Genomic DNA, 48,882 nt, shown 5'->3' on the forward strand with positions numbered 1-48,882 from the left:
GCTCGGCCAGCGACTGAGTCAGCGAGGCCGGAGCGAGGGATTCAAAAGTCTTGTTAGTCATTACTCGACGTTTCCACCGTTCGCGGAAGCGTAGTCGGCTGCGGAGAGCAGTGGGCCCTCTTCGCTGACCTCAACGGTGAACAGCCAGCCTGCGCCGTATGGATCTTCGTTCAGGATGGCAGGGTTGTCCACTGCTTCCTCGTTGATCTCCACAACGGTGCCGGTCACTGGCGAGTACAGGTCGGAAACCGACTTGGTGGACTCGACTTCGCCGCAGGTTTCGCCGGCGGTGACGGTGTCGCCAACCTCTGGCAGGTCTACGTAGACCACGTCGCCCAGTGCGTCAGCGGCGATCTGGGTGATGCCGACCTTTGCTGGCGATGCCGCGTCGATCCACTCGTGCTCAGCCGAGTAGCGCAGTGATGCAAGAACTTTACTCACGATTTTGTTCCTCTCCCAAGGGGAATAGTGGGCTTCTGAAACTGCCCGCTGTCTTTAACGTTACTTGGCGCGCGTGTAGAACGGCAGTTCCACGACGACAAATGGCAAAGTCTTTCCGCGAAGATCGACTTCCAGCTCGGTGCCGACCTCGGCGTAGGCCACATCGACGTAGCCCAGGCCTACCGGGTAGCCCAGGGTTGGCGAAGGCTGGCCCGAGGTGATCTCACCGATGGTCACGCCGTCCTTGACGATGGCGTAGCCGCCGCGGCCTGCGCGCTTGCCCAGGCCCTTCAGGCCCACCAGCTTGCGGGCAGGGGTCTGCTCGCGCAGTGCTTCCAGGGCCTCGCGGCCCACGAAGTTCTCTTCCTTCTTGAAGGAGACGACCGGGCCGAAGCCTGCATCGAACGGGGTGCGCTCCAGCGACAGCTCGTTGCCGTAGAGCGGCATGCCGGCTTCCAGGCGCAGCGAGTCGCGGGCTGCCAGGCCGCAAGGGACCAGCTCATGGTCTGCGCCTGCTGCGACGACCTTGTCCCACAGGTAGGCGGCGTCTTCGTTGGCGATGATCAGCTCGAAGCCGTCTTCGCCGGTGTAGCCGGTGCGGGCCAGCAGCACGTCGATGCCGCCGAGCACCACTGGAACAGCCGCGTAGTACTTCAGCTCTTCAACTGCGGTGGCGGTGGCCTCATCGGCTGCCAGTTCCTTAACGATGGCTTCGGCGTTCGGGCCCTGCACGGCGATCAGGCTGGTGCGCGCCGAGGCGTCGTCAACGACGACGTCCAGGCCGGCTGCGCGTTCTGCCAGTGCTGCTGCAACCACCGGCGCGTTGCCGGCGTTCGGAACGACCAGGAACTTCTCGTCTTCCAGGCGGTAGACGATCAGGTCATCGATGATCTTGCCGTCTTCGTTCAGGATCAGCGAGTACTTGGCCTTGCCGACCTTCATGATCGAGATGTTGCCTGCCAGCGCGATGTTCAGCGCCTTGCCTGCTTCTGGGCCGGTCAGGTAGACCTCGCCCATGTGGGACAGGTCGAACAGGCCGGCGGTGGAGCGCACTGCCTTGTGCTCAGCAAGTTCCGAACCGTACTTCAGCGGCATGTCCCAGCCGCCGAAGTCGGTGAAGGAGGCGTTCAGTTCTGCATGCTTTTCATGCAGCGCGGTGTGCTTGATGTCAGTCACGAAAGATGTTCCTAGTCTTCGAAGGCTTCAGGAGCTGGGCAGGAGCAGATCAGGTTGCGGTCGCCGCCGGCGCCGTCGATGCGGCCCACTGCAGGGAAGTACTTGTCAACCTTCAGGCTCGGCACCGGGAAGGCGGCCTGCTCGACGGAGTACTTGCGGTCCCAGTTGCTGTTGACCACTGCCTGCACGGTGTGCGGTGCACGGCGCAGCGGGGATTCCTCCAGCTCGTAGACGCCTGCCAGAACCTCTTCCATTTCCTGGCGGATGGTGATCATGGCTTCAATGAAGCGCTCGATCTCATGCAGGTCTTCGGATTCGGTTGGCTCGACCATCAGGGTGCCTGCCACAGGGAAGGCCAGGGTCGGTGCGTGGAAGCCGAAGTCGATCAGGCGCTTGGCCACGTCTTCAGCGGTCACGCCGGTCTTGGCGGTCACTTCGCGCAGGTCTAGGATGCACTCGTGGGCCACCAGGTCCTTGTTGCCGGTGAACAGGATCGGGAAGTGCTCGTTCAGGCGCTTGGCGATGTAGTTCGCGTTCAGGATTGCATGCTTGGTGGCGCTGGTCAGGCCCTCGCCGCCCATCATGGCAATGTAGGCCCAGGAGATCGGCAGCACGCCGGCTGAACCGAAGGCGGTGGCCACTACCGGCACGCCGTCGCGCTCGGAGTAGGTGCCCGAGGCGTCGCCCGGCAGGAACGGCACCAGGTGGGCGCCGACGCCGATCGGGCCTACGCCCGGACCGCCGCCGCCGTGCGGGATGCAGAAGGTCTTGTGCAGGTTCAGGTGCGAGACGTCGCCGCCGAACTGGCCCGGCTGTGCCAGGCCCACCAGGGCGTTCATGTTCGCGCCGTCGATGTACACCTGGCCGCCGGCGGCGTGGACCTTGTCGGTCACGTCGCGCACGTCGGCGTCGTAGACGCCGTGGGTGGATGGGTAGGTGATCATGATGGCGGACAGGACGTCCTTGTTGGCCTCGATCTTGGCATCAAGGTCGTTGGCGTCGATGGTGCCGTCGGCTGCGGTCTTCACAACCACTACCTTCATGCCTGCCAGCACTGCCGAGGCGGCGTTGGTGCCGTGGGCGGAGGCAGGGATCAGGCAGACATTGCGCTGGGCTTCGCCGCGCGATGCGTGGTAGTCGCGGATGGCCAGCAGGCCTGCGTACTCGCCCTGGGAGCCGGCGTTCGGCTGGATGGAGACGCCAGCGTAGCCGGTGATGGCGGTCAGGCGGCCCTCAAGGTCGGTGATCAGCTCGCGCCAGCCCTCGGTCTGCGCTGCAGGAGCGTAGGGGTGGATGGAGGCGAATTCCGGCCAGGTGATGGATTCCATCTCGGTGGCCGAGTTCAGCTTCATGGTGCACGAGCCCAGCGGGATCATGGTGCGGTCCAGAGCCAGGTCGCGGTCCGAGAGGCGGCGCAGGTAGCGCATCATCTGGGTCTCGGAATGGATGGTGTTGAAGATCGGGTGGGTCAGGTAGTCGCTGGTGCGCAGCAGACCCTCTGGGATCTCGAAGCCCTCCGGTGCCGAAACCTCGACGCCGAAGACGCCTGCCAGGGCCTTCACGGTGGCGGAGGTGGTGGTCTCGTCGGTGGAGATGCCCACCTGGGTCTCGCTGACCTTGCGCAGGTTGATGCCTGCTTCTTCGGCCTTGGCGATGATGGCCGCGGCGTCGTCCACGGTGACCACCAGGGTGTCGAAGAAGCTCTCCGAAGCCAGGGCGAAGCCGCCGGCGGTCAAGGAGCTTGCCAGCACGCGGGCGTGGTTGTGGGTGCGGGAAGCGATCTGCTTCAGGCCTGCAGGGCCGTGGTACACGGCGTACATCGAGGCGCAGATGGCCAGCAGCGCCTGGGCGGTGCAGATGTTGGAGGTGGCCTTCTCGCGGCGGATGTGCTGCTCGCGGGTCTGCAGGGCCAGGCGGTAGGCGTTGTGGCCTGCGTCGTCGGTGGAGACGCCCACCAGGCGGCCTGGCATGGAGCGCTCGAAGCCCTTGCCCACTGCCATGTAGGCTGCGTGCGGGCCACCGAAGAACAGCGGCACGCCGAAGCGCTGGGTGTTGCCCACGGCGATGTCTGCGCCCTGCTCGCCCGGAGCGGTGATCATGGTCAGCGAGAGCAGGTCGGCGATCACGGTGACCATGGCGCCGGCTGCCTTGGCGGCGGCGATGATCTCAGCGTGGTCGGCGATGGAGCCGTCGTTGCCCGGCTGCTGCAGCACGATGCCGGAGATGTCGCCTTCTGGCAGGCCTGCGGTCAGGTCCACGACCTCAACCTCGAAGCCCAGGGCTTCGGCGCGGCCCTGCACGACCTTGATGGTCTGCGGGAAGATGTTGGAGTCCAGCACGGTCTTGCCGCTGGCCTTCTTCTTGTTGGCGCGGCGCATCATCAGCACTGCTTCTGCTGCGGCGGAGGATTCGTCAAGCAGCGAGGCGTTGGCGATCGGCAGGCCGGTCAGATCCATGACCATGGTCTGGAAGTTCAGCAGGGCTTCGAGGCGGCCCTGGGAGATTTCCGGCTGGTACGGAGTGTAGGCGGTGTACCAGGCTGGGTTTTCCACGATGTTGCGGCGGATCACCGATGGGGTGATGGTGTCGTAGAAGCCCTGGCCGATCATCTGGGTCTTCATGACGTTCTTGTTGGCCAGCTCACGCAGGTGGGCCAGTGCTTCGGTTTCGCTCAGCGCATCCGGGATGGCCAGCGGGCCGTCCTGGCGGATGTTGGATGGAACCGCGGTATCGATCAGCTCGTCCAGGCTGGTGTAGCCCAGGGTCTGAAGCATGGTGTCGACGTCTGACTGACGTGGACCGATGTGGCGGGCCACGAATTCAGTGTTCGTGGTTGCAGAAGTCTGCGTGATGGTCATGGTGCAGGTATCTCCATGGGGATCTGTCTTGGCGCATGCCAAAGGAAGGTCGCTTTCCCTCCCCATCCCTGTTGCACTACCTGAGAGTTTTACGCAGCCGGCCAACGATACCGGTTGCTTGCACCTTCGGTGAACCGGAACTAGCCGGTTACTTTCCAGAGTTGCCTGTTGATGGCGGTACGGGGGCCTGAGAGTTTCCTGGGGAGGAATTGCTCCTACGGCGCCCGTTCATGGTGTGAACGGGGCTCTCCCGCCATCCGTCTATGGCGGCGTGCAGTAAATCATCAAGGACTCACAGCACACAACTATGTTACCCGCCACAGCGCCAACTGCAAAGCCTTGCAGGCCAAGCAGCCGGCGCCGGGCCGCTAGACCGAGAGATGGATGTAATCCGGGTACTTCGGCTGCAGGGTGTCGCCCGAGGAGGTGCCGGTCAGCCGGCGCTTGATCCATGGCCCCAGATGCTCCTTGGCCCAGCCCAGATCTTCCTTGAGCTGCTCCCCGCGGGAGTTCACCGGCAGCGACTGCAGCGCGGGCAGCGTGATCTGCGAGGACCAGTTGGCCTGAGTGACGTTATTCGCTCCGAGCACGTCCAAAACCCTGGAGGCCATGAGCGTGTGCCCGGCGGCCGACATGTGCAGGCGGTCCACCGCCCAATAGCGGATGTCGGAGAATTCGCGCCAGCGCCAGTAGTCGGCGATCAGCGCGCCGTGGGCGTCTGCGATCTCGCGGATCTTCTCGTTGTAGATCGCGGTGCGCGGGCGGGTCTTGGAGAACAGCGGCGAGTCGACCGTATCGAAGCCGGTGAACAGCAGCACCGTGGAGCCGGCCTCGGTGAAGCGGCGCACCATGCCCTCGTAGCCGCGCATCAGCGCGTCAAGGTCCGCCTTGGGCCGCAGGATGTCGTTGCCGCCGGCGTAGATGCTGACCAGGTCCGGAGCCATGGACAGGCCCGCGTCCAGCTGCTCGTTGATGACCTGGCGGATCTTCTTGCCGCGGATGGCCAGGTTTGCGTATTCCCAGCCGTGGGCGCAGAGCACCTCAGCGGTCCTGTCGGCCCAGCCGCGCACCTGGTTGGGGCGCAGCAGGTCCTCGTCCCCCACGCCTTCGGTGAAGGAGTCACCCAGCGCTAGATACTTTTTCATCTCTTACTTATCCTTCCTTAGCCGCGGGCCTTCATCATTTTGCCGATCACTATCTGGCGCGCCAGGCGGCTGAGTTCAATCGCGGTCGAGGTGTCGCGTTCGCCCTCGTTGCGCGAGGGGATGAAGCCGAAGCCCAGCTGGTAAGCGGGGTCTGCGAAGGCCAGCGAGGAGTTCGCACCGTCGTGGCCGTAGGCGAAGATCGAGCCGAAGTCGTTGTTCGGCGTGGGCTTCATGAAGCCCAGCGCGTAGGCCTGGATATTGCCGCCGGTGCGCTCCGGGCCGTAGACCAGCTCGGTGGAGGCCCGCGACCAGGTGTCTTCGCTCAAGAATCCGCGCTCGGCGTCCAGGGACGGCACCGGGCCGAAGGAGGCGGCGTAGATGGCGGCCAGGGACTTGGCATCTGCCACCCCTCCCATGGAGGCGGGGCCGATGCCGCGCATCATCGGCGAGTTGGCTGCTTCGTGCCAGGAATAGACCGGGCCGTTTTCAAAGGCGAAGCCCGCGCTCGAGTTCACCGCAATACCTGCCGGAGAAAACGGGTCGAAGAAGGCGCCGACCTGGTTGGCGCCGGGCAGCACCTGGCGATAGCGCGGCTCCAGCGAGGCGTCCTGGCCGATGTAGGCGTCCACGCCCAGCGGCTTGCGGATGCGCACTTCATAGACCTCTTTCAGCTCCTTGCCGGTGACCCGGCGGACCAGCTCCTCCATGAGCACGCCCATGGTGATGGCGTGGTAGCCGAAGATGTTCTGGCCCAGCGGCCAGATGCTGGGCAGCGTGGCGAGGATCTTGGCGTATTCTGCGGAGTCCAACAGGATCTGGCTGGGCACTCCCCCGGGCACGCCGAGCACGCCCGCCTGGTGGCTGAGCACCTGGCCGACGGTCAGTGCACCCTTGCCGTGGGTGCCGAATTCGGGCCAGTAGGTGGTGATGGGTTCGGCAGGATCCAGCAGGCCGTCCTGCAGCAGCAGCGCGATGACCAGCGAGCTCAGTCCCTTGGTGCAGGAGAACACGCAGGTCAGACCATCGCCTGCCAGGTGCTCGCCCACGGTGTGGCTGAGCACGAGCTGGCCGCGGTGGTACACGGCCAACTGGGCCGAGTAGCCGTCTTCCTGGGCGGCGCGGTCTTCCAGCGCGTGGGCCAGCGGGGCAAAGTCAGGGGTAATGACCGATTCCATCAAAATCCTTCAAAAGCTTGTCCTTATGCAACTAACACTAGTGCGCGGACCCCGGTTTGGTGAAAGCACAGGGCAAGTGGTGAAAGCAAGCCCCTGTCAACGCCTGACATGTCACAGAAAGATGCATTTTGCTACCGCTGAACCGGCGACAGCTACCGCTGGTCTCTGGTTCACAGGATTGAATTTGCCCACTGTTTTGACGACGCCTAAATTTGATCTGTTTGCCGCTCGATATCAAAGGAGATGACCAGGAACGCATGAGCGCTACCCTCAAAGAAACCCCAGCGAGCGGCGAGGAGACCGAACTCAAACGAGTCATCGGGCCCAAGCTTCTTTTGTTTTTAATCATCGGCGACATCATCGGCGCCGGCATCTTCGCGATCACCGGCAAGGTTGCCGGGCAGGTCGGCGGGGCCGCCTGGCTGCCGTTCCTGATTGCCTTTGTGATCGCCACGCTCACTGCCTTCAGCTACATGGAGCTGGTGACCAAATACCCGAACGCCGCCGGCGCCGCGCTGTATATCCATAAGGCCTTCGGCGTCCACTTCGTCACCTTTATCGTGGCCTTCACGGTTGCCTGCTCAGGCATCACCAGCGCCGCGACCTCCGCCACCCTGGTGGGGCGCAACCTGCTGATCGGCTTCGGCCAGTTCATCGACGGGGTGCCCAACACCCCCGAGGCAGGCATGTTCGCGGCGATTGCGATCATCGTGATCCTCGCGCTGATCAACCTGCGCGGCGTGGGCGAATCAGTGAAGTTCAACCTGGTGCTGACCGTGGTGTCCCTGGGCATCATGGCAGTGATCATCGCGATCGGCTTCTCCGCCATCGCCACCGGCCACGGCGACATCAGCCGCCTGGTGGTCTTCGAGACCCCGTCTGACCGCAGCGTCTTCGCCGCGGTGACCATGGGCACCGCGATCGCCTTCTTCGCCATGGTCGGCTTCGAAGACTCGGTGAACCTGGTGGAAGAGACCAAGAACCCGAACAAGACCTTCCCGAAGATCATGCTGATCGGCCTGGGCATCTGTGCAGTGATCTACATGCTGGTGGCTGTCACCGTGATCATGGTGATCCCTACCGGCGACCTGCTGCACCCGCAGAACCCTGACGCAGGCATCCTGCTGGACGTGGTGCGCATCGGCGCCCCGGGCATTCCAGTAGATGCGATCTTCCCGTTCCTGACCGTGTTCGCAGTGGTCAACACCGCGCTGATGAACATGCTGATGGCAAGCCGCCTGCTCTACGGCATGGCCAAGCAGGGCGTGCTTCCGCAGTTCCTGGGCAAGGTGCACTCCACCCGCCGCACCCCGACCCTGGCGATCATCTTCTCCACGATCCTCGCCATTGCGCTGGTGGTCTACGTGAACCTTGATTCCGAAAGCGGCATTGTCGGCTCGCTGGGCGGCACCACCGCCCTGCTGCTGCTGGCGGTGTTCACCGTGGTGAACATTGCGCTGCTGGTGCTGCGCCGCGACAAGGCTCCGGAAGACGCCTTCCGCGCCCCGACGATCATCCCGATCCTCGGCGCCATCACCTGCGCGTTCCTGATCGGCCCGTGGGCCCGTTCCCGCGCCGACTGGGTGCAGTATGAAATCGCAGGCCTGCTGCTGGCCCTGGGCGTGGTGCTGTGGGCAGTGAACTGGATTGCCAACCGCATCAACTACAAGAAGGGCAATATCTCGACCCGCCCCGGCGAGTTCTAGAAAACCCCTGAACGCAACAGCGCGGGCGCTTCGATCCACTGGATCGAAGCGCCCGCGCTTTGCTGTACATTTAGGCGGCTGTCGCCTCTGCCGTTTCTTGGCGGAAGCGCAGCTTCCACCCGGCATCGGTCAGCTGCCACCAGGAGGACACGACCAGGACGGCGTTCCCCTCAACTTTCATGCGGTAGGCAAGCAGCGCCATGCGAGAATCAACTTCGCGGGCAGTGAGCACCTGGATCTGTCCGGTGTCAGGCAGCGCCTGGCCGGCATCCAGCAGGTTCCGGATGCTGGAGACATCCAGCAGTCCCCCGCTGCGGGTCACTTCCTGGTAACCGGGGTGCAGGAAATCATTGAGTTCATTGAAGCTGCCGCGGATCTGCGGGTCCAGGAATCCAAGCTCCAACTCGTAGATGGTGGTGGCAACGTCCGCCGCTGCAGGTGCGGGCGCGGCAGAATCCGGAACGGCAGGCTCAACAGCCGGTGCTTCGGCGGCTGCATCGGGCTTGGGCGCAGGGGCAGCTCCCCCGGCGGTGTAGCCGGGGCCGGAGTCCGGCGTGGTGCCCTGCTGGTGAGCAGTGGCCGCCGCGCGCGCATGGTCATCCGCCGCCTCGTTCAGGTCATGGCCTGCATGACCCTTGACCCATTCGAAAGTGTATTTGCGGCCCTGGATTGCCTCGTCCAGCTGAAGCAGGATGTCCTGGTTTGAGACTGGCTTGCCGTCGGCTTTCTTCCAGCCGCGCTTCTTCCAGCCCGGCATCCACTTGGTGATGCAGTTGATCGCATATTGGGAATCGCAGAGGATCTTGAGATCTTCCTCGGGGTGGCCTGCGGTGGCGCGGAAGAGTTCGAGGACTGCCTGCAGCTCTCCCATGTTGTTGGTGCCGTGGTCCCAGCCTCCGGCTGCCCAGTTGTTCTTGTCCACATACCAGGCCCAGCCTGCCGGTCCTGGGTTTCCGAGCGCTGATCCGTCTGCCGCCGCAATGATCGTCATGGTTTAATCCTGCCACGTCGAAGGTCGATTCGCCGTTGGCAGCGGACCGTGTGGCTTGTGAAGCCGGCGGCATTGATGGATCCGATGGGGTCGGTTCCAATCACGAGAAGAGAACAATCAGCAGTCATGACTAGGCTCCTAGTGCTGCGGCAGTAGCTCGCCAATGAGAGTTTCGATGCGGGCACGGATTTCATCGCGGATTGGGCGTACCGCTTCGATGCCTTGGCCGGCCGGGTCATCGAGTTTCCAATCCTCGTAGCGCTTGCCGGGGAAGACCGGACACGTGTCGCCGCAGCCCATGGTGATCACGACGTCCGATGCCTGGACCGCTTCGATGGTCAGAATTTTCGGCGTTTCGACCGCCATGTCGATGCCTTCTTCCCGCATGGCTTCTACCGCAGCGGGGTTGACACGATCTGCGGGCATGGAGCCTGCCGAGCGGACCTCAATCTGCCCTGCAGACAAGTGTTGGAGATAGGCCGCCGCCATTTGCGAGCGACCGGCGTTATGGATGCAGACGAACAAGACGGAAGGTTTAGCGTCCATTGGTCAGCCTTTCAGCGATGCTGGGGCGGGGAAGAATTTGCGCGACCAGAGGGCCACGTAGACTAGGGCAACTAGGACCGGCACCTCGATCAACGGTCCAACGACGCCTGCCAGGGCCTGGCCGCTGGCAGCGCCGAAAGTGGCAATGGCCACGGCAATTGCCAGCTCGAAGTTGTTGCCGGCCGCTGTGAAGGCCAGCGTTGTGGTGCGTGCGTAGCCGAGCTTCAAGGCATGTCCGATCAGCATCCCGGCCCCGAAGACAACAATGAAATACACCAGCAGCGGCAAGGCCATGCGGGCCACGTCCCAAGGCTGGCTGATGATCGTATCGCCCTGCAGTGCAAAGAGCAGAACGATGGTGAACAACAGCCCATAGAGCGCCCAGGGGCCGACTTTGGGGAGGAACTTCGCCTCATACCATTCGCGCCCCTTTGCCCTTTCGCCAAAAGTGCGGGTCAAGAATCCTGCCAGCAACGGGATGCCGAGAAAGACTAGGACCGAAAGCGTGATGGCCGCGACGGAGAATTCAGCGCTCGTGGTGGGAAGGCCCAGCCATGAGGGCAGCACCTGCAGGTAGAACCATCCGAGGATTCCGAAAGCAAGAACCTGGAAGACTGAATTGATCGCCACCAGCACAGCCGCGGCTTCGCGGTCCCCGCAGGCCAGATCGTTCCAGATCAGCACCATGGCAATGCAGCGCGCTAATCCGACAATAATCAATCCGGTACGGTATTCGGGAAGATCGGGCAGGAATACCCAAGCCAGCAAGAACATGAATGCGGGCGCCAACACCCAATTGATCACCAGAGAGGTAATCATCAATTTCTTGTCCGCCAGTACGCGCCCGGTTTCGTTGTATCGCACCTTGGCGAGTACCGGATACATCATCACCAGCAGTCCGAGCGCAATCGGCAAAGAGACCCCAGCTACTTTGAGGGAGTCGATGGCAGATCCCAGTGAAGGCAGGATCTTGCCCAGTCCAAGCCCGAGGCCCATGGCCAGCAGTATCCAGACCGGTAAGAATCGGTCGAGCGTGGACAGTTTGCCGGCAACCTGCGTGGTCTCCGAGTGCAATGGTGATGACACAGAAATTTCCTTAGACAATATTGATGTTCATCGATATTTAGGTTCGCCTTGAGTATGATTCCTTATATCGATGAATGTCAATCTACGTAGGATGTTTTCCATGACAGCTACATCCTTGCCTAGCAGCACCGATGAGTCCGGCTGCTGCCCGACAACCTCACCGCAGGCAATGGGAGAGGCTGAGGCACTTCAGGCGGCTCAAATATTGAAGGCTGTCGCCGACCCGAACCGGTTGCGTTTGTTGTCAATCGTGAAGAATGGGCCGAGTGATGGAACCTGCGTATGCGATCTGACCGGGCCACTGCAGCTGGGGCAGCCCACGGTGTCTCACCATCTGAAGATTCTTGTTGATTCGGGGCTGCTGGCCCGCGAGAAGCGCGGAACCTGGGCCTACTACACGCTCGTCCCCCACGCACTGCAGAAAGCCGCGGAGCTGATCACGGAACTGTAAGACGGCCGGCGCTCCTACGCTCCGTAAGATGGTGAGCCGTGAAGAAAATTCTACCGATGCTCATGGTTCTCGGCTTGGCGCTCACCGCATGCTCCACGGCAAACCCGGATGATCTGCGCAAAAGCGATCCCGAAGGCCACACCGCCTGCATGCACTACGGCGGAAGCCTGACAGCGCCCGGAGACATGGGCAAGACGAACTTGAAGAAGGCCGCCCAGTCCGGCTCCAAGGCCAGCACTAAAGCCATCCGCGCTGCGGTGGCGACAGGCGCCGATGGCCAGCCTGAAATCAGCGACTCGCAGGCCTTTGCCAAGGCCTGTGAGTCGCAAGGATTCGATTTTAAGAAGTAGCCGCTTCTAGGCCAGCGGGTAGAGCGGGTTGTGTCCGGCGGCGACGCGTTCTTCCGCCCGCACCTCGCCCGGTGCGGTGCCGTTGAGGAACGGCCCGTTATCTGCCAGGTGTTCGCGTTCGGGAGCTTCGAGCCAGTTGCCCAAATCCGGGCCCTTCGGGACGATCTGGGTCGGGTTGATGTCTTCGTGCACCACGTAGTAGTGCTTCTTGATCTGGTCGAAGTCGATGGTGTCGCCAAAGCCCGGAGCCTGGAAAAGGTCCCGGGCATAGCCCCAGAGGTTCGGCATATCGATGAGCTTGTTGCGGTTGGCCTTGAAGTGTCCGTGGTACACCGGGTCAAAGCGCACCAGCGTGGTGAACAGGCGGACGTCAGCCTCCGAGATGTAGTCGCCCATCAGGAAGCGGCGGGTTGCCAGCCGCTCTTCCAAATAGTCCAGCGTGGTGAAGAGTCGGTCATAGGCATCGTCGTAGGCCTGCTGGCTTCCGGCGAAGCCAGCGCGGTAGACGCCGTTGTTGACCTCGGTGAAAATGCGCTTGATCAGCGGCAGCGACTCGTCAAGGGTGTCGGCCTGCACCAGGTCCGGGGCGCCCTCGCGGTGGAACTGCTTCCACTGGGTGGAGAGGTCCCAGGTGATCTGCGGGTAGTCGTTGGTGACCACCGCGCCGGAGGCAATTTCGACGATGGCAGGCACGGTGATGCCGCGCGGGTAGTCGGCGAAGCGCTTGAAGTAGTTTTCCTGCAGGCGCTCGGTGCCCAGCACCGGGTCCTTGCCGCCTTCGTCCAGGTCGAAGGTCCAGCTGCGCACGTCGTGGGTCGGGCCCGGAAGCCCCACCGAAAGCGCGTCTTCCAGCCCAAGCAAGCGGCGCACGATCAGCGTGCGGTTGGCCCAAGGGCACGCGCGGGCTGCGACCAGCCGGTAGCGTCCAGCTTCAACCGGCCACAGCTGGGCTCCGATCTGCGCGGGGGCAAATGGGTGGCCGATCTTTGCCGGGTCGGCGGCAGGAACGAAGTCCAGGTTCTCCGGATCGGCGACGATGCGGTCTTGGATGTAGTTGGTGTCGCGGTTGAATTCCTGGCCGGTGACGTAGGCACCCTTAGTTGAAAATTCACTGCCCATGACGCTGCTCCTTCTTGTTGTTCCTGATGCCCAATTGCTGCCTGGTTTCGAGCCTAGGCCCCGGAAGTGGATATGAAAATGGCGGGAAGCTTTTTGCCAAGCTTCCCGCCATCATCAGTTCATGCTTAGGCGTTGACCGATGCGTTCTCGCGGACAACTTCCATGGCCTTGGTCCAAGCAACGAGCTGCTCGAACATTGGCTGGACCGACGCAGCGGACTGCTCGGTTGGTGCGAAGTTTGCGAAGTTCTCGAAGTCGGTGAACAGGGAGAACAGGCCAGTCTTCTGAACGTGTGCGATCTGCAGTTCGGAGAGGATGCCGCGCAGGTGCTCGATGGCGCGGGCGCCCATGGCCGAGCCGTAGCCGACCATGCCTGCGGCCTTGTTGTTCAATTCAACGTTCAGGAAGCTCAGGGCGTTGGCAAGAGCTGGCTGCACCGAGTGGTTGTACTCGCCGGTGATGAAGATGTAGCCGTCGAATTCAGCAATCTTTGCGGCGAAGGCCTTGGTGTGCTCGTTCTGGTAGTTCTGGTATGCGGCTGGGAATGGCTCGTCCAGAACTGGGAGGCTGAAGTCTGCAATGTCGACCAGCTCGTAGTCTGCGCCGCCGAATGCCTGCGCCTGCTCCAGAACCCACTGTGCAACACCGAGGTTGTTGCGGCCTGGGCGGGTGGAACCGGTAACGATAGCGATCTTCGACATGTGTGTTCTCCTTGAGAATTTTTCCTGCCGCACATCTTTAGTTGACGTGTCAGCATCTCTTGCTAAATTCAACAATACCAGAGATAATTGATACGTCAACAAAACTTATTGTGAACTACTGCACACCAAAGGAGAGGTACTCAAATGTCTGCCGATGAAACCCGCTGGCTGAGCGAGAACGAGCAGGAATTGTGGCAGATCATCCGCGAGTTCCTCTGGCAGTTCCCCAGCGCCATGGACCGCCAGCTGACCCAGGATTCAAATATGCAAACCGGCGAGTACTCGGTGCTCGCCGCGATCTCCGAATGCCCCGGCACCTCCTACCGCCCGGCGGATATCGCCGAAGCGCTGCGCTGGGACCGTTCGCGGCTTTCCCACCTCCTGCGCCGAATGGAGGCCAAGGGATTGATCAGTCGCCACTCGGATGAAAACGACCGCCGCGGCCAACAGATCCAACTTACCGACCTGGGCTGGCAGACGGTTCGCGAGGCCGCGCCAAGCCACGTGACCTTCGTGCGCGAAATGCTGTTCGACTCGCTCAACGAAGAAGAAGGCAAGGCGCTGCGCAGCGCCCTGCCGAAGATCCTCGATGCCCTGGGCAAGTACAACGCCGGCGCTACCTGCAAGGCAGATGCCAGCGAAATGGCGGCCAGCTGCCCGAATAGCTGATTAGGCGTCTTCGGAAGCCAGCTCACTCTTGGCCACGAGCTGCGCAAAGCGCCCACCCTGGGCGACGAGTTCAGAGAAGGTTCCGGACTCCATGATCCGCCCCTGATCCAGCACCACGATCTGGTCAGCGCGCATGACAGTGCTCAGCCGGTGCGCAATGAGCAGCGTAGTGCGGCCGATGGCCAGCTCGTCCAGCGCCTGCTGCACTAGGGCCTCGGTGACGGTATCCAGCGCGCTGGTCGCTTCGTCCAGCACCAGCACCTTGGGCTTGCGCAGCATGGTGCGCGCGATGGCCAGGCGCTGCTGCTCGCCGCCGGAGAAACGGTGTCCGCGCTGGCCCACCATGGTGTCCAGCCCGTCGGGCAGCGAGCGGATCAGCTCGGCAATCTGCGCGGCTTCTAGCGCCTGCCACAGCTGGGCTTCAGAGGAATCGGGCGCTGCCCACAGGAGGTTTTCGCGCACCGAGGTGTGCAGCAAATAGCTTTCCTGGGCCACCACCGAGACCACCTCGGCAATGTCCTCCGGCTCGATCTCGCGCAGGTCGATCCCGTCCAGCGTGACCCGCCCGCCGGTGGGATCCAGCAGCCGCGGCAGCAGCGAACCCATGGTTGACTTGCCCGAACCGGTGGCCCCCACAATAGCCGTCATGGTTCCCGGTTCCAGTCTCAGGTTCAGCGAGTCTAGGGTCGGCTTGCGGGCCTCCGGGTAGCTGAAGCTGACGTTTTCAAGCACCATTTCACCGCGGACCTTCGCAGCGTCTAGCCTGCGCGGATGCACGGGAACTACCAGCTCCTGGTCGGCGTCGAGGTAGTCAAAGACCCGGCTGAATAGTGCCATGGCCGAAATCCACTGCACGGAGATCTGCATCAGGCCCATGACCGGGCGGAAGATGCCTGCCTGCAGGCCGGTAAATGCCACCAGCGTGCCGATGCTCATTCCATTACTGGTGACAGGCAGCCCTGCCACCAGGTAGAGCACCGCAGGGATCACCGCGAAGATGATGCTCATGGTGGCCATGAGCCAGCGGCCGGCCAGTGCGCTGCGCATTTCGAGGTCGATCAGGCGGCGGCTAGACCCGGTGAACGCTTCGGCGTCTGCGGTGCCCGTGCCCATGATCTTTGACAGCCGCACGCCCGAGATGCTCAAGCGCTCTTCGATCAGCGAGGCGAGGTTTGACATCTCCTGCTGGCGCTGGCCGGTGACGGTGCGACGCATCCTTGCGGTTTTGCGCGCCAGGAAGATTGCCGGCGGGAAGACCACCAAGGAGATCAGGCTCAGCTGCCAGGAAATCGCGACCATGGCACAGGCGGTGGCAACAACGGTGGTGAGGTTTGAGGCAATGCTTGTCGCTGAGTTGGTAATCACCGACTGCATCTGCCCGACGTCGTTGATCAGCCTTGACTGCACGTCTCCGGATTTTGAGTTGGTGAAGAATCCGAGGGATTGCTTCTGCAGGTGGGTGAACAATCCGGTGCGCAGCCCGTGCATCACGCGCTGCCCCATGAGTGTGGCCCGCCAGGTCTGGACGACTTCCAGCACCGCGGTGACCAGCGCAATCAGCACTAGCCCGCCTGCGCCGAAAACGAGCATGCGGACATCCTGCTGCGGAATCGCATGGTCGATCAGCTCGCGGACAATGAACGGCTGAGCCAGCCCGATAATCGAGGAGGCGACGATCAGCGCGATAACCACGGCAACCGTGCCGCGGTGGGGCTTGAACAACGAGACGACGCGCTTCATGGACACCGGGTGTTCGGCCAGCCATTTCTTGTCTTCTGCCGCGCGGGCCCGGCCGACCGGCCTGCCTCCGCCCATCATTCCCATGGAACTCATACGCACTCCCCCTGTCCTAGACCGTCAAAGCATCACGACAACAGATTAGCAGAGGTTACCTCACTATGTGGCTCCATCTTGAATTTGTCGGCAACGGCACACTATCCTTAGATCCATGCACAACAATGAGTCCGCGCCTGACTTGGCAGATCTGTTCATGCAGGCGTCACGGGCCATCCGAAGCCGCTGGCGCGACAGCCTCATCCCTGCCGGGGTCACTCCGCACCAGTCGCGAGTGCTCTCGATTTTGGGGCGCGCCGAGGAAAGCGGCATGAGAAATTCCCACCTGGCTGAACGCTTGCACATTGCTGCGCGCTCCACCACCGAGGTAGTTGACCAGCTGGAAGAAAAGCAGCTGGTGGTGCGCACGCCGGACCCAGGAGACCGCCGGGCTACCCTAATCACTTTGAGCCCAAAAGGCCGTGCGCTGCTCGGCGAGCTGTCGGTCATGCGCAAGGCCGGCATGGACAGCTACTTCGACAAGCTCAACGAGCAGGACCACGACGAATTGGTGCGCCTGCTGCAAATCTTGAACAAGGAAAATCCGATGCCGCCGCGCAGCGGGTGCAGGCCTGCCGTAAAAGAAGACTGACTACTTCAGTGGTGGCAACTGCCTCGTCAGCAGTCACTGATGCGTTAGAAAACTTATTGTGTCTTTCGCATGGTTCTATCGCCCATTGGCCATTGAATCCGTGATGGCTTAAGCCGAACGAAGAGTATCTAAGTGGCAATTCGCCGATTACTCGGTTCATGGCCAGTGGTTCAGTTGAGGCGGTCGTTGCAATGGTTGCGGACGTGGCATTCAAGTGACTTCTCAAAACCAGAGGATCCCTAGCCTTGCGTGCTGAACGATCGTCAAGAGTTCGCTCAGTGCATGAACTTGGCTCAGAATAGACATCCCGGAAGACCTCCAAGAGGGATGGACAGCAGACAAAGCGCGTCTCCAACATTGTTGGAAAGCCAAGCCGCATTGCCGGCGTGATATTAGCCGTCGGCTTCGAAAGTCGAAACGAAACGTTCACGCTCCGACGTCACTTGATGCGCAACAGCATCGACATACTGCTGAACAGCTTCGGAACTCATTGCCGAGGCGGAGTCTCCCTCAGCAAGAGCGATGTTCGAGTTAGGGCCGCTCACCAGCAGAGTCCCATCCGGCTGGGCATAAGCCGCAAACACATATGACCGACCCTTCTTGGGAAGTGAGTCATCTTCATAGAGGACAACAGATTTCTTGTCCTCTGAGATGCCTCCCCATTTTTGCAGGTCAATTGGCTCTGTGGTGACTAGTTCACCTTTGAGATTCTCTAAGACAGTAACTTTGAAATTGGAGTACGGGGTTCCAATCTCTTTCTCGCTGCCGTCCGCGTTCTCGATAGTAGTAGGGAACTTGTAGTCCGTTCCTGCAAACGAGTCGACTTGACCGACAAAAACATAGTCGGCGTCCCCAACGACAGCCCTTGGATTGTCTACATCGATAATAAACGATCCACTCGCTATTGAAATTGGAAGGCTGCTGCCCTGGGTTTCGTCGCTTGCTGAGCTACACGAGGCAAGCAGCAAACTTGCCGCAGCAAGAGCACCAATCGTTAGGCCGGAATTTTGCATCTTCGCCCCTCCACCCCAATAGGTCTTGTAGGTCGTATCGTACGTTGGCCGCTCATCGCTGCTCAAGGTTCTGGTCCCGGATATATCTAGATACATGAGGGTAATCGACTTGTTCCGCGCGATATGACGTTAAGCAGAGGGAGCTTCCTCGCTATTCGAGAAAGCTCCCCTCTGTTGAAGATAAAACCCACTTCGCCTATTCGAAACGTGAAGTCCGCGGAATGTGGATTCAGCCGTGGGATTTAGTTTTCGGTCTTGCCGCGGCGCCAGTAGCCCATGAAGGCCACCTGCTTGCGGTCGACACCCGCCTCGCGGACCAGGTAGCGGCGGATCTCCTTGACGGTTCCTGCCTCGCCGGCGATCCATGCATAGAACGGTGCCGACTGGGCCTGGCCGGTCTCCCAGAGGATGTTCGCGTCCACGTCAACGTCTTCGGGCTCAGCGTTGGTCTGCACCACGCCGGCGGCGGGGATGGCCACGGTGCGGCGCACGGCATCCTGCAGCAGCGAACCGTGTTCGGCGCTGCCGCGGGTCAGCCACTGCACCGAGATGCCCGAGCGGGTGGTCGTGCCCAGGATGTCGGTGGTCTCTGGAACTTCGATCAGCGCATGCCCGGTGACATTGGCCGGCAGCGATTCGAGGATGGCGCAGATGGCAGGGGCGGCAGTCTCATCGCCTGCCAGCACAATGCGGCTGGCGGCGCCCGGACGGAACTCGATGCCGCCGTAGCTGGCATCGCTCAACGCCTTGTTCGGGCCGAGCAGCAGCAGCGAGTCCCCTTCCTTGGCCTGGTCGCCGAATTCGGTGGCAGGCCCGCCCTGCAGCTTGCCGTCAACCACTTCTCCGTGCAGCACGAAGTCGATGTCCAGTTCCGGGGTGTCCCCCAGGTTGTCGCGGTGCCCGGCCTCGCGGAAGGCGCGCACCGTGTAGGTGCGCATGTAGCCGCGCTTGTCGGTGTCGATGGCGAGCCAGCGCTGGTACCAGCCCAGCTGGTCGGCGGGGCTGGTCAGCGCATCCGGACGCAGCGAGGCGATCTCCTTGGAGACTCCGAATCCTCCGGCCGGTGGCAGCAGCAGCTTGATGCGCATATCCAGCGGGTGGCTGTTGGTGCCGAAGTCTTCAAGGTCTTTGCCGCCCAGGGTGAGCCGGCGGAAGGACGGGGACAGCTGCTGGCTGCGCAGCACGGTAGTGGAGAAGGCAAGGGTCTGCAGGTGCTCGCGGGCAGGGCGCGGCGTATTCTGGTCGGCCTCTTCCACCGCCTTTTCAATGGCTGCCACCTCAGCCTCGATGACCGCCGATTCCTGGTCAAGGCCTTCGCTCAGCGCCTGCGGTTCGTTCACCGGCGCTTCGCCGCGGAAGATGCCGCGCTCGGCCAGTACCGCTTCGGTGCGCAGCACGCGGTGGCGGCCGATGGGCAGCACCAGCGGGGTGCCGGCCACCGGGTCAGGGATGACGCGGCTTGGCATGCCGAACACCGCCTTGACGGTCTTTTCGGTGACCACCTCGTTGGGGTGGCCGGCGGCGTAGATCTTGCCGTCCTTCAGGGCCACCAGGTAGTCGGCGTAGCGGGCCGCGAGGTTCAGGTCGTGCAGCACGATCACCACGGTGATGCCGCGGGTGCGGTTCAGCTCGCTGACCACATCCAGCACCTCCAGCTGGTGGGCCACGTCCAAGAAGGTGGTTGGCTCGTCCAGCAGCAGCAGGTCGGTTTCCTGGGCCAGTGCCATGGCGATCCAGACGCGCTGGCGCTGGCCGCCGGAGAGCTCGTCCACGCTGCGCTCGGCGAGGATGGTGGTGCCGGTCAGCTCCATGGCGCGGTTCACGGCGGCCTCGTCCTCGGCGGAGAAGCGCTTGAACAGGCCCTGGTGCGGGTAGCGGCCGCGGCTAATCAGCTCGCGCACGGTGATGCCGTCCGGGGCGTTGGGCGACTGCGGCAGCAGGCCCAGGGTCTTGGCGACTTCCTTGGCCGGCTTGGAGTGGATGTCCGAGCCGTCCAGCAGCACCTTGCCGCCGGCGGGCTTGAGCAGCCTAGACAGGGCGCGCAGCAGCGTGGACTTGCCGCAGCCGTTCGCGCCGACGACGATGCTCACCTCCCCGGTGGGGATATCCAATGACAGTTCATCGACGATGGTGACCTTGTCATAGGCCAAGGTCAGTTCGCTAGCCTGCAAAGTGGCCATGGGTTATCCCCCGTTTCCAGTTGAATTAGCGCGCACCAGCACCCAGATCAGGAACGGTGCGCCGAATGCGCCGGTGATCACGCCCACCGGCAGGCTGATATCTGCAAAGAGGTTTGCAGCAAAGAAGTTCGCAACAACCACCAGCGTAGCGCCGGTGAGCCCCGCGAGAAGAATGTTAATTCCGCCGCGCGTCAGCGCCGCGGTGATCGGGCCTGCCAGGAAGGCGATGAATGCCAGCGGGCCGGTCACAGCGATGGGCAGCGCGCCCATGGCCACGGCGAGGAACACCAGCAGCACCCGAGCTCTGGAGACGTTCAGCCCCAGGGCCGCGGCGGTGTCATCCCCCAGTTCCAGCAGCTTCAGCTGGCGCAGCACCAGCGGCAGCACAAAGGCGGAAAGAACTCCCAGACCCAGGCCCAGGATGGACGCCTGCTCCCAGGTGCTGGAGGCGATGGAGCCTGTCAGCCAGCGGAAGGCATCGGCGGCAGCGTTGATCTCTGCCCGAGAGAGCAGGTACTGGATCAGCGCCTGCAGCATCGCGCCGATGGCAAGGCCCGCAAGGATCAGCCTCGATCCGGTGCGCTTGCCGGAGGCCGAAAGCCAGTAGATCACCGCCGCCACCAGCAGTCCGCCGGCCAGGGAAAAGACGTTGGCCCGCCAGTCCGTGTAGCCGAGCACCAGCATGGCCAGCACCGCGGCGGCCGAGGAGCCGTAGCCCACGCCGATCACGTCGGGGCTTGCCAGCGGGTTGCCCAGCCAACGCTGGAACAGTGCGCCGGAGATGCCCAAGCCTGCCCCGGCGAGCGCTCCGACGGCAAGGCGCGGCAACCTGTCATCCATGATGATGAAGCTGGTTCCCGGCACTTGCTGCCCGCTGAGCACCTGCAGGATCTCGCCGGCCGGCAGCCGGTCGCGGCCCCAGAAGATGTAGGCGGCGCTGAAGGCCAGCAGGGCCAGCAGCATGGCGATGGCGGTGCCGCGGGTGCGTCCGGCTCGGCGTGCGGCGGCGTTCTTTCCCGCCTGCGCGCTGGCGGCGGGTGCTTCGCAGCTGACGGTTTTCGGTTCGGCTGCTCTTGCTTCGGTGGTGTTCGGTTCCATGGTTTTTACGCTCATTTACAGGCTCACCGACTTCATGCCGCTGCGCATCATGATGATGAAGATCGGTCCGCCCAGCAACGCGCACATGACGCCTACCTGGATTTCGGTGGGCGGGGCGATGACCCGGCCCAGGGTATCCGCGGCGAGCAGCAGGATAGGTCCGGCGATGACGCTCACCGGCATGAGCCAGCGGTAGTCCGAGCCCACCAGCAGGCGCACCGCGTGCGGGATCATCAGGCCCACAAAGGTGATGGGGCCTGCCACCGCGGTGGCGGCTCCCGCGAGCAGCACGATGCCGATGGATCCTGCCAGCCGCCAGCGGCCCAGGTTGAAGCCCAGCGCTGTGGCGGTGTCATCTCCCATAGCTACAGCGTTGCAGGCCCTGGCGGTGGCGAGCACTATGACTGCCCCGAGCAGCACTACCGGGATAGCGGCAAGGTAGGTTTCCACCGGGGAGGCTGAGAGCGAGCCGATCTGCCACATGCGGAATTGGCCCAAGGTGGCCTTGGAGGTCATTAGCACTGCGTTGGTGATCGCTCCGATGCCCACCGCCAGGGCGGCTCCGCCCAGGGCGAGCTTGATCGGGGTGGCTCCCTCGCGGCCTACCGAGGCCACCAGGTAGACCAGCGCCATGACTATTGCGGCGCCGAGGAAGGCGGCAATCATAATGGCGTTCAGGGAGGTGGCGCCAAGGAAGGCCATGGACAGCACCACTGCCAGGGAGGCTCCGGCGTTCAGGCCCAGGATGCCTGTATCTGCCAGCGGGTTGCGGGTCAGCCCCTGCAGCCCGGCGCCAGCCAGGCCCAGGGCCGCGCCGACCACCAAGCCGCCGATGGTGCGGGCGAAGCGGGAGGCAACCACCGCCTGGTCTCCGTTCTCCGGATCGAAGCTGCGCAGCGCGTCGATGACGGCAGACAGGCTGACGCTGCGGGCGCCGAAGAGCAGGGAGGCGGCCACCGCTGCGCACAGCAGCACCAGCAAGATGACAGTTGCGGTGATTTTGGTGCTCAGCTTACGCCCGCCAATGGTGCGGGGGCCGCTGTTTTTGCCGCTGGTTTTGTCACCGGTTTTGGCATGGTGCGGCGCGTTGGCTGCGGTGGTACTTGGGCTCGCGGTCATTGCTTCCTACACTCGTTGCTATGGATCATCTTTCCTCGCCCACCGTTCTGGCTCCGGGACTTGCCGTGCTGCGCGCCGAGAATCCCTCCGAAATGACTTTGGACGGAACCAACAGCTATCTGCTCTTCGATCAGGCTGCTGAAGTTTTGGAACCCGGCGCCCCGGTGATCGTGGTGGATCCCGGTCCCCTGCGCGATGAACATGTCACTGCGCTGGCTGCCTTTGACGTGCAGTTGATTCTCTCCACCCACCGCCATGCCGACCACACCGAGGCGGTGGCGCGCCTGCATGAGCTCACCGGCGCCCCGGCCAGGGCGCGGCTTGAACAGTTCTGCCATGGTGCTCCGGTGCTGGAAGATGCTGAGGTCATCCAGGCCGCCGGCACCAGCGTGCAGGTGGTGCTGACCCCTGGCCATACTTCTGATTCCCTGTGCCTGGTTCAGCTGGGGGACGCCCCGCAGCTGCTGACCGGGGATACCGTGCTGGGCCGCGGGACCACCATCTTGGAGCATCCGGACGGCACGCTGGCCGACTATTTGGATTCCTTGTCCAAGCTGGCGGCCTTGGATGACATGCCCCTGCGCCCGGGCCATGGCGAGCAGCATGCAGGCTCGCACCGGCTGCTGAAGGCTTATATTGAGCACCGCGAGCAGCGGCTGGACCAGGTGCGCGCGGCCTTGGCGAAGCTCGGCAAGGCCGGGGCGGACGCGCAGCCAGCTGATCTGCTGGATCTCGTCTACCCCGACCTTGACCCGCGCCTTGTCGGCGCGGCGAGCCATTCCATTGCAGCGCAATTGCACTATCTGGCCTCGAACTCCTAGCCCGTAGTCCCTTGGGCGCTACTTCTTGGCCGCGGCGTTGTCTGCGGCGGTGACGATCATCGGCACCACGTTTTCCAGCGCCCATTCGATGGACAGCGGCGAGGCGGCGGAGATGGCGAGGGTTGCCTGGTCGGTGCCCGGCAGTGCTACAGCATCGCTCTTGACCGCTGGGATCTGGCCGTAGAGTGGCTGGGTCTTGATGACGTCCTTGATGCTCTGGCCCTGTGGGGCGGAGGCGAAGACTACGTCAGCGTCCCATTCATTGACCTTCTCCGGGGAGACGGTGAAGAAGAAGGCGTCCTTGGCGGCGTTCTTGTCAACGTAGGGGGCCTGCTTCATGCCGATGGAGCTCAGGAAGCGCGGGCGGGTGTCTCCGGTGGAGTAGACGTAGGCGGTGTCTGGCGAGGACAGGTCTGCGGCGATGAAACTGGTGTCCTTGAGCACCGGGTGCTCTTCGCCGACCTTTGCCATCTTTGCTTCGACGTCGGAGATCAGGGTCTTGGCCTCATCCTGCTTGCCGAGCATCTGGCCTGCTGCGGTGGTGGCTTCCTGCCAGCTGGTGGTGTAGTTGGCTTCGATCGGGCCGACTACTGGCGCGATCTTTTCCAGCTTTTCGTACTGCTCCTTCTTCAGGCCCGAGTACGGGGCGAAGATGACATCCGGCTTGGAGCGGGCGATGGCGTCATAGTCCGGGTCGTCGCCTACGGCGTACTGCTGGGGAGCCTTCTCGGTGCCGATGGAGGCACCCAGCTTTTCAAGGGCTGCGTCCTTCCAGTCGGTGGAGTTGTTGGCGTTCTGGCCGTAGTTGTCGGTGTCCATGCCTACCGGCACGGTGTCCAGCGCCAGCAGGGTGTCGGCGTTGACCCACGAGATGGTGGCGACGCGTTCCGGAGCCTTGTCGATGGTCGTTTCACCGTAGATGTTCTTGATGGTCACCGGGGTGAAATCGGAGGAGGCTGCCGGGGCATCAGATTTCGCTGCATTTGGTTCGGCGGTGGATCCGCAGGCAGACAGGCTCAGTGCCAGGATCGCTGAAGTTGCGGCGAAGATGCCGGTGCGACGCGTAAATTTCATGGGTTGTTGTTCCAGACTATGCGAGGTTCTGTAGACAGTCGGCATACATAGGTAAGGCATACCTTTGTGCGCCGTATGACACACTACGCCGAACGTTCGCTATTACGCAACATTGATAGTTGCTAATCACCAAAGTGATGCCTACATCACTTTTGCCCGAAACCTGCTACTTGCTGCACCGGCCTTTCCCCATGCTGGCCAGCACGCCAAGGTGGTCGGTGCCTGAAATATCCACGGTGGCCCAGCTCAATGGACATAGGCCGGAGACGAGGATGTGGTCAATGGCGGTGAAGGGCAGCTTCGATGGCCAGGTGGGACGCGGGAAGATGCCTGCCGCCACCGCGGTGTCGTCAAAGTTCGCGGCTAGCTTCCGGTAGACCGGATGTCCTTGGCTGGCGTTGAAGTCTCCGGCGATGATCAGGGGCAGGTCGTTCTTGCTCCGGCTCCAGTCATCGAGCTGCTCCAAGGACTGCCGCCAGGGCACCGCGGAGTAGACCACCGGCGGCTGGGTGTGGATTCCTGCAATGCGCAGTATTCCAAGCTCGGGGTGGTCCACCAGCGCGGTGGGCTGGTCGAAGTAGCTGTCGGCACCGAAACCGGAGATGGGGTCCTGGACCGCCAGCGGGTAGCGCGAAAGGATGACCGTTCCGGCGGCATCCGCCGCAGTGGCGGCGCTGACCTTGCCGGTGCGATGGGTGAGCACTTGGCCTGCCACCCCATCCAAGACCTTGGCGATGAAGTTCTCGTCCACCTCGGCCAGCACCACCAGCCCCACGTCGTTGTTGATGATCGTCTCGTTGATCTGCTTGACGCTGGCGCCTGAATGCTGCACGTTCAGGCTGAAGACCGTCAGCTGTGCGGCCGGCTGCTCCTTGGAAATATGCCCGAAGGGAATCAGCAGCGGCAGGGCGGTGAGCAGCGCTCCGGCGATGAGGATGAGGCTCACGGCGCGGCGTCGGAAGAGCAGCAGCGCGATCCCGAGCAGCAGCAGTCCCAGGCAGATCACCGGTAGCAGGGCCTGGAACAGCGGGAGCTTGCCGAAGACCAGCAGGTTCAGGTGAGGCAGCAGCAGACAGCCCAAGGACACCAGGCCGGCGCCAAGCGCCAGCCATCTCTTACGCAGGCCACCGGCTGCGTTCATTTCCACCTGCTCATTCATTGTTCATTTTTAGGTTTAGTGCTGGGCCGAAGACTGCTTCTTCCCCAGTGCAACAATAAAGCCAATGGCGGTGATCAGGGTCAATATTCCGTAACCCAGCAGGATGCTCCAGACATGTGACACTGCCATGGCTGTGGCCACCAGCACGGTGCACCCGATGCTGAGCATCACCGACATGGCCAGGGTGTCCCCCGCGTCCTTCAGCCTCATGTTCAGTGCCCAGCCGCTGCCGGGGACTGCTAGGCAGAACAGCACGGCGAGGACCAGCCGCAGCCAGGCGATTTCGGTGGCCATCACCACGAGGAAGATGACCACAACGAGAATCCCCAGGATTCCCATGACCTTGTAGCGGTTCATTATCCATTCCCCTTTGCCGAGGTGATGACCACTGCATCGCGATTTTCATAGGCAATGGTGAATTTGTCTGAATTGCGCAGCTTCTCAACGATCATCTCAAGGCTTCCGTCGGGCAGGCTGCCATCGCGTTCCACCGCGATTTCTTGACTTCTGGTCACGATGAAATATCCGTTCGTGTAGCGTTTGTCGCTGAACCAGCGGGACAGCTTGGCCACCGGGTCATCGATGAACTCCTGGATGGAGCCTGCCGGTTCGCGGTCCAGCGGAACATAGGTGAACTTTTCATAGTTGACAAAGCGCCCGGGATAGTTGGTGCTCCCCTCGGCCAGCAGCGAGTCCTGTGGCGCGTGGGTGTAGACCCAGGCCGAGGCGTCAACCTCTTGCTGGGTGAAGTAGTTCTCCGATTCCTTGCCGAAATATCCCAGTAGGAATCCCGGCAGCACCAGCAGCGCAATCAGTGCAGCCGCGGCGGTGCGCTTGAGCGTTAAGGTGAAGTTGTCGTTCGGAATGCAGGCGCGGGCGGCCAGGAAAGCGATGAACGGGGAGGCGAAGAGGAAGGCGCGGAACAGCACTTCCCCGCCAAAGCCCGTGGTGACCACCAGGATGCCGGGAAGCACCATGAGCGCGGAAGCGGTGAGGAAGGTCTTGTCGGTGCGGCGGTGGCGCCAGATAAGAGAAAACTCGATTTGTCAGCTGTACTTGGCGAATTCATATTTACGTTTCGGATGTTGCCGCTGCTCCGGTACCCCTCGGTCCTAAAGAGCTGGACGGAGCAAGGGCAGTAGCAGTCAATAGCAGAAGCCATCCGGATCCCGCCCAGTGATTACCTCTTGATGAGGAACAAGAAATTGCCGGACGAAAACCTCGATGACTGAGGTTCGCCCGGCAATTCATTCCTTGGCACTATGCAGTTTTTGTTTTAGTCCTTGGCCACCAGCAATCTCTGCGGGTTCGCCACGGTGATCGATACGCGGACCAGCAGCAGGCCCAAGATCACGGCGGCAATAACCATCAGCACTGTCGTGGGCTTGACCAGCACCGCAATGCCCGCCAAGGGGAGAACCAGGATTGCTGAAGCAATGGCGAAGCCAATCGAAGCTGTCAGCGCGGGAATCATCAAGGACTTGGTCCGCGCAGAATTCATGACCTTGTAGCTCATGCCCAGGCGGTGCAGCCCGTCATAGAGCTCGGCCCGGTCAAGGGTGGACGCGCTCTGCGTGATGGCCGCAGAAGCCGCCACGCAGATGAAGGCAATGGCCAAGGTAAGCAGCACGCCGGTGAGCACATCAGCGCTCAGGTACCGCATCCAGCCCGGCTCCGAAGCTTCCCCGGCGCCCATGCCCATGAGCGCAGCCCCGCTGCCGCCAACCACCGCCACGAAGGACGCCATGGCAACGCCGGAGACCTGGCGCCAGGACTGGGCTGGGTTTTCCAGAATCATGCGTGCGGCCAGCAGCTGGTCGGGAGTCTGAGCCTTGTTGAGCTTGCTGTTGCCCACCCGTGCCACCAGCCATGGACCAACAAGGTTCAGCACCAGCAGTCCCAGGCCGAAGCCACCGACAATCACCACGATGATGGTGACGAAGTCCTGGGCAATGGCTGCCACGTTGTTCAGCACAAAGTAAAGCACTGCAATCACGCCGACGGTGACCAGTGCACGAATCCAGCTGGGCACCGGAACGTTCTGCCGGGTGGCAACCGCCAGCGGGGTGATGACCAGCTTGCGAAGTCCAGCCACGGCGCTGACAACTGCCAGCAGCACCACGGTGAGCACGGCGAGCGCTACAACCCACACCGGCAGATAGATGGCGCTGCCAATCGGGGCTCCCTGGAACTGGATCATGGAGACCAGCGGCGAGGTGGCGAGGTAGAGCACTACGCCGGCCAGCGCACCTGCCAGCGCCGTGCCGGCGGCCTGGATCATGGCGATCTGGCTGATCTGGGTGCCGGTGGATCCCAGCAGGCGCAGCGAAGACAGCGCGCGGTCCTGGGTGCGGGCCGAGAGCCGCGCGGCGGCGGCGCCCAGCACCACCAGCGGAACAATGAGCAGCACCAGGGCAAAGGCCGCCAGCGGCAGGTACATGCCCTGGGCTTCGGGTTCAAAGCTGGTGAAGGAGTAGGCTCCGCCCAGCACGATCAGCAGCACTGCGCTGACCATGGCGTAGGCGCTGACGGTGAGCAGCTGCGGGGTACTTCGGGCCGCCGAGGGGCGCCCGATCATCCAGGCAAGGTGCAGGGTGTTCATGACCAGCTTCCCGTCTGGCGCTGTGCGGTGGCGCTGTCGGTGACAATGTGGCCGTCTCGCAGGGTGACAATGCGGTCGCAGCGTTCTGCCACGGAACGGTCGTGGGTGACCATGACCAGCGACTTGCCTGCACCCACGGTAGCTTCCAGCAGGATGTCCAGTACTTCGGTGCCGGTGGTGGAGTCCAGTGCTCCGGTGGGTTCGTCGGCGAAGACCACGCCGGCGCCGGTGACCTTGGCGCGGGCAATGGCCACACGCTGCTGCTGGCCGCCGGAGAGCTGGCCGATGCGGCGCTGTTCCATGCCGGCAAGCCCCAGCTGGGCCAATGCCTGGGCGGCGCGGTCCATGGCGGCGGCGCGCTGCACCCCGTTGATCATCAAAGCCATGGCGACGTTTTCAATCGCGGTGAGCTCCGGGATGAGCAGGCCTGACTGGAAGACGAAGCCGAAGGCTTCGCGGCGCAGCTTGGTGCGCGCCTTGTCGTTCAGGGTTTCAACCTGCACGTTGTTGTAGCCGGGCAGGTTCAGGGTGATGCGCCCGGCATCTGGCAGTTCGATTCCTGCCAGCGCATGCAGCAGAGTGGACTTGCCCGAGCCAGAGGGGCCCATGATTGCCAGCGACTGGCCAAGCTGGATGTTGAGGTCGACCCCGCCTAAGGCGACGGTGGTTCCGAAGCTGCGGAACAGCCCGTGGGCTGCGATGACTGGTGGTAGTCCCAAGGAATTTTCTAGCATGACTCCATGTTTTCAAAAGTGGCAAGACAGGGCATCGGAGAGCGGTGCGATGTTCAACCTTTGCCGGCTCATACTCTGGTAGGAGCCTTGACTATTCGGGGTTATCCCCTCGCAGGAGATGTAGTTCAGTCAATGAAATTGGAACTGTACAGCCAGCCGTTCTGCGCACCGTGTGCCAGGGCCAGGACCGTGGTGCGCCGTGCGCAGGAGCTGCTGGAAGACCTTGAGGTGGAAGAGGTCAATGTGGTCCAACAGGTGCAGCGCGGCGAGCAGCTGGGAATTGTTTCCACCCCGGTGATCCGCCTGCTGGTGGATGGTGAAGAAAAATTCAGGGGCACCGATACTCCCACGCTAAACCAGCTATTGACGGCGATTGCCCGCGCTGGCGACTAGTCTCACGCGGTCTTGGAGCCCAAGATGCACGGGTTCGGATCAAAAATGGGGAAGAATAGACGGGTGATAACTGTGCCCGGCGTCAACCATGAATGCTTCCATCGAGTCCTTGCCGACTCGTCAAACCGCATTGAATGGCTCAGGGCGCGAGCGCAGGGAGTCACCGCCACCGACGTGGCCAAGCTGTCCACGGCGAAGTCGATCAAGAACGCCGCCTGGGACAAGCTCTACGGCAATGGATTCTCCGGCAACCCGTATACGGACCATGGGCGCAAGCGCGAACCGGTGATCGCCGCATGGGTGCAGGAGAACTTCAATATCTTCCCCTCCACCCAGCTTTTCCACTCTCAGGATTCACGGCTTCACTTAGCCACCCCCGACGGCCTGGGATTTGACGCGGCGGGCGTTCCGGTCTTGGCTGAAATCAAGACCACCAATAAGCCGTTCAAGAAGATCCCCAAGCACTACCTGCGCCAGGTGCTGTGGCAGCAGCATGTGATCGGCGCCGAGCGGACCTTGTTTGTGTGGGAAGAACACGACAACTTTGTTCCGCTGCGCGATGTCCCCGAATACATGTGGGTTGAGCGCGACGATGAACTGATCAAGGATTTGATCCAGAAGGCGGAGTCATTGATCTCTGCGCTGCGCGAAGCAACAGCACGCCAAGAACGCTACAACGACTACGGTCCGGCGGCCCTGCGCCTCTAAGCTTGGAAGCAGTGCGCGTTGCACGGTTGAAAGGTAGGCGGCGATGATTTGGCTTTTTGAGGTGGCCCGATGGGCCGCGGCTTCCGTGCTGGTCATCAGCGGGCTGCTTAAGCTCGGTCGCTCAGAACAGCTCTACCGCAGTTTGGGAGAACTGGGACTGCCGGCGGCTCTGCTGCGGCAGAACTGGATGAAAACCGTGATCGCTCCCTCATTCTCCTATGCCGAAATCACCATAGGCCTGGGCATGCTGCTGGTCCCAACCCGGGTCTTCCCGCTGCTGGCCGCAGTGTTCTTTGCGGTGTTCCTGTGGGTGGTGGCCAGTGCGGTCTTCAAGGGCCGGGAAGCTTCCTGCGACTGCTTCGGCGGGTACGGCGGCGACAAGGTTTCTGCGGCGACTATTGCCCGGAACGCAGGGCTCTTGAGTATTGCGTTGCTGGGCCTAGCTGCAGCCCCGGCGCCCGCGGTATTTGCCGCGCAGCAGTGGGGACCGTGGGCGGGAATCCTGTCAGTCTTCCTGCCTTTGGCAATTGCGGTGGGACTCGTTTACTGGAGAGCCAGGACTGCACGGAAGAAAACCCAAAACCTAGTGGATTCGCTGGTGCTGCGGGATGTCAACGGCGAGTCCCTGGAACTGCGTGAATTCTTTGACCCACCCACCTATCTGGTGTTCTTCTCCCCCACCTGCAGCGCCTGCCACAACCTGGTCGAGCGCTTCCGCTGGTGGCCTCACGCGGTAGCAGAAGGCTTTGACCTGCAGCCGGTGTTCATTGGGAAGCCTGAAGACTTTGAAAGGATGCCAGAGTACGCGCCGCTGCTGCCCTATGCCTGGTATGACCATGGTTCGGCGGTCGCCACCGCCATGGGGAGGAACGGCACCCCAGGTGCGGTGCGCATCGATGCCCAGCATCCGCTGGGCGAGGAGTGGAAAATCGGAGCCTACGAAATCGAGCAGTACGTGGTGCGCCCGGGATTCTTTGAACAATACGAAGCCGGGCGGGAAACCCCGTAAGGTTTCCCGCCCAGCAAAAGATCAAGCCGCAAGTCAGGCCGTTGGAGCACCTGGCAGCATGCGGGGATCCGGTAAGCACTCAGGGTAGCTCTGGATCAGTTCGCTCAACAGCTTCTCGCGGATCATATTGCGCAGGTCCCACAAGTCGCCGGGATTGCGCGCCGATAAAAATATGGTCACCGTTTCCAGGCCGCCCTGCACATCTGTCACATTTAGTGCATTGCGCTGGCCGTCCCACAGGTCGCTTGATTCCAGCAGTTCGGTGGTGCGCTGGCGCAGGTAGTCGATCGGCGCATTGAGCTTGAGCTGGAACACCACGTTGCCTGCAATCTCCGTGCTGCGACGCGACCAGTTCTCAAATGGAGTGGTGGTGAAGTAGGTGGAGGGAAGAATCATGCGCCGGCCATCAAGCAGCAGCACCACCACATAGGACAGGGTGATCTCTTCAATGGTGCCTCGCTCCTGCTCGACCACCACTGTGTCATCTACACGGATGGAGTCGGTGAAGGCGATCTGCAGCCCGGCGAACACGTTGGCCAAGGTTGACTGGACCGCGAGGCCCACCACCACGGACGCCAGACCTGCCGAGGCCAGCAAGCCGGCGCCCAACGCCCTGACCTGCTCGATTGAGAGCAGCACCGCGCCGACCGCCACGATGCACAGCACCGCGATGATCACCCGGCGCAGCAGCCCCACCTGGGTCTGCACCTTGGCGAGCTTGCGCCCCGAGCCGAAGCGGGCTTCCACCCGGACCAGCAGCACCTCTTCAATAACCCGGATAATGCTGATGATCAGCCAGGTGAGGAAGAAGACCAATATCGCAAGGACGACGAACTGCCACCCGTTGTACCAGGTCATATTCCGGTAGAAGATGGCCAAAGCCGACTTGGCGATAATCGAGGTCACTGTGCCGAAGAACGGCAGCCGGGTTGAGTTCACATGGCTCTTGGCCGCTCCCATCCGCGCGAGGATCCGGCGCGAGACGGAGGAGAACACAAAGGTGAGGGCGGCTGCCACCACGGCACCAATTGCAATCACCACCCAGAATTGCAACGTTTCGGGGAGGAAGCTTGATGCTTTAACGACGTCTTGGACAGTCTCGTCGATAGGCGCAACAGGGGTTTCAGTCATCCATTAAGCATGTCATAGCCCTCTTGCCGAAGCCTGTGTATCCCCTTGTGTGATTCCAAACGTTGGGCCCGCGATTACGGTTGAACAACAGTAGCGTTCCAATTTTTCTTGGCCCTTGAAAACACAAGTGCGGCGCGCTGAACTAATCTGACCGGCATGGCAAATGCTGGGTGTTGCAGTAGAAGAAAGCAGGTGTTTTTACGTTGCATCGACCAAAGTTTGCACTACTCGCTGCCGCAGCTACCGCCGCACTGTTGGCTCTCACCCCGGGAGCCGCGGCGGCGCCAACCAGTCTGGCCGCCACCAGCACTGCGGCATCAACTTGTCCAACCGTTGCGTGGGGTTCACTGGCCAAGACTAAGACATTGTCCACGACCTCGCAGATTTTCAATGTCCGCACCGGGCAGCACAGCTGCTACGACAGGATGGTCATTGATCTCAAAGCCAAGCCAGCAGGATTCAGCGTGAAGTATGTTGACACCCTGCGGGGCATTGCCTCGGGCCTGCCGGTGCGCACTACCGGCGGCGCCAATTTGCAGATCCTCATCCATGCTCCAGTCAGCGCTTCCTACTCGCCAGGGGCCACGGTGAAGAACCTTGGCTACAGCACCTTCAAGCAGCAGGTCTGGCTGGGAAGCTTTGAAGGGGAAACGATGCTCGGCATCTCCACCCGTGCACGTTTGCCCATGCGGGCTTTCCTGCTTGATGGCCCGGGAACTGGTTCAAGGCTGGTGATTGATGTCGCCCATCATTGGTAAGCACCACAGGTAATTCGAGCCGTTCGCCACTTTTTGATGACGTTCCGCGTAACACCCGGTCAACCTGCTGAAGAATGTGCCACGATGCTATGTATGAGCAGCACATTTGCCTATCAGCAGGTTGACGTTTTTGCGCCCACGGCCTTCAACGGCAACGGCCTTGCAGTCGTCTTTGACGCTGATGATCTCAGCGACGACCAGATGCAGCGTTTTGCCCAGTGGATCAACATGGCGGAGACCGCGTTCTTTGTTGAACCCACCGATGAAGAAGCAGACTATGCAATCCGCATCTTCACGCCCACCACCGAGCTGCCCTTCGCCGGCCACCCCACACTGGGAGCCGCGCACGCATGGCTGGCCGCCGGCGGCGAACCAGGCCCGAGCGGACATCTTGTCCAGCAGTGCCAGGGCGGGCTGATCAGGCTGCGCGTAGAACGCGAGGCAAGTGAAGAGCACTCGGCCCGCATTGCCTTCCTGGCTCCCCCGCTGACCCGTTCGGGCCCCTTGGAGCCGGATGTGCTGCAGTGGGCCATTGCAGGGCTGGGGCTGCACCCGGATGACGTGGTGGACCATGCGTGGCTGGCCAACGGACCACAGCCTGCCGGGCTGGTCCTGCGCGATGCAGATTTGGTGCTTGCCATCGAGCCCGACTACGAAGCTTTGGAAGGCCTGGAAGTCGGAGTAATCGGCCCCTACACCGCCTCCAGCGTTTCCTTCGGCACCTGGCAGCCGCGCGAATCGGTGATGCCGCGCATTTCCGGCACCCGCGAAGAGCTGCGCCCTTTGGATTCTTCGGACCTTGAGCGTTCCGAGGAGCGCTTCGGCTCGGTGGTGCTGCAGCCGCCGGCAGATTTCGAGGTGCGCAACTTTGTTCCCGGCGAGGCGGTGCCAGAAGACCCTGCCACCGGCAGCCTGAATGCAGCCTTCGGCATTTGGCTGACCGAATCAGGCTATGCACCGCAGCGCTACACGGTGCGCCAAGGTACCCGGGTGGGACGCAACGCCATTTTGCATGTCGAGGCGGACGACCAGGGAGTGTGGGTCAGCGGAGATATTGTCACACGGGTTAACGGAACTGTGAGTTTCGACTAATTTCCCATTGATAGAGAACCTATCTATGTTCTCCAAGCTGTGAAAGCACTAGTCTTGACCAGTGCCACAATCTGTAAATCCCGAAATCGAATTCGATAAGAAGGCCGCATGGAATGCCCTCTGGGCATTGGTCATTGGCTTCTTCATGATCCTTCTGGACACCACCATCGTGTCCACCGCCATGCCCGCCATTATGGGTGCCCTTGATGCCGATATCTCCGGCATCCTGTGGATCAACAGCGCCTATCTGCTGACCTTTGCTGTACCCCTACTGGTGACCGGCCGCCTGGGCGACAGGTTCGGCCCGCGCAATATCTACCTGATCGGCATGGTGATCTTCACCCTCGCCTCACTGTGGAGCGGCCTGTCCACTACCTTGGCTTCCCTGGTCTTCGCCCGCGCGGTACAGGGCCTAGGCGCTGCGATGATTTCCCCACAGTCAATGACCCTGATTACCCGCATGTTCCCGTACGCGCACCGCGGTGCCGCCATGGGCTTGTGGGGAGCGGTGGCAGGCATTGCTTCGCTGGTCGGTCCGATTGCCGGCGGCCTGCTCGTGGACTCGGCAGGCTGGGAGTGGATCTTCTTCATCAACGTGCCGATTGCCGTACTGAGCATTTTTATGGTGCTCAAGTTCGTTCCGAAGCTTGAACCGCAGGCCCACTCCTTTGACTGGATCGGTGTGGCACTCTCAGCAATTGGCATGTTCTGCCTGGTCTATGGCATCCAGGAAGGCGACTCCAGCAACTGGCAACCGTTTATCGGCCCCTTCGGCTCTTGGCACCTGATCGTCTTTGGCATTCTGATGATGGTTGTTTTCGTCTGGTGGCAGTCCAAGACCAAGAGCGAACCGCTGGTTCCGCTGCGCCTGTTCAAGGTCCGGAACTTCACCCTGGCGAACATTTCGATCACCTTCATGGGCCTGGTCATTGCAACGATCAGCCTGCCGATGGTGTTCTTCCTGCAGAGCGTCCGCGGGTTGACTCCTACCGAGTCGGCCTTGATGATCTCCCCTATGGCGATTGTCGGCATCTTCTTGGCTCCGCCGCTGGGCAAGGCCATCAACAAGGTCAACCCGCGTACCTTCGCCCTGCCGGGCTTCGTGCTGCTGGGCGGCGGCACCATTGCCTACGCACTGATGATGCACGCAGATATCCCGCTGTGGACACTGCTGATTCCTTCGGCGGTCCAGGGCGTCGGCTCGGCAATGATCTGGCCGTCGCTCTCCCTGGCTGCCACCCGCGACCTGACCGCCAGCGATGCCGGTGCAGGTTCAGGCATCTACAACACCACCCGGCAGATCGGTTCGGTGCTCGGCTCCGCGTTGATCGCGTTCATGATGGATTCGCGCGTGGCGGCGGAAATCGCCAAGCTGGATCAACCGGCCGACCAGTCGGCGATCTTTGAAGCCACCTCAGTGGGCTTGGGCCAGGCGCTGCTACTGCCGGGCATCGTGGCAGTTGCCGCGATCCTGTCGGTGTTGTTCTTCAAGTCCCACCCGCTGGATAACAAGGCTGGGCACTAAAGGGATAATTGTTCGCGATAGCTGGGGATCGAAATTTCTCGTCGGTCCCCAGCTACTTTGTTTTTATCTAGAATTCCTAGTCATTGTCATTCTCAGAAGTATCCACTACTTCTACGGTTTCCGACTCCGATACATGCGAACGACGCCTGCCGGAATATCGGAAAGTCTCTTCTAGATTTTTGCTGTTTGGGCCTCACATTTGCCAAGGCAATATGATGGCACTACATCATGCAGATTAGCCTATGCCAGCCAGGCCTACGGCTGGAATTCAGCATGAAGATTGGGGGCTTGGGGTTGGCAGTGAATCTGGTGGATATTCTTCAGAACCATATCGCAAATAAACACTATGAGCTTCTCATCGACTTCGCCATTGAGAATTTCACCGAGCTTTTCAACAATTATCGAGTTCAGTTCGCGAGTCGAATCGGCGAGCTACCAGCCGACGTTCAAAGTTCACATCCCGAATTGGCAATACTCGCGGCTGCAGCCCACTCAATGCTTGAGCCCTACCGGCCCATCGATTTGGTTCAGACGCAGCACTCGTTGCAAAGAATTTCAGACGCCGCCAAGACCAGTGAAGATCCTTTTACCCAGTTTCGAGTTGCGGGCCTTCGCCTCGGTGCCTTGCGCATACTGATGCTTGTTGACCAGGCAGCGGAGGCCGCCCGCTTGTGGGAAGAAGTTGTAGATTCTCTGCCGCCAAACGTCATTCTGTCCAAGAAGAAGATGTTCTTCGTTTTTGCTGTTCAGTGTGTTGCTGCCTACACTCACGGTGGATACTTCAACGATGCTATCCGCGCCGCGCAGCGGTTGAATCAAGATGACAATCAGCTACGTCACTTGCATGTCCGGTCGCTGGTCAGCCTGTCCTACGCGCTCAATGGTGACGTCAATTCAGCAAGAAAGCTGACCAATAGCTTTGATGACGGCAGGCTGCCCGAAGCATGGGACAGCGCTTACAACGCAATTGGCTACCACCTTGCCAGGGCACTGATTTCCGTCGAAGATGCCCGACCGCACGATGCGCTGGCACGGCTGGACGAGCTCGACAGATTCTTCCACGTTGTAGACCATTGGGCGTTCATCCTGATAGTCCGTGCACGTGCCCTGATCTACTTAGGCACCCCTGCAGTTGCTGCCGACGAAATCCATAAACTAATGTTGCAGAGTGCCGGCCGCAGGGCGGGCAAATCAACTTTCGATCTACTCTATGCGGCTTATCTGGATCTACTTCAGACAGCTGGACTCTACCAACGGGTCACACGGATGAAAGAATATGTCCAAGAACGTCTTGCAGCCTTTCAATTGGCCGAAGCCCGCGCTGTAATGAACACTGATGAGTCGCAAGCACTCACCCTCACCAGAGAAATTTTGGACTCGGACGCAAGTTTGCGGCATCACGCCGAGAGCCTGCTGGTGCAGGCAATTGCATTCCAGCGCCTCGATCTTCCGGATCTTGCAGAAGATGCGGCCGAGAAGCTTGCAGCTTCTGTTGAGCGAAATGGAATTCCATCAGTGCTCACCTACGCGCCTAGACCTGAAGTGTTGTTTCTGCTTCAGCGCCGGGCGCCGCAATTGGTTGAGTTGGTCAAGGATTTTCCATATGGTCCGGACGATAGCATCAGGTCCAAGGTCATTTTGACTGAAACCCAACTAAGAATTTTGGCGCAGCTGGTGTCTCATGCCAGTGTGCCGAAGTTGGCAGAGTCGATGTTCATTTCCCCGAACACCGCTAAGACGCACCTGCGAAATATCTATCTTAAGCTTGGCGTCAACAACCGGGCAGATGCTGTCCAGGCTGCGCTGCGGTTGGGGTTGATTTGATAACAGAAACCAGCCGTTGTCGAAGAACGTGAGAAGCGACCTTCCCCCATGTACAAGATCGCTTCTCACCGGAGCAGTTGCCCGAACCAAGACGAGCGGCTGCCGGTGGTATCAGATTCATGGAGCTTTGCTGTTTATACGAGTGACAGCATTCCCATGGCCATTGCTTCAGCCAGGCTTTATGACGGTTCCTCTTGTCTTCCCCAAGATCCAAGGTGAATCCGAAAGTAGCCTGATGAAACTCCAAGCTCTGATTTCTAGTACCTTCAACCATTGTCAGGCAGGATTCCTCTTGGAATAAGCGGTTTCGCTCTGTACGACGAATTTGCTCTCGAACTTCACCTTTACATTTCACCCTGCTCAATGGACAGCTCAGTTATTCACTCCCGAGTCGTCGACGAAACATGATGCGTCGGACAAACGCCATGCATCCTATACTCATTGCTTATGAGCACCGGAACTTTTCCTTCCAGACCCTCTCGCTACGTAGTTGTCGATACACTGCGCGGTGTGGCGATCCTTGGGATGATCTGGGCCCATGTTCGTGGCATTGCTCCGCAGATGCTACCGGAAGCGATCATGGGCGGCTTCTCGCAAATGAGCGGTGCTGCAACGCCGCTGTTCATGCTCGTGGCCGGCACCACCATTGCGATCCTTACCCAGCGAAAAATGGACAGCACCCAACGGCGGCATTTCCGGCTTGAGTATTTCCTGCGAGGAGTCGGACTGGTCCTAATCGGTTTGGCATTGCTGCCGTGGGACAACCGGGTAGATATTGTGCTCTCCTACCTGGGCATTACGTTCATTCTTGCGGTGCCGTTTCTCTTCGCCAGTTCGAAAGCCCTGTGTGTAGCGGCCTCAGCAGTATTTTTAGCTTCACCGCTGCTGGCACGATCCGTTGGCCAACTGATCCTGAATTCTCCAGATCTCCGTTTTCCTCAAGTTACCTACAGCCCGCTCGGCATGCTTATCCAGTGGACTTTCACCGGGCATTCGTATCACGCGACGTGGCTGCTTCCATTCCTTCTGCTCGGCCTCGTTCTGGGCCGCTTGCTGTTGTCTAAGAAATTGCCCGCGACAACCATCTGCATTGCCGGGCTGCTCGTTACCGCTGTGGTCTACATATTCTTTGTTCGTCAAGGACAGGACAACGGCACCTACACACGCGGCGGCTACGCGGAAATGACCTATGACCTGGCACGAGCCTTGTTCGTTTACGGGGCGCTCATCTGGCTCGCTTCAGTAAAGAATTCTAAGATTCACAACTGGCTTCCGAAGGTCTTCATGCCAGTATCATTGGCCGGCAGGGTGCCGCTCACGCTGTATGTAGGGCATGTGCTGCTCCTGTTCACCTTTGAGACCAATCATTGGACGCTCGTTGGACCGCAGGGCCTATGGCCGTTGATTGTCTTTGGCGTGTGTATTGGTTTTGCGGTGCTGTGGGGTCTCACCCTCGGCGTAGGTCCTGTCGAACGGTTCCTCGGAGTGTTCTCACTGCGGCACAAACTCCGCTGGGCTTTCACTGCCCAGCCGGCAACTCTCGCAGAGTTCGGCTTTTCAAAACGACATGACGAGAATGCAGCCGCTACAACTACTCCTTCTTAGGCAAGCAAGCACTAGGTTGGTCAATAGAAATGGACCCAGTGTCTCACCTTTGCAGGTGAAGCACTGAGTCCAATTTCTTACGTCATGACACTGCAGGACGGTTCTAGACAAGTTGACTAGGCGTCGGTGTCGTTTCCGCCTTTGAGATCATTGACTTTGTCGGTGATCTTTTCCTGCGCATCAGCCGCGAACTCTTTAACGTTTTCCGTAGCGTCAGCGGCAAATTCCTTGACGTTCTCAGTGGCGTCTTCCGCGAAGTCCTTCACGTTCTCTACTGCTTCGCCCAGCTTCTTCTTTGCGTCATCCAAAAAACCCATAGAGCACTCCTTTAGCAAGCCTTTCCGGTGGGAACTACCTAGCGCAGGTAGTCTCAAGAACAATGTATGTTCCGAGACTTCCCTACTCAAGACTTTGTTTACTTTTTCTTTTTGGATTTCTTGGCCGCCTTGTGGCCGAAGATCAGCGCCACGGCAATACCAGCGAGCCAAACGTCCTTGGCAAGTGCGGTGCCGTCCTGCGTTGGCCGGACACCATCTGATTCAGTCATGCCAGGGGTGCGCAGGTAGGCCGCCAACAGCGACCCGGAGAAGACACCAAGACCCAGTCCTGCGAGGCGCGAAGGAATCAGCGGCAGCAGCAGAGCGCTACCTAGTGAGATCTCTCCGACGGAGAGCATCTTGCCGAAGGTTGCCGGTTCGATTTCGCCCAGCTGCGGAATGCCGTTGGAGGCCATCTGCTGCAGGCCTGCCGCGCTGGCCTCATCCAGCCGCAGCTTGTTGATTCCGCTGTTCAGAATGAACGCGCCACTGACCAAACGTAGCGCGGCGTTTGCGATCGAGATTCCCATGGGCTCCCATTCCTCTAATTTCGATGAATACGAGAGGGCCCATCAGCGGGCCTTCTTGCTGATCAGCGTAGTCACCCTGCTGGACCTGCACAATGATTTGGGGTGCGTATTCAGCCAAGGGCAAGAAACCACGTGCGGTAATCATGCTAAATTTTTGAATCATGATCCCTGCTTCTGCTGTACCTTCCACCGCCCTCGACCTGTTGATTACGCAGGGCTTCGATGCCACCAGCGTTGACGAGCTGGCGGCCGCCGCAGGGATCTCCCGCTCAACCTTCTTTAGGCGTTTTGGGTCAAAAGAAAACATGGTCTTCGCCGATCAGGAAATGATCATCACCCATGTTCAGACCACTCTTGCGGCTTCTTCCGTTGACGCGATTCAGACGCTGATCGATGCGGCCCATGTAGTGTTTGATCAGTACACCGCAAACCCAGAAGCGGCTCAGCTGCGCCACAAGCTGCTCTCTTCAGTGCCTTCCCTGAGGGAGAGGGAGTTGGTCTCCACGCACAGATACGAGAAGGCGTTCTTTGATTTCCTCTCGCGCCGTGATCTGGTGACGACTCAGGCAAACCGTGCGTTGGGCCTTGGGCTCTGTGCAGGACTGGTGGCGATCCACAACGACCACCTGCGCATGTGGCTGCGGGATGCCCAGAGCACCGACCGCACCAAGCTGGCCCATGACGTGTCCTTGTTCCTGACTCGCTTCTCCGACCTCTTGCAGCCTGACGCGCAGCACCCTGCACCGGTGAGCGCCGCGCCGAGCATTGTGGTTTCGGTACTCTCCCCCGGAGCTGACGAGCAGTCGATTCTTGACGCCGTCTCCGCGGCGCTCAAACAGCAGCAGGGATAGCCTGTCCGAATCACCAAATGACACCTAGTACCTTGACATGACACTGCGTTCCATTAGGCTTGGAGTGGAACACACCTCCCAGCCTTAATAAGGAGCACCCTAATGACCGCGCAGCACACCGGTTTTGATTTCCCCAACGGAGTAGTTGAGCCCGAATACGATCTGTGGGCTGGTGAGGTCAACACCGACCCAACCGGTGTGTTTGCCGACCTGAGTGAAGCAGATGCAGCATGGCGCTCCAAGGCACGCCGCTTCGTGCTGGAGGAAGTCAAGAAGGACATCCACGAGTACTGGGACAAGGCAGACTACCCGCTGCATCTCGTCAAGAAGCTGGGCGATGCAGACCTGCTGCGCGACGGCCTGAATCTTGAGGGGTTCTCATCGATGAGCCCGCTGGCAGCCGGCCTGGTGAACATGGAGATGGCTCGCGGCGATGGTTCGGTGGCAACGATTATCGGCGTCCAGGCAGGCCTTGCAGTGCGTTCGGTGATGTACTGCGGTAGCGATGAGCAGATCGCCAAGTATGCCCTGCCGATGATTGCAGGCGAGCTTCCCGGCGCTTTCGCATTGACAGAGCCGACCCACGGTTCGGACTCGGTGTCCCTGGAAACCAGCGCCCGCAAGGTTGAAGGCGGCTACATCATCAATGGCGAGAAGAAGTGGATTGGCAACGGTTCGATTGGCGGCGTTTCGATCGTGTGGGCCCGCGATGAAGAGAACAAGGTCCGCGGATTCATTGTTCACCAGGATGCCGAGGGCTACAACGCCACCACGATTGAGAACAAGCTGTCGCTGCGCGCCATTTGGCAGGCGCATATCCGCTTGGAGAACGTGTTCGTTCCTGATGAGGACGTGATGCCGGAGGCCAAGAGCTTCAAGGATACTTCCCGAGTACTTTTCGCCACCCGCTTGGGTGTTGCTTGGTCTGCAGTGGGACACGCTACCGCCTGCTACGAGTCGGCAGTGAACTACGCAAAGCAGCGCGTGCAGTTCGGCCGCCCGCTGGCCGCCAGCCAGATTGTCCAGGAGCGCCTGGCCCGCATGCAGTCGGAGCTTGCCACCATACAGGTTCTGACCATGCAGGCGACCAAGCGCGAAGCTTCCGGCGAGCTGACAGGACCGCAGGCTTCCTTAGCCAAGTACACTGCGACCCGCACCGCCCGTTCGATTGCTTCCAATGCCCGCGACCTGCTGGGCGGCAACGGCATTCTGACCAGCAACCGCGTGGCACGCCACTTTGCTGATATCGAGGCGATCCACACCTACGAAGGCACCGAAACCGTCCAGGCGCTGATCATGGGCCGCGACATCACCGGATTCTCTGCCTTCGCCTAGGGCATTTCCATATCAAGGTTTCGGGTCCCTGCCTTTGGCAGGGACCCGGCTCGCTTTAACTATCGTTTCAGCTTTCTTTGCTGAGTCTGTTCTTGGTGAATTTGGTGGCCACATGCTCCCATGGATTTTCGGGCCATGGATGCTTTGGATAACGCCCACGCATTTCCGAGCGCACGTGGGCATAGGGCCCGTTGAAGAAGCTCACCAAGTCTTCGGTGACAGCCAGCGGGCGCCCGGCTGGGGAAAGCAGGTGGAACTGCACAGGTAGCTCGTTGTTGATCAGTCGTGGCGATTCCTGCAGCCCGAAGCATTCCTGTAGTTTGACCGCCACCACTGCAGGCCCAGCCTCGCCTGCTGGCGGATACTGGATGTTGATCCAGGAGCCAGAAGGCACCTGCAGGCGCTGCGGCACCAGCTGGTCAAAGTCATGGGCATGCTCCCATGGCAGCAGAGAACGAAGTGCGGAATGCAGGTCAATCTTCTCCGCAGGCTTCCCACCCGCAAGGGCACGGAGCACGGGAGTAAGCCACTGGTCGGCTCTCGCCAGCAGCGTTTCCTCGTCCATGGGAATGAATGGTTCACCTAGGACTCTGTAGGCACCCGCTAAACGGCGGCGCAAGGCATCAAAGTTTTCCTGGGCTCCGAACAAGGCCAGGCCGTGTTCCTGGACGGCGGCCTGCGCGGCCTTGATTCCCAGCGCCTCGGTGACCTTGACGGGCTTGGACGACAACTCGATCAGTCCAAAAGACTCGACCTTGCGGGCGCTGATTTTGCCGTCAATGAGCTGCGCGGATTCGTTGACTTGGTGCATCTGCGGCAAGAGTTCTTGCACTAGGGAAAAATCAAAAGCGGCCGCGCGGCGGATCATTGCCGATTGTCCGGTGCGGGAGACTTCGGCTACTGCCAAGAACTCACTGTGGCCCAGCTGGCTTCCGCGTGGAAGCACTGCACGGGTTCCTGAAGCAAGCAGGTATTCGTCCTCCCCCACTTTCTTGGCAAGCCACTGCGGGTAGGCCAAAGCGCACACTCCAGCTATGGCGGCATGAGAATCTTCAGTCGGCTGAGAACCAGCCATACCTGCTGCCAGCTGTGCCAAGCGGCGGGATTCTTGTTTCCAGGCGCGGTGTCCCGGATGCGAAGACCGGCGCACAGCGGCAAGCAGCTCAGACAGATCAGCGCTGGCAACACGTTCGGTGCTGGCCAGCAATGCTACGACTTCCGCGGTAGCCTGCACGCCGAAGTGGATGCTGCCATCCAGCAGCGCCCTAGCTGTTCGAGGGTCGGTGGGAATCTGCACCATTTTCTCGCCCAGGCTCGTAATCCGGCCTGAGTCGTCAACGGCATCCAGGGAGCGCAGCACCTGCTCGTCCAGTTTCATGGCTGCATCGGGCGGAGCTTCCCACATGCTCAAGCCTTCGCCGCGCGGGGTACCCCACGCAGCCAGCTCCAGTCCTGCTGAGACTAGATCGCCTGTGCGGATCTCCGGTGTTGAAAATGCGGGAGCCGCCGCGAATGACTTGGCATCGAGGGTGCGGATCACTTGGCCTGCCCCCAAGCGCCCTGCACGGCCCGCACGCTGGGTTGCAGCGGCACGACTGGCTACTACAGTGACCAGCCCGCTGAATCCTCTGCCGGTGTCTCTGCGGGGCTCACGAGCGTATCCAGAGTCAATCACTAGGTGTACGCGTGGGACTGTCAGGGACGACTCGGCGATGGATGTGGAAACGATAATTCGGGGGCCAGTTCCAGCCTCAGGCTCGCTGAGGATTTCGTCTTGTTCTACAGAAGAGATTTGCGAATGCAGGGCCAACGGAAGAGAGCCTAAAACCTCAAGATGAGAACAGACTCTTTGCACTTCACGGACTCCGGGCAGGAACACCAGAGTATCCACCGGGCTGGCTGAATTCCTGTTGATGTCCGCCGAGTGTTTCCAAGCAGCGGCGGCGATATGCTGCAGGTACTCGTCCGACAGGCCACGTTCGGTATTTCTCTGTCCGGAAAAGCTGTCGAAAGTTTCTGCGACGTCGTATTGCGCCGTATCAGCGCTGATGACTGGCGCAGGCTGGTCTCTGACTAACAGCTGCGACAATTCCTGCGCATGCAGGGTTGCACTCATCAAGATCAAAGAAAAGTTGTCTCGAAGCTCAGAAACCTGATTGACCATTGCCACCAATAGATCGGTGTCTATGGACCGCTCATGGACCTCGTCAATAATGACAGCACTGACACCGTCCAGATCTGGATCATTGAGCAGTCTGCGAAGCAGCAAACCTGATGTCACAAATTCAACTCGCGTAGAAGCCGACACCTTGCGTTCTCCACGGATCGAGAAGCCAACGCGCTCCCCCAATACGCTGCCGTCCAGCTGGGCCAAACGGCGAGCTGCTGCACGTGCAGCTACACGCCGCGGCTGGGTGACTAACACTCGGCCGTTCAGAGACTGTTCAGCCAGGGCATTGGCAACAGTCGGAGGGACAACCGTGGTCTTGCCTGATCCCGGCGGTGCATGAATTACCAAAGGCTGGGCCGCATCCAGCTTCAGCGACTGGGCAATCTCTTCCCAGCTGGGTCCGAACGCCAGCCCTGCGGCGATGGACTCTAGATTGAAAGACGTGAAGCTCATGGCCGGCGGCCAGTCCAGAACGATTCAATGGCCTGCACTATCGGCTCTATAGGGTACAGCGTGCTTCCGTGGGTCCGGCCCGGCAACGCGACCATGCGCGCATTCGGCATGGCATGGACCATAACCTTGTTCTGGTCAAAACGCGGCTGGTCGCGGGTGCCGATCAACAGCAACGTGGGAATGCGAATCTTCGCCAACTCGCTTAGCTCGATATTCTGCAGGGTTTCGGCGGCCTCGTAGTAAGCGGCCAGCGCCAAGGGGTCGTTGGACATAAATGCCAGACGCGTGGCAGGGTCTAGACGCCCGCGGGTTTCCTGTCCGGTGACGAATCCTTCAATATTTCCGGCACGCAGAACCTCCAGGTATCCGGGGAAGAACAACTTCCCAATCTCCCCTTCTGAGATCTCGTATGTGCCGCCCAACATGATCAAGGAAATAATCCGTTCGGGAGAGGTCATTGCCATGCGCAGACCGGTGCGAGCCCCGAAGGAGTACCCAATGATGTGGACTTTGTCGATTTCCAAATGGTCCAGCAACGCATGGATGTCACTGGCCACTTTATCCATGGTGTAGTCGGCAATTTCATGGGATTTGAATGACCGGCCGTGTCCACGAAGATCCATCCGGATGGTGCGGTGTCCCTCGCCGAGCGCCTTGGTATAGCCCAGCCCTCGCCAAATAGATCGAGACAGCGCAGAGCCGTGAAGGAACAGGATTGGTTCTCCCTCGGCATTATCATCATCAAAGAAGATCTCTGCGTTATCGGCGGGGTTGTTGATCATAGGCATAGCTCCGATTAAATCGCTTCACAACCGGCGAGGGAAATCCTTGTTTCCCGAGTACCTCTCGACATTGTGGCGAAGTAGGAGAACACTGAAGTTATAGGCCACGCATTCCAGCTGCCACACTCTGGGAGATACGGAAAGGGGAAGACCATGAGCGAGCAACCGCTAGAAGATGAAGATGATCGCGAGAAGAAGGCCCACGACAAGCATGACGAAGAGCTGGTCGAGGAATGGGAAGACGAGTCATTCCCTGCTTCCGATCCACCATCGAACTATTAGGGATAGAACCCTCAGAAAGAGCAAACTTGGCTCTCAGATAACATCAAGAGTTAGCTCGTATCGTTGGTACCACCTTCTCAAGGTGCGAGTGATCTAGAAGAACCGATCTGCGCAGGTGTTACCTCCTTGGCCTGACAGATCGGTTCTTCGTTTAATCACATCCAGTTCGAGCCTTTCCGGCACGTTTCCGAGTGGTTTCTGCAATAGGCTGGAAGCCGATCCAAGCTGACAGAAAGGTATTTTGTGGAATACGAAATCGTCAATCCGGTCGCTGACTCGCATCGCCCATATGTCGCGGCTGCTGACCGTTACGAACGTTTTGGTTACCGCCGCGTGGGCGACTCGGGAATCTTGCTGTCTCCCCTGTCGTTAGGACTGTGGTGGAATTTCGGAGACAACCGAACCTTTGATTCTCAGCGTGAGATCTTGCGCCATGCCTTTGATAACGGAATCATCCACTTCGATCTTGCCAATAACTACGGTCCACCAGCTGGAGCAGCTGAAGAAAATTTCGGACGCATGCTGCGCAAGGACTTCAAGCCTTACCGTAATGAACTGGTGATCTCTTCCAAAGCGGGCTGGGATATGTGGTCGGGCCCGCACGGAACACTCGGTTCACGCAAGTATCTGGTTGCTTCCTGCGATTCCAGTTTGGAGAAGCTTGGGCTCGACTACGTGGATATCTTCTACTCCCATCGTTTTGACCCCAAGACTCCTTTGGAAGAAACTATCGGCGCGTTGGATTCGCTGGTTCGTGCGGGCAAGGCACTGTATGTAGGCATCTCTTCTTACTCAGCCGAGCGCACCGCGGAAGCCAAGGCGATCGCCAAGGAACTGGGAACTCCACTGGTGATCCACCAGCCTTCTTACAACATGCTCAACCCTTGGGTGGAACATGGACTGCTGGAGACCCTTCAGAAGGAGAAGATGGGAGCCATTGCATTTACTCCCCTAGCTCAGGGTCTACTGACGGACAAATACCTCACCACCACGAATGTGGAACGCCAAGGTGGTCGCCGGTCACTGGACGCGCAGCTTACCGAGGAGAACCTCAAAAAGGTCCGCAGTCTCAATGAGGTCGCCCAACGCCGCGGACAGACTCTGGCCCAAATGGCTATTGCATGGCTGCTACGTGACGGCGCAGCAACTTCGGTACTGATCGGCGCATCCTCTACCAAGCAGCTTGATGAGAACTTGGGAGCTTTGAAGAATACCGAGTTTACCCAGGCTGAACTTGAGGAAATCTCAGCCATCACGCAGGGTGACGCTGGAATCGACTGGTGGAAATCCTCAGCTATTGGATAACAATCAGATCGGTACCTAAAACAGGACGCGCTCCTATCAAATGTCGCACGGCCTAGGGCTTACGCCCTAGGCAGTGCGACATTTGCTGTTTCATGGAAAGCACACTGGCGTCGCTTGATTTAGCACCCTGCTTTCTTGGTGGCCTATTGATCTCACAATGGATAAGCTCAGAGTGGACGCGATATGAAGTGAATTACATTCATTTATTGGTTATAGTTCTATACAACAACCCAAGTTCGCGTAAAAACCGAGCACTATGCACTACGACAGGAGCATCGATGAGCGCCCCAACTTACAAGGTCTTGAACCCAGCCACCGGCGAGGTAGTCGAGGAATTCCCAGCAGCCACCGATGAGCAGATTGAGCAGGCACTGACGGCCGCCCAATCGGCCTACGAAGCATGGCAGACTGTTGACATCAACGAGCGTGCCAAGGTTGTCAACAAGGTTGCACAGCTCTTCGCAGAACGTGCAGAAGAGCTCGGCAAGATCATGACCACCGAAATGGGCAAGCCACTGGCAGAAGCCATCGGTGAGGCAGAGTTCTGCAAGGACATCTTTGAGTACTTCGCCACCGAAGGCCCAACCCTGGCTGCAGATCAGGAAATCAAGTCCTTCTCCGGAGGCAAGGCAATCGTCCAGAAGCTTCCAGTAGGTCCCCTGCTGGGCATCATGCCATGGAACTTCCCGCTGTACCAGGTAGCCCGCTTCGCAGCTCCTAACCTGATGCTGGGCAACACCATTGTGCTCAAGCATGCAGAGTCCTGCCCACGCTCTGCACTGGCCATCCAGCAGATCATGGATGATGCAGGCGTCCCCGCCGGCGCATACAACAACGTCTTCGCCACGCACGACCAAATCGCTACCATCATTGCCGACTCCCGCATCCAGGGCGTCTCACTGACCGGTTCAGAGCGCGCTGGCGCCATCATTGGTGAGCAGGCCGGCCGCAACCTGAAGAAGGCAGTTCTTGAGCTCGGTGGTTCGGATCCATACGTAGTCCTGGACTCCGCAGATGTTTCAGCTACCGCTGAGGCTGCATGGGGCTTCCGCATTGACAACACCGGCCAGGCTTGCAACTCCAACAAGCGCATGATTGTCATGGACGATATCTTTGACGAATTCGTTGCAGAGCTGACCAAGCGTGCCGAAGGCTTGAAGGCCGGCGACCCAATGAAGGGTGAAGAAGGAACCTTCGCACCAATGTCTTCGCGCAAGGCAGCTGAGGATCTGGACGCTCAGGTTCAGGATGCAGTATCCAAGGGCGCCACCTTGCATGCTGGCGGCGTGCTCCACGAGGGCCCTTCGGCTTACTACTCCCCTGCAGTGCTCACCGGTGTCAACAAAGAGATGCGTGCGTACTACGAGGAGCTGTTCGGCCCTGTAGCTGTGGTCTACAAGGTCTCCAGCGACGAGGAAGCAGCGGAGCTCGCTAACGACACCGTGTACGGCCTGGGCGGTTCGGTGCACTCCACCGATGAGAGCCGCGCCGCAAAGGTTGCACAGAAGCTTCAGGTAGGTATGTCCAACGTGAACGTCGCTTCGGCAGAAAGCGCAGAAATGCCTTTCGGTGGAGTCAAGCGTTCGGGGTTTGGCCGCGAACTTGGCCCACTGGGAATGGATGAGTTCGTCAATAAGCGTCTGTTCTTCGTAGCTGACTAGCATTTAAATGGAAGTAGGTTTGGTGAATATACATAGTATTCACCAAACCTACTTTTCGATTGTTTTGATAACCGCCCACCGAATATCATTACTCAAAAAACTCATTCCAAACGGGTGACTCAACAACGAAAAACATTTCTCGAATTCAAATCTAATGAAGCCAGGGGCTCGGGGTGACAGGTCAATAACGAGTAATACATCGAAGATGAAAATAAAGGACAGTCGACTAACAATCTTAGATTCAGAAACAAATCAAGTTCATGGCGACTCCAAAATTTGGCTATAGCCGCCGAGGCAAAATATATTTAGTTTAATAGGCTTTATACATTCTATAAAAGGTCGACGCGACCCTGATCTTTAAGCGTCTGCACCGTCTGTTTCACCCGCTGCGCATGCTCCTTCGTCGTCACCAACAACGCATCAGCAGTATCAACAACGATCACATCATCAATGCCGATCAATGCCACCACGCGAGGGCGGTCGCCATAGACGACACCAGTCGCCTGATCCGA

Annotated in this window: 45 protein-coding genes, 1 pseudogene and 2 riboswitches; of the genes and pseudogenes, 19 read left to right on the forward strand and 27 right to left on the reverse strand. The window is 60.3% G+C overall.

The window, feature by feature from the left end; genetic code table 11:
• Positions 1-60: 60 nt before the first annotated feature.
• The 5 genes from gcvH to AUR04nite_RS16020 form a co-directional block, all read right to left on the reverse strand.
• Entirely contained in the window at positions 61-441 is a 381-nt protein-coding gene (gene gcvH / locus AUR04nite_RS16000; RefSeq protein ID WP_141367001.1) for a glycine cleavage system protein GcvH, read from the reverse strand.
• Between the two features lie 60 nt (positions 442-501).
• Positions 502-1,617 (reverse strand): glycine cleavage system aminomethyltransferase GcvT, encoded by a 1,116-nt coding sequence (gene gcvT, locus AUR04nite_RS16005; RefSeq protein ID WP_141367003.1) that lies wholly within the window; start codon positions 1,615-1,617, stop codon positions 502-504.
• Between the two features lie 11 nt (positions 1,618-1,628).
• Positions 1,629-4,475 carry an aminomethyl-transferring glycine dehydrogenase gene (gene gcvP / locus AUR04nite_RS16010; protein ID WP_141367005.1) on the reverse strand — a complete coding sequence of 949 codons (2,847 nt, stop codon included), beginning with the start codon at positions 4,473-4,475 and terminating at the stop codon, positions 1,629-1,631.
• 58 nt (positions 4,476-4,533) lie between these two features.
• A riboswitch (glycine riboswitch) is annotated at positions 4,534-4,640 on the reverse strand.
• Positions 4,641-4,738, reverse strand: a riboswitch (glycine riboswitch).
• Positions 4,739-4,843: 105 nt separating this feature from the next.
• Entirely contained in the window at positions 4,844-5,620 is a 777-nt protein-coding gene (locus tag AUR04nite_RS16015; protein WP_141367007.1) for an SGNH/GDSL hydrolase family protein, read from the reverse strand.
• 17 nt (positions 5,621-5,637) lie between these two features.
• Positions 5,638-6,795, reverse strand: coding sequence for a serine hydrolase domain-containing protein (locus AUR04nite_RS16020; RefSeq protein WP_141367009.1), 1,158 nt, complete (start codon positions 6,793-6,795; stop codon positions 5,638-5,640).
• Between the two features lie 257 nt (positions 6,796-7,052).
• Between AUR04nite_RS16020 and AUR04nite_RS16025 the strand changes: the two genes are divergently transcribed.
• Positions 7,053-8,501, forward strand: a complete 1,449-nt coding sequence (locus AUR04nite_RS16025) for an APC family permease (RefSeq protein ID WP_141367011.1) — start codon at positions 7,053-7,055, stop codon at positions 8,499-8,501.
• Positions 8,502-8,571: 70 nt separating this feature from the next.
• Here AUR04nite_RS16025 and AUR04nite_RS16030 read toward each other — a convergent pair whose 3' ends face one another.
• The 3 genes from AUR04nite_RS16030 to arsB all read right to left on the reverse strand — a co-directional run bounded on the left by AUR04nite_RS16030 (position 8,572) and on the right by arsB (position 11,124).
• On the reverse strand, positions 8,572-9,492 hold the full coding sequence (locus tag AUR04nite_RS16030) for an RNase H family protein (protein ID WP_141367013.1): 921 nt from the start codon (positions 9,490-9,492) through the stop codon (positions 8,572-8,574).
• Between the two features lie 138 nt (positions 9,493-9,630).
• On the reverse strand, positions 9,631-10,038 hold the full coding sequence (locus AUR04nite_RS16035) for an arsenate reductase ArsC (RefSeq protein ID WP_141367015.1): 408 nt from the start codon (positions 10,036-10,038) through the stop codon (positions 9,631-9,633).
• A 3-nt stretch (positions 10,039-10,041) separates the two neighbouring features.
• Positions 10,042-11,124, reverse strand: a complete 1,083-nt coding sequence (gene arsB, locus AUR04nite_RS16040) for an ACR3 family arsenite efflux transporter (protein WP_141367017.1) — start codon at positions 11,122-11,124, stop codon at positions 10,042-10,044.
• A gap of 169 nt (positions 11,125-11,293) precedes the next feature.
• On the opposite strand from arsB, the gene AUR04nite_RS16045 reads away from it, so the two are divergent.
• Positions 11,294-11,575: an ArsR/SmtB family transcription factor gene (locus AUR04nite_RS16045; RefSeq protein ID WP_246055570.1), complete on the forward strand. Its 282-nt coding sequence runs from the start codon at positions 11,294-11,296 to the stop codon at positions 11,573-11,575.
• 38 nt (positions 11,576-11,613) lie between these two features.
• Positions 11,614-11,925 carry a hypothetical protein gene (locus AUR04nite_RS16050; protein ID WP_141367022.1) on the forward strand — a complete coding sequence of 104 codons (312 nt, stop codon included), beginning with the start codon at positions 11,614-11,616 and terminating at the stop codon, positions 11,923-11,925.
• Between the two features lie 6 nt (positions 11,926-11,931).
• Here AUR04nite_RS16050 and AUR04nite_RS16055 read toward each other — a convergent pair whose 3' ends face one another.
• Both AUR04nite_RS16055 and AUR04nite_RS16060 read right to left on the reverse strand, forming a co-directional pair.
• On the reverse strand, positions 11,932-13,044 hold the full coding sequence (locus tag AUR04nite_RS16055) for a glutathione S-transferase C-terminal domain-containing protein (protein ID WP_141367024.1): 1,113 nt from the start codon (positions 13,042-13,044) through the stop codon (positions 11,932-11,934).
• Between the two features lie 125 nt (positions 13,045-13,169).
• The gene (locus AUR04nite_RS16060) at positions 13,170-13,745 is read right to left on the reverse strand and encodes an NADPH-dependent FMN reductase (protein ID WP_141367026.1); all 576 of its coding nucleotides are present in this window, start codon (positions 13,743-13,745) and stop codon (positions 13,170-13,172) included.
• Positions 13,746-13,889: 144 nt separating this feature from the next.
• Here AUR04nite_RS16060 and AUR04nite_RS16065 point away from each other — a divergent pair, with 144 nt between their 5' ends.
• Positions 13,890-14,414, forward strand: a complete 525-nt coding sequence (locus AUR04nite_RS16065) for a MarR family winged helix-turn-helix transcriptional regulator (RefSeq protein ID WP_141367028.1) — start codon at positions 13,890-13,892, stop codon at positions 14,412-14,414.
• On the opposite strand, the gene AUR04nite_RS16070 is transcribed toward AUR04nite_RS16065, so the two are convergent.
• Positions 14,415-16,247, reverse strand: coding sequence for an ABC transporter ATP-binding protein (locus AUR04nite_RS16070; protein ID WP_141367030.1), 1,833 nt, complete (start codon positions 16,245-16,247; stop codon positions 14,415-14,417).
• 115 nt (positions 16,248-16,362) lie between these two features.
• Between AUR04nite_RS16070 and AUR04nite_RS16075 the strand changes: the two genes are divergently transcribed.
• Complete coding sequence (locus tag AUR04nite_RS16075) at positions 16,363-16,839, forward strand: MarR family winged helix-turn-helix transcriptional regulator (protein ID WP_141367032.1); 477 nt, start codon at positions 16,363-16,365, stop codon at positions 16,837-16,839.
• Positions 16,840-17,231: 392 nt separating this feature from the next.
• Here the strand turns inward: AUR04nite_RS16075 and AUR04nite_RS16080 are convergent, their stop codons facing one another.
• From AUR04nite_RS16080 to AUR04nite_RS16095, 4 genes are all read right to left on the reverse strand, one after another.
• Positions 17,232-17,918 carry a hypothetical protein gene (locus tag AUR04nite_RS16080; protein WP_141367034.1) on the reverse strand — a complete coding sequence of 229 codons (687 nt, stop codon included), beginning with the start codon at positions 17,916-17,918 and terminating at the stop codon, positions 17,232-17,234.
• A gap of 176 nt (positions 17,919-18,094) precedes the next feature.
• The gene (locus tag AUR04nite_RS16085) at positions 18,095-20,032 is read right to left on the reverse strand and encodes an SIP domain-containing protein (protein WP_141367036.1); all 1,938 of its coding nucleotides are present in this window, start codon (positions 20,030-20,032) and stop codon (positions 18,095-18,097) included.
• A gap of 3 nt (positions 20,033-20,035) precedes the next feature.
• Entirely contained in the window at positions 20,036-21,145 is a 1,110-nt protein-coding gene (locus tag AUR04nite_RS16090; RefSeq protein ID WP_246055566.1) for a FecCD family ABC transporter permease, read from the reverse strand.
• On the reverse strand, positions 21,146-22,249 hold the full coding sequence (locus AUR04nite_RS16095; protein WP_141367038.1) for a FecCD family ABC transporter permease: 1,104 nt from the start codon (positions 22,247-22,249) through the stop codon (positions 21,146-21,148). It lies immediately after the preceding gene.
• 20 nt (positions 22,250-22,269) lie between these two features.
• On the opposite strand from AUR04nite_RS16095, the gene AUR04nite_RS16100 reads away from it, so the two are divergent.
• Positions 22,270-23,070 (forward strand): MBL fold metallo-hydrolase, encoded by an 801-nt coding sequence (locus tag AUR04nite_RS16100; RefSeq protein WP_141367040.1) that lies wholly within the window; start codon positions 22,270-22,272, stop codon positions 23,068-23,070.
• An 18-nt stretch (positions 23,071-23,088) separates the two neighbouring features.
• Here the strand turns inward: AUR04nite_RS16100 and AUR04nite_RS16105 are convergent, their stop codons facing one another.
• The 6 genes from AUR04nite_RS16105 to AUR04nite_RS16130 form a co-directional block, all read right to left on the reverse strand.
• Entirely contained in the window at positions 23,089-24,144 is a 1,056-nt protein-coding gene (locus tag AUR04nite_RS16105) for an iron-siderophore ABC transporter substrate-binding protein (RefSeq protein ID WP_141367042.1), read from the reverse strand.
• 166 nt (positions 24,145-24,310) lie between these two features.
• Positions 24,311-25,303, reverse strand: a complete 993-nt coding sequence (locus AUR04nite_RS16110) for an endonuclease/exonuclease/phosphatase family protein (protein ID WP_141367044.1) — start codon at positions 25,301-25,303, stop codon at positions 24,311-24,313.
• A 15-nt stretch (positions 25,304-25,318) separates the two neighbouring features.
• Positions 25,319-25,660 (reverse strand): hypothetical protein, encoded by a 342-nt coding sequence (locus AUR04nite_RS16115; RefSeq protein ID WP_141367046.1) that lies wholly within the window; start codon positions 25,658-25,660, stop codon positions 25,319-25,321.
• Positions 25,660-26,280: a hypothetical protein gene (locus tag AUR04nite_RS16120; RefSeq protein ID WP_141367048.1), complete on the reverse strand. Its 621-nt coding sequence runs from the start codon at positions 26,278-26,280 to the stop codon at positions 25,660-25,662. Before AUR04nite_RS16120 ends, AUR04nite_RS16115 begins: the two co-directional genes overlap by 1 nt.
• A 299-nt stretch (positions 26,281-26,579) precedes the next feature.
• Positions 26,580-27,905, reverse strand: coding sequence for an FtsX-like permease family protein (locus AUR04nite_RS16125; RefSeq protein ID WP_141367050.1), 1,326 nt, complete (start codon positions 27,903-27,905; stop codon positions 26,580-26,582).
• Positions 27,902-28,639 carry an ABC transporter ATP-binding protein gene (locus AUR04nite_RS16130; protein WP_141367052.1) on the reverse strand — a complete coding sequence of 246 codons (738 nt, stop codon included), beginning with the start codon at positions 28,637-28,639 and terminating at the stop codon, positions 27,902-27,904. The genes AUR04nite_RS16125 and AUR04nite_RS16130 overlap by 4 nt, the downstream gene beginning before the upstream one ends.
• Before the next feature lie 132 nt (positions 28,640-28,771).
• On the opposite strand from AUR04nite_RS16130, the gene AUR04nite_RS16135 reads away from it, so the two are divergent.
• The 3 genes from AUR04nite_RS16135 (at position 28,772) to AUR04nite_RS16145 (ending at position 30,749) form a co-directional block, all read left to right on the forward strand.
• Positions 28,772-29,032: a thioredoxin family protein gene (locus tag AUR04nite_RS16135; RefSeq protein WP_170184250.1), complete on the forward strand. Its 261-nt coding sequence runs from the start codon at positions 28,772-28,774 to the stop codon at positions 29,030-29,032.
• A gap of 63 nt (positions 29,033-29,095) precedes the next feature.
• Positions 29,096-29,740: a YqaJ viral recombinase family protein gene (locus AUR04nite_RS16140; RefSeq protein WP_246055567.1), complete on the forward strand. Its 645-nt coding sequence runs from the start codon at positions 29,096-29,098 to the stop codon at positions 29,738-29,740.
• Positions 29,741-29,783: 43 nt separating this feature from the next.
• A complete protein-coding gene (locus AUR04nite_RS16145; protein ID WP_141367056.1) occupies positions 29,784-30,749 on the forward strand; it encodes a MauE/DoxX family redox-associated membrane protein in 966 nt (321 codons plus the stop codon).
• Between the two features lie 33 nt (positions 30,750-30,782).
• On the opposite strand, the gene AUR04nite_RS16150 is transcribed toward AUR04nite_RS16145, so the two are convergent.
• A complete protein-coding gene (locus AUR04nite_RS16150; RefSeq protein WP_141367058.1) occupies positions 30,783-31,880 on the reverse strand; it encodes a mechanosensitive ion channel family protein in 1,098 nt (365 codons plus the stop codon).
• A 203-nt stretch (positions 31,881-32,083) separates the two neighbouring features.
• On the opposite strand from AUR04nite_RS16150, the gene AUR04nite_RS16155 reads away from it, so the two are divergent.
• The 5 genes from AUR04nite_RS16155 to AUR04nite_RS16175 all read left to right on the forward strand — a co-directional run bounded on the left by AUR04nite_RS16155 (position 32,084) and on the right by AUR04nite_RS16175 (position 38,684).
• A complete protein-coding gene (locus AUR04nite_RS16155; RefSeq protein WP_141367060.1) occupies positions 32,084-32,638 on the forward strand; it encodes an AMIN-like domain-containing (lipo)protein in 555 nt (184 codons plus the stop codon).
• 93 nt (positions 32,639-32,731) lie between these two features.
• A complete protein-coding gene (locus tag AUR04nite_RS16160; RefSeq protein ID WP_246055568.1) occupies positions 32,732-33,730 on the forward strand; it encodes a PhzF family phenazine biosynthesis protein in 999 nt (332 codons plus the stop codon).
• Between the two features lie 61 nt (positions 33,731-33,791).
• The gene (locus tag AUR04nite_RS16165; RefSeq protein ID WP_141367064.1) at positions 33,792-35,255 is read left to right on the forward strand and encodes an MDR family MFS transporter; all 1,464 of its coding nucleotides are present in this window, start codon (positions 33,792-33,794) and stop codon (positions 35,253-35,255) included.
• A gap of 273 nt (positions 35,256-35,528) precedes the next feature.
• Positions 35,529-37,079: a helix-turn-helix transcriptional regulator gene (locus AUR04nite_RS16170; protein ID WP_218024698.1), complete on the forward strand. Its 1,551-nt coding sequence runs from the start codon at positions 35,529-35,531 to the stop codon at positions 37,077-37,079.
• A gap of 447 nt (positions 37,080-37,526) precedes the next feature.
• A complete protein-coding gene (locus AUR04nite_RS16175; RefSeq protein WP_141367068.1) occupies positions 37,527-38,684 on the forward strand; it encodes a heparan-alpha-glucosaminide N-acetyltransferase domain-containing protein in 1,158 nt (385 codons plus the stop codon).
• Between the two features lie 116 nt (positions 38,685-38,800).
• Here AUR04nite_RS16175 and AUR04nite_RS16180 read toward each other — a convergent pair whose 3' ends face one another.
• Both AUR04nite_RS16180 and AUR04nite_RS16185 read right to left on the reverse strand, forming a co-directional pair.
• Positions 38,801-39,001: a hypothetical protein gene (locus AUR04nite_RS16180; RefSeq protein WP_141367070.1), complete on the reverse strand. Its 201-nt coding sequence runs from the start codon at positions 38,999-39,001 to the stop codon at positions 38,801-38,803.
• Between the two features lie 98 nt (positions 39,002-39,099).
• Positions 39,100-39,531, reverse strand: a complete 432-nt coding sequence (locus AUR04nite_RS16185) for a hypothetical protein (protein WP_141367072.1) — start codon at positions 39,529-39,531, stop codon at positions 39,100-39,102.
• A gap of 161 nt (positions 39,532-39,692) precedes the next feature.
• Between AUR04nite_RS16185 and AUR04nite_RS16190 the strand changes: the two genes are divergently transcribed.
• Both AUR04nite_RS16190 and AUR04nite_RS16195 read left to right on the forward strand, forming a co-directional pair.
• The gene (locus AUR04nite_RS16190; RefSeq protein WP_141367074.1) at positions 39,693-40,382 is read left to right on the forward strand and encodes a TetR family transcriptional regulator; all 690 of its coding nucleotides are present in this window, start codon (positions 39,693-39,695) and stop codon (positions 40,380-40,382) included.
• A gap of 102 nt (positions 40,383-40,484) precedes the next feature.
• Positions 40,485-41,717 (forward strand): acyl-CoA dehydrogenase family protein, encoded by a 1,233-nt coding sequence (locus AUR04nite_RS16195; RefSeq protein WP_141367076.1) that lies wholly within the window; start codon positions 40,485-40,487, stop codon positions 41,715-41,717.
• A gap of 67 nt (positions 41,718-41,784) precedes the next feature.
• On the opposite strand, the gene hrpB is transcribed toward AUR04nite_RS16195, so the two are convergent.
• Together hrpB and AUR04nite_RS16205 are read right to left on the reverse strand one after the other, a co-directional pair.
• Positions 41,785-44,340, reverse strand: a complete 2,556-nt coding sequence (gene hrpB, locus AUR04nite_RS16200) for an ATP-dependent helicase HrpB (protein ID WP_141367078.1) — start codon at positions 44,338-44,340, stop codon at positions 41,785-41,787.
• The gene (locus tag AUR04nite_RS16205) at positions 44,337-45,122 is read right to left on the reverse strand and encodes an alpha/beta fold hydrolase (protein WP_141367080.1); all 786 of its coding nucleotides are present in this window, start codon (positions 45,120-45,122) and stop codon (positions 44,337-44,339) included. Before AUR04nite_RS16205 ends, hrpB begins: the two co-directional genes overlap by 4 nt.
• Before the next feature lie 153 nt (positions 45,123-45,275).
• On the opposite strand from AUR04nite_RS16205, the gene AUR04nite_RS18470 reads away from it, so the two are divergent.
• The 3 genes from AUR04nite_RS18470 (at position 45,276) to AUR04nite_RS16215 (ending at position 48,370) form a co-directional block, all read left to right on the forward strand.
• Positions 45,276-45,404 (forward strand): hypothetical protein, encoded by a 129-nt coding sequence (locus tag AUR04nite_RS18470; protein WP_281285137.1) that lies wholly within the window; start codon positions 45,276-45,278, stop codon positions 45,402-45,404.
• A 243-nt stretch (positions 45,405-45,647) separates the two neighbouring features.
• Entirely contained in the window at positions 45,648-46,709 is a 1,062-nt protein-coding gene (locus AUR04nite_RS16210; protein ID WP_141367082.1) for an aldo/keto reductase, read from the forward strand.
• 278 nt (positions 46,710-46,987) lie between these two features.
• Positions 46,988-48,370, forward strand: coding sequence for an NAD-dependent succinate-semialdehyde dehydrogenase (locus AUR04nite_RS16215; protein WP_141367084.1), 1,383 nt, complete (start codon positions 46,988-46,990; stop codon positions 48,368-48,370).
• Positions 48,371-48,699: 329 nt separating this feature from the next.
• Here the strand turns inward: AUR04nite_RS16215 and AUR04nite_RS16220 are convergent.
• Positions 48,700-48,882, reverse strand: a pseudogene (locus tag AUR04nite_RS16220) (mannose-1-phosphate guanylyltransferase); the annotation flags it as partial.

The organism is Glutamicibacter uratoxydans, assembly GCF_006539925.1.
Lineage (GTDB): Bacteria > Actinomycetota > Actinomycetes > Actinomycetales > Micrococcaceae > Glutamicibacter > Glutamicibacter uratoxydans.

Bases quoted from the DNA above. Each gene is read 5' to 3' on its own strand.
- hrpB (WP_141367078.1), bottom strand. From the start codon at position 44,340: ATGAGCTTCACGTCTTTCAATCTAGAGTCCATCGCCGCAGGGCTGGCG.
- AUR04nite_RS16095 (WP_141367038.1), bottom strand. From the start codon at position 22,249: ATGACCGCGAGCCCAAGTACCACCGCAGCCAACGCGCCGCACCATGCC.
- AUR04nite_RS16180 (WP_141367070.1), bottom strand. From the start codon at position 39,001: ATGGGTTTTTTGGATGACGCAAAGAAGAAGCTGGGCGAAGCAGTAGAG.
- gcvP (WP_141367005.1), bottom strand. From the start codon at position 4,475: ATGACCATCACGCAGACTTCTGCAACCACGAACACTGAATTCGTGGCC.
- AUR04nite_RS16170 (WP_218024698.1), top strand. From the start codon at position 35,529: ATGAAGATTGGGGGCTTGGGGTTGGCAGTGAATCTGGTGGATATTCTT.
- AUR04nite_RS16085 (WP_141367036.1), bottom strand. From the start codon at position 20,032: ATGGCCACTTTGCAGGCTAGCGAACTGACCTTGGCCTATGACAAGGTC.
- AUR04nite_RS16120 (WP_141367048.1), bottom strand. From the start codon at position 26,280: ATGGTGCTTCCCGGCATCCTGGTGGTCACCACGGGCTTTGGCGGGGAA.
- AUR04nite_RS16185 (WP_141367072.1), bottom strand. From the start codon at position 39,531: ATGGGAATCTCGATCGCAAACGCCGCGCTACGTTTGGTCAGTGGCGCG.
- AUR04nite_RS16205 (WP_141367080.1), bottom strand. From the start codon at position 45,122: ATGATCAACAACCCCGCCGATAACGCAGAGATCTTCTTTGATGATGAT.
- AUR04nite_RS16150 (WP_141367058.1), bottom strand. From the start codon at position 31,880: ATGACTGAAACCCCTGTTGCGCCTATCGACGAGACTGTCCAAGACGTC.
- AUR04nite_RS16070 (WP_141367030.1), bottom strand. From the start codon at position 16,247: ATGAGTTCCATGGGAATGATGGGCGGAGGCAGGCCGGTCGGCCGGGCC.
- AUR04nite_RS16020 (WP_141367009.1), bottom strand. From the start codon at position 6,795: ATGGAATCGGTCATTACCCCTGACTTTGCCCCGCTGGCCCACGCGCTG.
- AUR04nite_RS16175 (WP_141367068.1), top strand. From the start codon at position 37,527: ATGAGCACCGGAACTTTTCCTTCCAGACCCTCTCGCTACGTAGTTGTC.
- AUR04nite_RS16135 (WP_170184250.1), top strand. From the start codon at position 28,772: ATGAAATTGGAACTGTACAGCCAGCCGTTCTGCGCACCGTGTGCCAGG.
- AUR04nite_RS16195 (WP_141367076.1), top strand. From the start codon at position 40,485: ATGACCGCGCAGCACACCGGTTTTGATTTCCCCAACGGAGTAGTTGAG.
- AUR04nite_RS16130 (WP_141367052.1), bottom strand. From the start codon at position 28,639: ATGCTAGAAAATTCCTTGGGACTACCACCAGTCATCGCAGCCCACGGG.
- AUR04nite_RS16105 (WP_141367042.1), bottom strand. From the start codon at position 24,144: ATGAAATTTACGCGTCGCACCGGCATCTTCGCCGCAACTTCAGCGATC.
- AUR04nite_RS16030 (WP_141367013.1), bottom strand. From the start codon at position 9,492: ATGACGATCATTGCGGCGGCAGACGGATCAGCGCTCGGAAACCCAGGA.
- AUR04nite_RS16075 (WP_141367032.1), top strand. From the start codon at position 16,363: ATGCACAACAATGAGTCCGCGCCTGACTTGGCAGATCTGTTCATGCAG.
- AUR04nite_RS16065 (WP_141367028.1), top strand. From the start codon at position 13,890: ATGTCTGCCGATGAAACCCGCTGGCTGAGCGAGAACGAGCAGGAATTG.
- AUR04nite_RS16110 (WP_141367044.1), bottom strand. From the start codon at position 25,303: ATGAATGAGCAGGTGGAAATGAACGCAGCCGGTGGCCTGCGTAAGAGA.
- AUR04nite_RS16090 (WP_246055566.1), bottom strand. From the start codon at position 21,145: ATGAGCGTAAAAACCATGGAACCGAACACCACCGAAGCAAGAGCAGCC.
- AUR04nite_RS16115 (WP_141367046.1), bottom strand. From the start codon at position 25,660: ATGAACCGCTACAAGGTCATGGGAATCCTGGGGATTCTCGTTGTGGTC.
- AUR04nite_RS16035 (WP_141367015.1), bottom strand. From the start codon at position 10,038: ATGGACGCTAAACCTTCCGTCTTGTTCGTCTGCATCCATAACGCCGGT.
- AUR04nite_RS16055 (WP_141367024.1), bottom strand. From the start codon at position 13,044: ATGGGCAGTGAATTTTCAACTAAGGGTGCCTACGTCACCGGCCAGGAA.
- AUR04nite_RS16215 (WP_141367084.1), top strand. From the start codon at position 46,988: ATGAGCGCCCCAACTTACAAGGTCTTGAACCCAGCCACCGGCGAGGTA.
- AUR04nite_RS16160 (WP_246055568.1), top strand. From the start codon at position 32,732: ATGAGCAGCACATTTGCCTATCAGCAGGTTGACGTTTTTGCGCCCACG.
- AUR04nite_RS16060 (WP_141367026.1), bottom strand. From the start codon at position 13,745: ATGTCGAAGATCGCTATCGTTACCGGTTCCACCCGCCCAGGCCGCAAC.
- AUR04nite_RS18470 (WP_281285137.1), top strand. From the start codon at position 45,276: ATGAGCGAGCAACCGCTAGAAGATGAAGATGATCGCGAGAAGAAGGCC.
- AUR04nite_RS16025 (WP_141367011.1), top strand. From the start codon at position 7,053: ATGAGCGCTACCCTCAAAGAAACCCCAGCGAGCGGCGAGGAGACCGAA.
- AUR04nite_RS16145 (WP_141367056.1), top strand. From the start codon at position 29,784: ATGATTTGGCTTTTTGAGGTGGCCCGATGGGCCGCGGCTTCCGTGCTG.
- AUR04nite_RS16100 (WP_141367040.1), top strand. From the start codon at position 22,270: ATGGATCATCTTTCCTCGCCCACCGTTCTGGCTCCGGGACTTGCCGTG.
- AUR04nite_RS16190 (WP_141367074.1), top strand. From the start codon at position 39,693: ATGATCCCTGCTTCTGCTGTACCTTCCACCGCCCTCGACCTGTTGATT.
- AUR04nite_RS16015 (WP_141367007.1), bottom strand. From the start codon at position 5,620: ATGAAAAAGTATCTAGCGCTGGGTGACTCCTTCACCGAAGGCGTGGGG.
- AUR04nite_RS16045 (WP_246055570.1), top strand. From the start codon at position 11,294: ATGGGAGAGGCTGAGGCACTTCAGGCGGCTCAAATATTGAAGGCTGTC.
- AUR04nite_RS16125 (WP_141367050.1), bottom strand. From the start codon at position 27,905: ATGAACACCCTGCACCTTGCCTGGATGATCGGGCGCCCCTCGGCGGCC.